Origin of the sequence: Roseibacillus persicicus (assembly GCF_014651675.1) — a bacterium.
GTDB classification, from domain to species: domain Bacteria; phylum Verrucomicrobiota; class Verrucomicrobiia; order Verrucomicrobiales; family Akkermansiaceae; genus Roseibacillus; species Roseibacillus persicicus.
Genome location: NZ_BMXI01000007.1, coordinates 1 through 57671, shown reverse-complemented (window position 1 = coordinate 57671; position 57671 = coordinate 1). Strand labels below are relative to the sequence as shown.

Genomic DNA, 57671 nt, shown 5'->3' with positions numbered 1-57671 from the left:
TTCAAGTCTTTTTTCAAGAATGCTACGAAAATTTCTGAAAATCTCGACAATCTTCCTCTTTTTACGACCCCTCACCCGATCGAACTCCCCCCCTAAGCGGATAGCGAATGACACCAGGCAAGACTTCCTAGTCCAACACCGAAGTGACGATTCCCCCGTTGTAGAGCAAACTGACTTCGACTTGGGTAAAGGCTCGATCCCACACCCCCACCTCATCAATTGCGCCCTTGAACCAGCCCCAATCCGCCGTTCTCGAAGAACCAATGCGGAAGTTGGCAAAATCGGTGATATTTCCGACCTCCGACTGAGAGCTCACCTGCTCACCATTCAGATAGAGCAGGAAGGTATCGCTATCCGCATCGAAGGTCACTGCCGCGTGCATCCACTTCCCATCAAAATAATGATCATAGAGAGTCTTCTGCAAAGTCACCGTCGTTCCATCATGAGATCGGAATTGTAGCAGAGTTAACTCGGTGTCAGTGCTGCCAGCATAAATTCCCTCTCTCAAGCTCAGCGACATCGACTGATTGATTGAAGTCTCATAAACAAACTGAACCTCAGATCCTGTCGGCAACACATCCGAACGGAACCATGAAGAAATCGTGAACGAGCTGTCTGGCGCGTCTTCCACGATTTCTCCATCCACTTGGAAGTGATCACCATTCCCATCGAAGAGCGCAGCTTGCCCACCCAACCCGTTGTCAAAGTAGCTCACATCCCCCTGGGCCACTCCATTGAGAGGAAGGTCATTGGCGACATCTCCCGATGCAAGAACGGAATTGTTGCCATTCCCTTCGAAATTCCAATAGGCACGAAGACCTTGGGAGAGACCGGAAAATTGGCGAGCTCGCACGAATCCACTATCAACCGGTAACTCCACCTCCCACATCGTGAGGTCGCCGTCAGCAAGAGCGACACTGTCCTCCAACACCGAAAAGTTCTCCAAATCCGCACTGGTCTCCAACTGATACTGCGAGTTAGGAACCGTCTTCAAAGTCACCTCCATCATGGGCTCGCTCGGGGTGTAACTGGAAGCCTTCGCGATACTCACAATATCCAAGGGCTGATACTCTGCAGCCCCCAAGTCAGGAACACCGACTCTCGCAAGACCACTTTGGTCGAATTCAGGAATCACGCCCGAGACCGCTGCATCAATCGCTGGAGAGCCCGCATGCAAGGGTATCGTAGCGGTGCTTCCGCCATAAAACCCAGGAATCGACAACCCGGCTTCACCATCCACCAGGTTACTTTCTTGTAGGTCAGCTGCTCCATAAATATTGGCGCCCGAGTTCGCGAAATTCCCCGACACGATACAATTCACCAAGGTCGTGTTCTGAGCAATTTCATTGGGATCAATCCCTCCCCCGTTGGTACCCGCCCAGTTCCCACTGATGGTGCAGTTCTCCAACAGAACAGGAGCCTCCACCGAACCATTGGCGTGAAAAACGGCTCCTCCAGAAACAGTGGACCGGTTTCGGAACAAGGTCACATTCCTCATCGTAAGAGACCCACCGGTGTCACAGGCAACTCCGCCTCCATACTGCGCCTCATTTCCAAAGATGGCACAGTTCTCAATCAAGACCGGCCCATTGGCCATCACTGCACCTCCCCAGCCGGATTCCACATTTCCTCCAGTCAGGTTCAGACCTCGCAAAGTCAGACCTCCGTTAGGCCTCACCATGAAAGCGCGACCCTCCCCCGTCACTTCGAGAGTAACTCCTTCCGAAAGATTGGAAGCATCGAGCGTAATCTCCTTCTCCAGCCAAACTTGACTCAAACGCTTCACTTTACCATTCAACTCTTGGCTGAAGCGAATCACTTCTCCATCATCAACCTCCTCAATGAGGTCGTCGAAATCTGTCGAAGCGGTGACCACCCCTTCCGGACTGCTCACTCGCACTTCCGGCACCGCTTGAATACTATCCGACACCACCTCAATCACGTAGAAAAACCTCAGGTCTGCGGGATCGTCGTAGGTAATTTGCACCTTCTGCCTCTCCCCCGGAGCAATCACCCCTCCAGACCAATTCACCGAACCAAAGGTCTGGTTGATGGCACTCACCGTGGCATCGCTTTCCCCCCGATTCACCAACCAGAACTCGCCGGTAACGGGGAGGATTGTAGTATCAGCTTGAAGGTAAAAGTAGGTGGCTGGCACCCCTCCAAAATCGAAACTCTGCCCTTCGATTTCCAACAATGGACCCGGATCGCTCGGCACTCCAATCAGCTCCACTTCTGCAATCTGCATGTAGTTTTCGACCGAAGGGTCTACAATCTCAGGAAATGTAATGCGATAACTCTGATAGGACACGGCGTTCACAATCCTAATTTCCTGCCGCTGAAACCGCTCGGTAAACGCGGGCACGACAGCATCCACCAGAGTGACGAAGTTTGTTCCATCTGCCGTTCCTTCCACGACCACCCGCTTGGGATCCCGATTGGGCGAATCGTTTGCAGAGGTCAGCGCAATCCCAGCCACCTTAGTCCATGCGTGCTCAGGTGTCACCGTGAAGCCCGAACCTTCTCCGTCAAAATTGAGATACTTGGTCTCAATATCGTTATCGATTGCATTCGCAACTTCTTCTCCACTGGGAGAGTTACTCGAACTCGCAACACTCAAATCCCCAGGAGCAGTGACGTCGCTGTTAGAATAACTGGTCTGAGCAAACTCCAGATTTTGAAAATCAAAACTCAGATACTCGGCACCCTGACTCGTATTCTCAAATCGCAACACGTGCACTCCTGCTGGAAGAAATACATCCTTCATCACAACCTCGTTCCAAGCCGCGTTGTGGGAAACTTTGACCGACTGATTGTTTGCCAGCACTACCTGACCCTCATCCCGCGTAATCTGGAACGTCGGCGATTCCGAGGCGGTCGAGCCCGCTAGAACCTTGATATCGAAGTGGCCTGGATGCTCCGCCTCGACCGTATACTCAATCCAGTCACCGTTCCCAAAATTTTGAACCACTTCGTCAGTCCCAGAGAATCCATAGCGCTTACTATAGGCAATCAGCCAGCCTCCCGTATCATGCTCTCCAGTTTCGATGATTCCTGGCAACGAAACAGGCTCTCCATGAAAGGGCAACTGCTCCAATTTCATTTTATATTCTGCAATAGCAGAAGCAGAAGCATAAGTCGTCGGATCATCAGGCGTGAAAACCGCAACGCGGAAAGCTAAGGGCGAGAAGCCATCTAAAGCGGAAGCAGGATACTCCCCCAACTTCGGAGTATAGCTCCAGGTCCCCGGAATAGTGTTCCCATTCACCTTCGCTTGGGCATCCCCGTAGGGCCAACCTGCCAAATTATAAATCTTTGTACTAGGAAACCACTCGATAACAGGAACAAGCAGCGGCTTGGGCCCAATCGATATTTCAACGGTCTCGGAAACCGTCGCATAGCGCTCAGTGTCATCTGGAACAAAGCGCACCAGTAACTCATAGTCCCCATCAGGCAACACCGTGGACGATTCAACTTGCGCGTAATCAAAGGTCCCGGGGACAAAGGGCTCCGTCCTCGCATTCAATACTCCTCTAACTCCCCCGCCTAGTGGCTCCCCCGTGTAGCAAAGAGCAGGTTCCCAGACGACATTGGGAACTTCCTTCGGCTCTCCCGCCCGAATGCGAGTCACACAATACTTCATCCGCGCCCCGTTCGCGAGACTCTGGCTATACCCTTCCCAACAAGAACCAATTTCCTCCGGCAAAGTCATGAACTGATAACTCCAAGCCGTCCATGACTTCCCGCCGGAAATATACTCCGACGAAAAATAGAGAACCGGCAACACAGAATGAGGAAAGTATTCTTCCGAAATATAAAAGTCTTTCGTTCCCACCGAACTCGCCTCCCACTGCCCCCACCAAGGCCATTCGGCATCAAACAGAAAATGGTTTGCCCCTTGATTCAGGTTTCCAATTGGATTCTCACGCGTCCAACTCAGGTCATCGATGGAAGGGTTACTAGGAATCTTGGTAAAATCAGGAAAATAAATTTGCGCGGTCACTAGGGGAATTATCGGAGTGCTTCCCCCATCGATCCATTCCACTTCAATCTGGTAGTGCCGGATCCCTGTCGGTATTTGACCCGTCGGAGCGGTTCCGTTCTTAGCGGTCACAAAGTTTGATCGCAACGTGGGCGGGGCTGGGTCCGAACTGCTGAACAAATCATCAAAGAAATCTACAAAATCATTCCCCGCCCCTACGAACCAGTCCGCAATCTGATCCCCCGCATCCTCGAACCAATCGCCCGTATCACTCAAAGCCCCCTCGACCCACTCCAAGGCAATCTCCGGACCAGACTGCCACCCTTCATTCCAATCCGACTCCGGTTCAGTCGCATACTTCGCCAGCACACCGCTACCAGTGCTGATTCCGTTCAATTCGAGACAAACGTCCACAATGTCTCCATACTCTTGAAAATCGATCCCAATCACATTGGGACGCCCCTTATAACGATAATTCGCTCCCGCAGGAGGAGGAACTGCCAACTCGGTCACCAGCCAGTGCATCAAAACCGGATTCGCATCCTCCGCCACTCCACGAATACTTCTTGGATAGCTTCCGAATCCCAAGGTCCCGTTTGCGATCAGAGTATTGTTATGAGTCACGTTTCCAAAAGTGAACAACGCATCCTCATCCGAGTAATAGTCGGCCGACGAATCCGACGGCAGCATCTTCTCAATCAAACCGTCGTAGTAAACACTCCGATGATGGGAGTCCTGATCCCCTCCACTCCGACCATACCCCTGATAACCGGGCCAAAACTCGACAGGGCGCTCCCACTCTGGATCCGAAGTTTTATAGGCATCACCATCAAAAGTGGAAATATCCCAATAATCAGCCTCACTCACCTGATAAGAGATGATCACCGTTTTTCCAGCATTAATCAAATCACTCACCGTGCTCGAAGGAGTAAAATTCTCATAGGAGGCAATGTCCCCCGCAAATCGAGCGTTGATCATCGCTACCAACTCCTCGTGCTTCGAAGCCCGCATGCCGTCCTCATAATCAGTAGAGCTATCCTGGTTCTCATCGATCCACGTGTCGTAGAACTTCTGAAAGTAGATCATAATGATCTCATTCGGATTCTGGTCATGAAAGGTCTCGGCATCATCGAGACACTTTTCAATCGTATCGTTGTAGAGGCCATGCGCGAAATACATCACCCCATCGGCATTCACCGCCACCCGCAGGTCTATGGATCGGACCCCTTCGTTCATCTGCTGGAGAATCGTCTTATTGTGATTCTGCGACCAAGGCTCGTAGAGCTCGTCTGTAATCGCCAATGCTCTCTTCCAAGGATTGTCATAATCATCCGGCGGAAAGTGGTCGCCGACAGAGAATTCGTCCCACCGCGCATCACCGAAATCCACGGGACTGAGCGGATCGTAAGAGCCGGAATCGTGCGTCCCCGGAATCACGAGATCCCTCAGCTTGTATGCCCCGATGGTCGACACGTTGTCCGTCATCCAGCGCTTGTAGTCCACCGCCTCGGCCTGCAGGCAGCAGCATAATAAAAAGAAACCAAAGTGAAAAGTAGCTCGGAAAACCATCGTCATATCTCTCTTATCGTAAAGCTCGGGAAATGGTTACAAAAATAATTCGTGAACATCCTGATGCTTGGCTTGCAGAGCTCACCGGAACAAGCGGCTGAGACAAAAGATGAGCCTACCTCCTCTTCACTAAAGCACTCCTAGCGAGAACAGCCCCCTCACCTCGGCAAGCTGTCGCTCTTGACTGCGCCACAGACGTTTGAGGTCTATGTCCCCTGAAGTCTTTCGCTCTTAACAGCACGAACCCAGCGCAATTCTCCCCCCTTGAACAAAATTTCTCTTTTTTTACGATTCCTGCTAACCTTTTAAGATTCACGCACATTTATAAGGTTGGACTGTTCCAACATCAAAAAAATGAACTGCAATTAAACCATGAACATAAGAACAAAAAACCTAGGTAGTTTAATGGCGACCTCGCTGCTAGCGACGGGCGCTGTTGCTCAAGCTGCCACGATAACGATAGACAACCTCGACTTGCGCGGGACGGGTCTCTTTGGGCACGATGACGCGACGCTGAGCCCGGGCCCCGGAAACGCGACTGCCGACCCCTTGGATTGGGTTATTAGCTATACAAACTTGGATTTGGATGGTGACGGCTCGGCCAACGACACTGTCAACTTTACAGTTCGAGCTTCCGGAGGAGGAGCTAGCCAAAGAGCCTGGGGCCAAGGAATTGATACTGGGTTCGGCAACCTCAACAATGTGACGATCTCTGTGGTTGGACTCTCCGGTACCACCACAGATTCAGGTGACGCCATCGTCTTTGATGGCTTTACCGAGGGAACGGCCGGAATGGGCGGCAACGGTGTTTTCACCAGAAATGTGGATATCAATGGCACCACTGTTAATTTGGCCACAACCGGCGGAGGCTTCCAATTCGTAACTGCTAGCGCCTCTTTCGCTCCGACAGCTACCATTTTGTTCGACAATTCTGGCGGCGATGGTGCTTCTATTGTAGCGCGCGCATACGACTTGCAATTCAGCACCGTCCCCGTCCCCGAACCATCTTCGGTGGCCCTGCTTGGATTGGCTGGAGGCTTCCTCGCTTTCCGTCGTCGCAAGTAATCGAACGAACATTCAGATATTCAAGAAGCGCAAGTCTCGCGGCTTGCGCTTTTTTTGGCCAATTATGGCAAAGACTAGCTTTTTCCCTGCTCAACGCAAAATTTGATCCATTCCGCGGGGTTTCTCCATCAGACGACTAGCTCATGGTTCTCTCAACGAACAAAAAGTTTGCAGTCCCTGACCCTACCGCCGTAGTCAAAGCCTTGGAGATGAAAACAATTTCAGCCTCTCCCTAAAACCCCGCGATCACGGGGCAAGGAAGAGGCTGAAAAATGATTCGCCAATTTGTTCCTTTACTCGACCGGTGGCACTGAGGTCACCCGATAGAATGACTTGGGATCTACTGCAGTTGGATCAACGTCGGTGAAAGTCTCAACCGCCGAAGTAGCAATAACCGTGTCAATCAAGGTCGAGAAGTCCCCCGCCAAATCGGTATCTTGGACCAGATAATACTCGGTATCCACCACCAGTCCGCTGGCAACAATATCCAAGTCACTGCCATTGAATTCAATGGAATCGATGGCGATGGGTGCACTGTTGTCGATAAACTCGGCCGCTAGAGCTTCAATGGTAGCGGCATCAAGAATTCCATTATACATCCGAATCACCCCTGAAGTAGCATTCGAGAATCCTCCTCCATCGAAGAGTCCCGCACTCTGACCGGCATAGCCGCCCCCTCCAATATTGGAATAAAGAGCCCCAGTCAAAGAACTGGCCCAGCTCGTCAAAACCTCCGCAGGCGAGTCTCCGGTATCAACCAAAATTCCATCGAGATAGAGCGCGATTACAGAGTTTGGTTCGGTGCCGCCGATGTCAATCGTGACCGCAATGTGGTGCCATCCGGCATCGATGGGGGCACTGACTTGACTGGCATTCGCGTTATTTACCGTGATTGCGGTCAAATTTCCGGAATCGATACCAATCGAAGTTCCGACGGCATCATTGCCCCACTTGATAATCAATCCGCCACCTTCCGGAGTTTCTGGAACGTCTATCCACAAACTATGGGTTACATCTTGGAATCGGTAACCCTCTTGGAAAGAGGTGAATCCTTGAAACGACTCTGCTAGAGTGATGACCCCACCGAGGCCGGAATTGAAGGTCACGCTCCCATTCCCAGCGATATCAACGACATCACCGTTGGCAACTTCGAGAGCCTGCACAAAAGGGCTGATATATTGGTTTTCGAGAACGCCGCTATCGACGACAAAAGTCTCGGCATCCAACTCGACAACAATTTGCGAATCCAAAATGGTGAAATCGATATCCACGGTGGTGGTTCCAGCCGGATTGACCGCGCTCAGCTTGGCCCTCGCGTCGAACGGGAAGGTCAGAGGGCTGTTTGCAGCCTCAAGTGCCGCCACGATACTAGCCACAGGAACGTCCAAGCGCCCAGTTTGACTAGTGAGGGCCAGATTCTCTGAGAAAAACAAGGTGTTGTTACGATAGTCCAGAGTGAGTTCGCCGTCCCCGTTGGAGCCCCCGGCACCAGCTTCGGTGAGAGTCTCGGCTTGGTCGGTGAAGGAAAGGAACAAGCCATTGGTGACATCATTGAAATCAAAGTCCCCTTCGGCAGAAATGAAAAGAGGGAGCTTGCCGCCCACCCCAATCTGACCGGCATTGGAGCGAGTTGAAAATTCGCTAACCACCATCGGCTGTTCAATATAGACCGTTATCGGCTGGCTCACCGCGGTGTCGGTGCCGTTGGTAACCTCGAGAGTATACTCATACACCCCGGCTGGTTGCGTGGCTGGAGTAATCAAGCCGGTTGTAGGATTGCTAAGGGTTTGCTCAACCACTCCGTCCCTTTTCAACGTAGCCTCGGTCGCATTCTCCAAGTCAAAGAAAAACTGCAATGAGTCTTGGTCGTAAACACCATCCGCTTCGTTCTCGGGAGTCCCTGAGGTGAAATAACTTCCTTGGGTCTCATTGAAGGTGCCAAATCCCCCTTCCGCCAAGCTAAACTCAAAAATGCTGGGAGCGCCTGCAGCTTCCGTGAAAGTGAAGGAAAATGAAGATTGTCGAAAGAAAATCCTCATCCCTGTCGCAGTGTCTTGTCCCAAGGCATTGTAGACAGGGTTGTCCACCGTGACACTCGGGCTTGCAGCACCACCCCAGGCAGGAGCAAGTTGTCCAAACAGATACCCTGCTCCGCTACGGCTCAAAGAACCCGTGGTCCCATTGACATCAGCTTCCACATCAAACTGAAGGCCGGGTGCTCCCCCGCCGGCAGCAGCCGCAAACGCCGCTGCCGCAGTGAAACCATCGAACGTTACCGTCCCAAGAGTACCTTCACTCACGCTCACATCGACCACCTCGATCAGTAATGATTCCGACTCGTCGACATCGGTCGTTGCCGGGTCATCTTCATCGATGCGAGTACCAACCCCTCCGGCTACTCCGATTCCCTCTCCGCCCAACTGCACATTGCCGGCGGCAGCTCCATTGGAGGTGATTCTCAATGTGAAATCAATATGATCATCACCGGTACCAGCCGTGTCGAGAGTCAGACCGTCCCATCGAAACTGAAAATCGGTAACAGGCGTGTACTGGCCGGTTGGATAGGGATTTCCGTCTTGGGTCACAACGCTTCCATCCGAGGAGGTTCCGAAAATACCGAAGCCCCCGTTGCCTGTGCCGCCCCGGAAATTAAAATTACTATAGGACACCGTTACTTGAGCCTGCGAGGAACAGGCAGCGGCAATGGACAACAAGGCGCATAACTTGATTACTTTCATGGTTTTTTGTTTTTTTGGGACTTCTCATCTCATCCAACTTTTCGACGAAGGATCAGATTTGGGTACCATGAAAGGGTATGTCCAACGGAGACCTCGCGGTGCAAATCATCTTACAAAAAATCAGCCCACTTAGCTGGAGGCCCTGGAAACAGGGACCTCTAAACACAAAAAATGCCCGCCGGTTCAGGGCGGGCATTCTGTAAATCTGGAAAAAAGTTCGAGCTTACTCGCCGTCTGGATACTTGGCCTTGATGACGCGTGCAAGCGCGGAACCTGGCTCGTTGATGGTCCGGACCAACTTGGAAGCAGGCGCATTGATGACCGAAAGGAGCTTGGCGAGGAGAACTTCGCGAGATGGAAGGTCTGCCAAAGCATCGATCTGAGCGGTATCGACAACAGCCCCGTCCAAAAGACCGACTTTGACCTCGGGCTTCTTGAACTCCTTGGCGAAGTTCTTAATGACTTTGGCGGCACCGCAAACGTCGTCAGCACCAGTCACGAAAGCGGTCTGACCACGAAGGTCGTCACCAAGACTCGGAAGACCGGCTTCTTCAATCGCAATGCGCATGAAGCGGTTTTTGCCAACGTGGCACTCGGCACCGACCTCTGAGAGGCGGTTGCGAAGCTCACTGAACTCGGGCACGGTCATGCCGTTGTAGTCCACTACAAGAAGGAAGGGAGAGCCATTTACTCTTTCGAGAAGCTCGTCGACGATGATTTTCTTATCTGGGTTCATGATCGGGTGTTCTCGGAATTAGTTGATTGCGTAGAGAGAGGCTTCCAACGGAAGACCGGGCAACATGGAGGAAGCAAGAGTTGCGGACTGAATGTAGTCCCCTTTGGCGGAAGCAGGCTTGGCCTTGACCAAGCTTTCAATGAGAGCTGCGGCGTTTTCAACCAACTTAGCCTCATCGAAAGAAACTTTGCCCACGGCAGCAGCGACGCAACCGTTTTTGTCTACCTTGTAGTCAATCTTACCAGCTTTCACCGCGTTGATTGCTTTCGCAGTATCATCGGTGACAGTTCCAGTCTTGGGGTTTGGCATGAGGCCGCGTGGTCCGAGAACCCGGGCAATCTTACGCACTTCTTTCATCGCATCAGGAGTGGCGATAGCGGCGTCGAAATCGAGGAATCCGTCCTGCACCTTCTTGATGAGGTCGTCCATGCCCACTTCGTCAGCGCCTGCTTCTTGAGCGGCCTTGGCGGCATCGCCGGTTGCGAACACAATCACGCGGACAGTCTTACCAGTGCCGTGGGGCAAGGAGACACTGCCCCGGACCATTTGGTCACTTTTACGAGGGTCGACCCCCAGCTTGAAGGAGACCGTGACGGTGCCATCGAACTTGGGAGCGGGAAGTTTCTTGAGAAGGCTGACAGCCTCCGTGAGGGGGTAACCTTTTCCGGCTTCGATCTGCTCGACAGCCTTGAGGTAACGCTTACTTTTTTTGTTTGCCATTGTATTGGTTTGTAGTGCGGACGAGCCCTGCCTGATTGCGGGACTCTCCTACTTGTTTTTCAGTGAGCCTGAAGAATTCAGACTCGAGATTGCTTACATACCCTCGATTTCGAGGCCCATTTGACGGGCGGTGCCGGCAAGGATGCGACAAGCCTGCTCGGGATCGTTGGTGTTGAGGTCAGGGAGCTTCACTTTGACCACTTCCATGAGCTTCTCCTTGGAGAGCTTGCCCACCTTGTCAGTCTGAGGAACAGCAGATCCGGAAGCGATTCCAGCAGCTTTCTTCAAGAGCACCGCTGCAGGCGGTTGCTTGGTAACGAAAGTGAACGAGCTGTCCTTGAACACCGTAATGACGGTGGGCAAGAGGTCCCCTGCCTGACTCTGGGTCGCGGCATTGAAATCCTTACAGAACTGCATGATGTTCACGCCTGCCTGACCGAGCGCTGGACCAACCGGAGGAGAGGGATTCGCCTGTCCTGCGTTAATCTGCAGCTTCAATATTTTCTTAACTTCCTTAGCCATCTGAGTGTTGCTTGATTATGAATTAGGCGCTTTCCACCTGCCAGGTCTCCAACTCAACCGGAGTTGAACGACCAAAAATTGTTACGGAAACCCTGAGTTTACCGCGCTCGTGGTCAATCTCTTCGACCACTCCGTTTTGACTTTCGAACGGTCCATCTGCAACCAGCACGGTATCCCCGACCTCAAAGGAGATTGAGGGCCTTACAGACTCCTCGCGCTCTTTAATCTGGGCTAACATGCTCTCCACTTCCCGTGGCCGCATTGGAATCGGCTTGTCCTTGGTTCCAGCAAAGCCGATAACACCGTCCATCTCCTTGACGAAATACCAGGACTGGTCCACCAGATCCTTATTCTCATCAAAGAGATACATATTCACGATGATGTAGCCGGGGAAGAACTTCTTCTTCATCTCGACTTTCTTCCCCTTCCGGTTTTCTTCAACCATCTCGGTAGGAACCAACACCTCAAAGATGTAGTCACCCAACTCCTCGCGCTCCACCTCACGGCGAATCCGCTTGGCCACACTGTTCTCCTGTCCGGAGAGCACGTGCACCACATACCACTGGTCTTTACCCTTGGGAATATTCGGCATCTTCGTATCGAAATCTTATAAAATTAAAAATGAGGGAGAATCCTCTCCCCTATCCCACACCGAGTCCGGTGAGGAAATCCACCACATTGCGGTGGATAAAGTCCCAAAAGGCGACAAACCCTGCGAGAAGGAGCATCGCTATAATCACCACCACGGTAGAATCAATCAATTCCTTGAACTTTTTGAAACCCTTGACCTTTGGATCCGGGTCCCAAGGCCATGCAGCCTTACGGAGTTCTCCTTTGACTTCGTTGATGAATGTGAACGCTTTGCGCATAGGTGTGTGCCGAGAATATTGGGAAAAATGGCAGGACAGACAGGACTCGAACCTGCAACCCTCGGTTTTGGAAACCGATGCTCTACCAATTGAGCTACTGTCCTGTTGAGGCGACTTGGGGCATTCCAGTATTACCCGGAATGCCCCGCAAAGTCATTGCCATCCGAACGATTGCTCGTCCAGATAATTTAGAAATTAGTCGAGGATATCACCAACGCGGCCCGCTCCAACGGTGCGACCACCTTCGCGAATCGCGAAACGCATGGTCTTCTCCATTGCAATTGGCTGAATGAGCTCAACTTCCAATTCGACGTTGTCACCAGGCATAACCATCTCAACTCCATCAGGAAGCTTGATGCTGCCGGTCACGTCAGTTGTGCGGAAGTAGAACTGAGGGCGATAGTTGGAGAAGAAAGGAGTGTGACGTCCGCCTTCATCCTTGGAAAGAACGTAGATCTCAGCCTTGAACTTCTTGTGAGGAGTTACAGAGCCGGGCTTCACGATAACCTGGCCACGCTCAAGGTCGTCTTTTTTAAGACCACGAACGAGGAGACCCACGTTGTCACCAGCACGACCTTCGTCAAGAAGCTTACGGAACATCTCGATGTCAGTAATAGTAGTCTTCTGGGTGTCACGGATACCAACGATCTCCACTTCGGACATCTTCTTGATAATTCCACGCTCAACACGGCCAGTAGCAACTGTTCCACGTCCTTCAATCGAGAACACGTCCTCAATCGGCATGAGGAAGTCCTGGTCAATTGGACGCTCTGGCTCTGGAACGTAAGAGTCAACAGCTTCCATCAGCTTGAGGATTGCCTCTTTGTGAGTCGCGTCACCTTCGAGCGCCTTGAGAGCGGAACCCTTTACAATTGGGATGTCATCACCAGGGAATTCATACATGCTGAGAAGTTCGCGAACTTCCATCTCAACGAGCTCGAGAAGCTCTTCATCATCAACCTGGTCAGTCTTGTTCAAGAAAACCACAAGAGCAGGAACGCCAACCTGACGAGCAAGAAGGATGTGCTCACGAGTCTGTGGCATTGGGCCGTCTGCTGCGGAAACAACAAGAATACCGCCGTCCATCTGGGCAGCACCGGTAATCATGTTCTTAACGTAGTCAGCGTGACCGGGACAATCAACGTGAGCGTAGTGACGATTTGCAGTTTCGTACTCAACGTGAGCGGTCGAAATAGTAATTCCGCGAGCTTTCTCTTCCGGAGCAGCATCGATCTGATCGTATGCTTTTGCCTCACCGCCGCCAGCCTCAGCAAGGACAGTTGTGATAGCTGCGGTCAAAGTTGTTTTACCATGATCAACGTGCCCAATCGTGCCAATGTTCACGTGGGGCTTGTTCCTTTCGAATTGTTCTTTCGCCATTTCCTTTAGTTATTTGCGGATTTTTCTCCCGGGACCTGGAGCTTATGGTGGGAATTGAACCCACGACCTCATCCTTACCAAGGATGTGCTCTACCCCTGAGCTACATAAGCGTTGTCCGGTCGCCTGACGAGCGGCTTTGACTCAGTTTCGACCAAATTGCAATAGAAACTTGCAATAGATTAAAGTGAGCTCCGCCCCGCGAAAAGCGGGCGGGAAGTTAGCAATAGCTTTAGCGCTGTCAAAATCTAATTCAGTATTCCTAGAAAAAGTTTTTCCCAGCCTTTCACGGGAGTTCAGAAAACAGCCGGTCCGAATTGATTACTCATTATCAACCAGTTGCAAAGACACCGTTTTCCGAGAATCCTTAGCGAGAGAGATTTCGGCGGGCTAAAGCCCTGTTTTGATGACACTTCGTCCCCTTTTTTCTCATCTTTTGGCAGTGGTTTCGAAAACATCCTGCGCCTTTTCTTTCTTCGAAGAAATCACTTTGCCCCGAAAATTTTAAATGTTCGCAGACCACTTTTCCCAATTTTTCGGCTTCTCTTCGCTCCGGTCGGGCATGGAAAAGCTCTTTCACCCGAGCTAACCCCCTGAAAATAAATACTCCGCAATCCCCCCAAATCCCCCCCTCTCTCTCAAGTGAGCTTGGCCGGCATTTCCCTCTTCTTTCCTTTCTGCCTCAAGCTTGAGTCAGCAGCAAAATTTTCGGTCAGATGAAGGGACCACAAGGCAGTTAGCAGACTGAGTTAGAGCGCAAGAAGTGACTGACATCAGTCAATTCACAGTTTCCGCCGAAAAGCAGGAGGCCGCTCTGATCCACGAACTAGTCACTTACACCATGAATTACCACATCAGAATCATGTCGAGCCTAGGAGCCTTTGCCGCTCTGAGTCAAACGACGAACAGTCAAACACTGACCGCGATAGCCGACACAACCCTGCTCACGAACAGGATCACCCCAACCCAAGCCGACTTGGGAGAGGCCGAAGACAACTTTGGAGGCCGGAACGAAGTTATTATTGGCGGCAACGGCGCCAGCGCTCCTCGCCACGGATTGTTCCGATTCGATGTCAGCCAATACACTGGAGCCATTCTTTCAGGCGCGACCTTGAATTCCGCGACCTTCACTCTCTACGAAAAAACATCCAAGGATGAGAGCAATGGTGCTGCGGTCCAAGAGCTCAGCATTTTCCCTCTCGTTGCAGAGAACGCAGGTTGGGTGCAGGGAACCAAGGGCGGCAGCGACGGAGGATAATCGGCCCAAGCTGGTTCTGTCAGCCTTCTCTACAAGGCGGCTCCCACAGCCTTCGGCGGAACGGATGGCATACAGTGGTTTAGCCAAGGCGGCGGAGCGACTCCTTCCGGCGCACTTCCCTCCCCTCTCCTTTTTGCATTTGGAACAGATACCGGGGAAAGCCTCGGGACCGGAACGTTCACCGCAGTGGTGGGCGAAGACGATGCCCTCGTCATTACTCTCGACACCGCCGCCCTGCAGGCCATTTTACCTCAGTGGATTGAGGATGGCCCGGAGAACGCAGGTTTGATTATTCAGTCTGCAGGCACGAGCCAACTCTCCTTTGACTCCCTCGAAGGGGACGGAAATGCCGCCGAGCTCACTCTCAACTTCGAGCCCGCTCCCGGCGACCGCGACTATGACGGCCTTTTGGATTCGGCGGAAACCAATACCGAAGTGTATATCAGCCCTTCCAACACTGGGACGGACCCCGATCTCTATGATACTGATGGAGACGGTCTTTCCGACAAGGACGAGATCGACACCACAATTGGCAGCAGCATCTTCACCGATCCCAATTTGGAGGATACCGATGGAGACTTTATGGCCGATAAATACGAGCTCAACAATGGCCTTGATCCCTCTGACGACGGCACAGTTGGTGAATCCAGCCCGGGCGCGAAAGATGGTCCCAATGGAGCCGATGGCGATTTGGACGGCGACGGAGCCAGCAACATCGACGAGCATGACGGCATCCTGGGATACGACCCGACTGACCCGACTGACCCCGATAGCGATGACGATGGCCTGACGGACGGTGAAGAACTGAGCGGTTCAGAAAACTCCGCTTATTTCAATGACCCGACCGACCCCAACGCCCCCGACTCTGATGGCGACGGATTCTCCGACCACGACGAGGTGCTGGGAACCTTCAACATCTGGAATGCCGGAGTGGAAACTGGCGGACCAGGAAGTCCGACCGACCCCAATTCAGATGACTCGGACGGAGACGGATTCCCCGACGCCCTTGAAATCGAAAAAGGTCTCGACCCTACAGCAGACGGATCCGTGGGCGAGAGCAGCCCCGGTGCGGACGACGGTCCTCATGGTCCTCTGGGCGACCTGGACAATGATGGCCTCAACAACGGCGAGGAGATCGACAACTACCTGACCGATCCCCGCAATCCCGACTCGGATGACGACGATCTTCTGGACGGTGCGGAAATAGATGCGGGAACCGATCCCGCTGACCCCGATTCCGATAAAGACGGCCTTACGGATGGTGATGAGCTCAACGCTAGCATCGGTAGTGCTTTCCTTTCCGATCCTATCAAGCGGGACAGTGATAACGATGGCGTGTCCGACCCACGGGAAATCGCGGATGGAACCGACCCAAGCGATGCCAACTCGGTAGTCCTTCCCACTGTCATTGGAGATCTGGTCTCCTACTACAGCTTCGACGAAGGAATTGGCACCACTGCAGCCGACACCGCTCCCCTCGGCACCCCGGAGAACGCGACAACCAACCAGAATGCCGTGGGCTGGGTGACCAACAACCCTCTGATTGGAGCGTCCTCACTGGACCTGACTGGCAACACTTCCATGCAAGTCGCGGATGCGCTCGGAACTGCTGGCCCGGGAGGAACACCGGCCACAGCCTTCACTCTGATGGCCTGGGTGAATATGGACAATGCACCCGGATACGATGGGATTTTCCAAACTCGGGACGAAAACTGGGGACTGAATGTCAATGGCACGGCCTTCGACTTCCGCTTTGACCATGATCCGGGCGGCACCAGTGTGGGTCTCGACTCGGCCAACGGAACTTCTGTTGTAGGCCAGTGGATCCACATCGCGATGAGCTGGGAGTCTGACGGAACCAATATGACCGGTAAATATTACGTGGACGGACAGCTTGCGGGACCAGTCATCGACCAAACGACCCATCCTGCAATTGCCAAAGTCTACACCGCCACTGGTCAACTCTGGAACATCGGAGACGACCCGGTTGCGTCGAATCGCGAGCTCGATGCCCAACTCGATGACCTCGCTGTGTTCGCGACTGCGCTGAGCGAAGAAGACGTCCAGCTCATCGCCGATGCGGGACGAGCCGGCATTCCGGTCCTCTCGTTGGTAGAAGCGGTTTCCTCGGATGAAATCACGATCATCAGCACCGAAACCGACTCCCCCAATCCGTCGGACTTCACCATCACTTGGGTTTCCAGCGGTCTGGCCCCGACCTTCAAGGTCGTCTCCAGCACCGACCTGGCGACGCCGGTAAGCGAATGGGCAACCGTCCCCGGGGCCACCGCAATTGCCAATGGTGGAGCAACAACCAGCTACACGGTGGCAGGCGCTACGACAGCAAACAGCCGCCAGTTCTTTGCATTATTGAAGAATAAAATCCCAACAGCCTGCGCCTGAACATGTCGAGGCCGCCGGAATTATATTGGGTTTCATGAAAGTGGCTCCGCATCTGCGGAGCCACTTTTTTTGGGGAACGAACCCCCAAGAATCGCTCGCCCATCCTCGGAAAAAGGCCAACCTCAATTCGGAAATTTTATAATGATTTTCTAGCAATAATTATTTCCAGATAATTCACATGTGCGAAGGAGACCTTTTTTCGTGGATTGATAGGCCCTTGCCACCCTATTTTCCCAACTCGGTTTTCTCTCTATGCGCCCGTTCACCTTTTGGCGTCGAGAAAGCTTCCCTTTGTAAGACTACCTCCATGCCCGAAACTAAATTTAATCCGTCTCAACAGGTTGAGCGCATTCGTGAAATCCTCGTTGGTCGCGAGATGGGCCGAATCGAGCGCCGGCTGGCTGAACTCGAAACAACCCGGCCGAATACCACGACCTCTTTCCGCCGCGAACCCGCGATGGACAATCGGCTGGCCACGGCGCAGCAGACGCTCCTGCGCGATACCCAAGAGCTGAAGATCAGGATTCAAAAGGAGTCTGCGGCCCGCCAGCAGCAAATCGCCCAACTGGCTCAGAAGCTCTCCCGCACCAATGGGCTTCCACTCAACCAGCAAGCGCTGGAAGAGCAAATCAGCGACCGGATGGAAAAGGTCGCCTCGGAGATGACGGCCCTCATCGATGCGCGCACTCGCGAAATTCTACACCACCTGCAGAACGAGATTCTCCAGTGGAAAAACCAGATGGACCGAGACCTCCAGAGCATCCGCGACATCAAGGCTGACCGGCAGGACCTATCGAGCCGCTTTGCCCGTCTGGCAGCGGCCGCAATGGAGGACGATGGCGACTTCGAGACCCCGGAGGGATATCTTCTCTAGTCGAATCCCACAAACGTTACCCGAATGACGACCCAGAGTCCTTTTCCCGAGCTCAAGCCCTTCGAGACTCCCCCACGTTTGCCCTCGATGGAAAGCCTGATGGCCGCTCTTCCCCATCACGACTTTGCCAAACAGGAGAACAGCGAGACCAAGGCCCGGAACTTCCCCTCCTTTCCGATGGAGAGCACAAAGCCCCCCGCACCAGCCTCTCCCCCTACCGTCAAAAAGCCTCTTCCAGCCCCACCCCGGGCATCTACAGCCCCCCCTTCCCCCTCCCGCAAGCAGACCCCAACCGCGCCCATGCCCACCCCCATGGCCTCGGTCATCTCCGCCGCCATGGACGACGACGACACTCCCCCCGCAACTGACGATGATCTCCGCCGAGCCTTGGAACCTGTGGTTGAGTCTTCCCTCGAAAGAGTGCTCTACGCCCCCGACAAAGGCTTGCACACCTATCTCGAACCCATGCTTCGCAGCACGGTGCGTCGTGCCATCGCCGAACAGATCGACGCCGCTGTCCAGTTCCGCTCTACCGGCACCGTCGACAGGCTCGGTTGGCGCCTGAAGGCCCTCATGACCAGCCGCAGCTACGACGAGGTCGTCTTTCGTTCGACCCGACGCTATCAGGTGGAGGAGGCCTACCTTCTGCGCCGAGAGGACTATTCGCTGGTTTCCTTCGCTTCCCACGATCCGGCACGGCATGCCTCGGAGAAACGAGTTGAAGGAACCGTTAAAAAACTCGTCCGTCGCCTCACCGACGACGAAGGCAACCTGCGCAAGGCCTTTGATTATGCCGACGACCAGGTCGCTATCATTCGACAGGGCAAGCACACCTTGCTCGTCGCCCTTGTGCGGGGACGGTCCAATGCCTTGGTTCGCGCGGACCTCGATTACGTTCTTCGTCAGGCCGAAGACCGCTTTGGAGAGCGTCTTGAAGACGAGACCGATGCCTTCCTCCATGTGCTCCAGCCGATTCTGGAAGGCTGCCTTCTGATTCAATCGCCGGCCCCGCCCAGCTAGAGTCACAGGACATGAGGATGGGTAGACGGCTTCAATTCGCGAGGAACGAGCCCGCTTTCCCATACGCTTTGCGATGGTGACCCGCAAGAGAACCTGCTTAACTCGCGGCAAGATCTCCTGCCGATGAAGCCTCCTCACATCCCCGCCTACCGTTCCTTTCTATCCGCCGACTTGCTTGCTGAACTGTGGCAAGAGCGAGAGCAGGTCCAAGCGGTTGAGGGATTGCGAATCGCGCCAGGCTTGCGAGGAAAGTTCCCCCGCATCGAAACTGACGAAGCCTTGCAGTTCGTCTGTGAACTCTATCAAGAAGTAAGGGCCGAACTGAATACCGTCCTTGAAAATCGCATTGCCGACCGGGCCTTCATCGATCGCGAGACCCTCGCCTGCGTCGAGAAAAACCAGGGCACCCCATACTCTTCCCCTGATTACCAAACCGTAATTGGAAAGAAGGATGACGCGGGACGAATCGTGGTCGGCCCGCTGCCGAACAATGCTCAGGATTTAAAAGAAATCGACATCCCTGAATTCCTTCGCGGCGATCAAGTCACCCTCTTTGGCCCTCCCGATACTGCCAAGATGTCGATCAACGCAATGAACGCTTTCAATCGGGTAGGCTCTGACGAACCCGCCATTGTCACGGAACTCGCAGAAGCGGCCGGACAAGTGCCGCGCTGGGGGGCGGACAATGAAGACTCCAAGACCCCCATCATGGCCAACTTTCTCCAAGCCTGTGAAAACCTGATGGGCTGCTTCGACGGGACTTTACGGTTCGAGGATCCGAAAAACGGCAAAGTCTATCAGCTCGACGACCAAGGACTTTCCAAACCCATCAAAAGAATTCCAGGGCTCGCCTTGCCCGATGGAAACCATCTGTTAGACGGTAATCCTCTCCCGCTCCACCTCGTCGATTTCGCGCTGCATCTCTGGCACAATCGTTCACGCCCGGAAGCCTTGGTCTTCTATGTTCCCAAATTGGAGAATGAAGAAGAGGCCGCCTACCTGAAGCATCTCATTGACTGCGCGGAGAGGCACATGGTCGCAATGGCATCAGGATATGAGTTCGGAACCATCAAGCTCTTCATCGTCTTTGAAAATCCTCGCGCCATCTTTCGAATACGAGAAATGGCTGCCGTGTTGCACCCTCACTTCTTGGGTGGCAGCTTGGGTTGGCACGATTTCCTCGCCTCGGTGGCACGGCTCTTTCGCCACGATCCCAACTACCGAATTCCGGTCAAAGCCGACCCCAACATCGTAATCAACCACATTCGCGAGTCTCACAAAATCCTCGTCGAAGCCCTCGCTCCCATCGGCGCCATTCGCATCGGAGGGATGTATGGAGTGCTCTACGAGGAAGGCAATCCCCTCTCCTATCAGGTGAGCATGGTGGGTTATATTCGCGATGTCACTACCCAGTTGAAACGGGGGCTCAACGGATTTTGGGTCGCACACCCGGCCTTCGTCCGCATCGGGCTCGCGCTGGTAGAAGCCTGGCGAAGAGGGCCTGAGAGCGTGGAGAAACTGGTGCGCGCTTTGGTCACCGACGAGGGGGAGGCCCGCAGTCTGTTGAAATTCGTATTCTCCCCTGACGCGGAGGGTCTCGACTCATCTGACCCGCGCTATTGCCGCAGTGTGCTGGCCGCTACCATTGAGGTCTCCGATGTCATCGCCAATGATGATCCCGAGGAAGTGCGCTACAACATCTTCCAAGCGCTGCAATACATCTGCGACTGGCTTTGCGGCAACGGTTGTGTCGCCCTGCCCGCCACAATGAAGACCAGCGCGGGAGAACCTGTCTTTGTCCGTGTGATGGACGACCTCGCAACGACTGAGCGCTCGCGTTGGGAGCTCTGGGCCGAGGTAAACCATGGCCGGGTCTCGCACGAACTCTTCGAAAGCCTGCTGCAAGAGGAACTTGGCTTTCTCAAAGCAGGCAATGATTCCGCGAACAAGAGAATCCAGGTTTCCTGGCAAGGCGATGCAGCCAAATGGTATCCCGTGGCCGCTCAAATCCTACGCCAATTGGTCACCGATCCCGAGCCAGTCGAATTTGCAACGGAGCTCATGCTTCCCTTCACCTTGGACACAATACGCAAATCGGCACTGGAATGAGGCGGAGCTCCGAGAAACGAAGAATCAGCATATTGGAAAAGAAGAGTTAAACATAAAGCCTCTCCAAGCCATTGACTCAAAACCCACGCAAACCACTCTCTATAAGCAGATTACCTCAATAAAAACCTAACTAGGAAAACAGAGAAAGACGAAATACGCGCTTTTAAGATATCTTTCGGGGGTTATGAAACTGAGCCCGTTCATGAGATTCACTTATCTGGCAGCGTTCACTGCCAGTGCCTCTTTCCTCTACTCCCAGAGCAGCCTGGAAACATGGTCCATCATTGAGGCTGGACACAATGAGATCGACTTCGTCAACCCACCCCTCACAGCCATCCTACCGGGAGGCTACGGGTATTCGGATGTCGGAGCCCCTCTGAGCGTCAACGGATCAGGCGAGTTCGGGCCGATGACGTTTTCGGCCCAAGCAAGCGCTTCCGCCTCCTACCTAGGCCTGCGAACCTATGCCAGCGGCGAACTAACTGACACCTACTTCGAACCTTACTTTCCGGAGGAAGGCGACCCTCAAGGAGTCGAAAACTTTTTCAACGCCTATTCCTACGCGAGCTTCACCGATACCCTCAGCTACGGGGGCACTGCGGTGAACTACAACTCACGATATTTACTCAACCTGTCCGGCTCCATCTTCGGGGAAGAAGCATTTAACATTGTCACCATTCAACACGCTAACGTTCCAGTGCAACGTTGGAGCTTTTTCAACCCAGGCAACTATGACGTTCAACTCGTCTCGGATGCCTATGTTCATGGCGCATTCGCCCAAGAAATCAGGGTCACCCTCCAGTCTTATTTCCAAGTCTACACCGGCTATCACGAAGACGGATCCACCATCATGGGCACGGCAGACTTCGACAACACCCTGGTCTTGGGCGGGGTTGAACTACGGGACGAAAACGGGGTTTTATTGCCCGACGGCACCATCACCAGTGCCTCCGGAACCAACTACGGTATCATCGCCATTCCCGAGCCTTCGACTGGGCTTCTCGCTTTCGCCTCTTCCGTTCTTCTAGTGGCTGGATGGCGACGACGTCTTTCCTAACAATCCGAAACCCTTAAAAAGCGAAAAACTCTTCAGCCAGAGTCATTCGTCTTGATCATCTCTTCCCCGCCGGTCTTGGCCTGCGGGGAGGAATCGAATCCGTCCGGCTACGGTGACGAGAAGTGTATTCAAATCGCTTGGAAAGGAAATGCAACGCGGTCGTATCCACTTGCGGCCGACATTTCAACCTCTGGTCAATGACCCGGAGCTCGCTGAGTTGCCCATGGCCTTCGCCTCTGAGCAGATTCGCAATTCCAGCCGTCCGGAAGATTTTTCACACGGATAGAAAACCCGCCTCGTCCTTTGCGGTTGGAGAGCCGGTGCCCAGCATCCATGAGAACGCGGAGTCCTCTTGGAAAATCCGAGCTTCCTTCTATCCTCATAAAAATTCGCTTAACCCAAACCCAACACACATGATCCGGATCCTAATTGTCACCTTTGCCGTCGCCCTTTTTACGCCATCCGTTTTCGCGTTGCCGAGCTATCCCAAAGACCAGTTTCAGCTCCATATTTCGGACTTCACTGATCCCAACTATCCTGTCGTTCGAGTGGGAGAGAGAAAGCTCTCCTTCATTTCGAACCCTCCCCCCACCTGGACCGTCACCAAGGTATTTTTGGAGCACAGCAACGATTTCGACGACTTTGCCAGCGGGAGTCCACGCACCAGCTCGATCCTCTTTCAGACTCTTGGACCGCGTCAAATTCGTGGCGAATACATTATGAGCTGGAACCAGCCAAAGGATTCCGCTTTGCCCGACAAGCCCACCGAGACCTACCAGCCTGGCGACGAAGTCCACTATCGATGGGTCATTGAATATTCTGAGGAAGGCATTGCCAAGAGTGCGGAGGGCGACATCCACACCTTCACCATGCCCCGGCGCATCATCCTGGCCATTTTAGGTGATTCGTATGGTTCGGGTGAGGGTGCCCCCAATTTCGACCCCGCTTTGGGTGACCATTGGCTTTACCACAACGAGGGGAAGAGGGGTCACCGCTCGGCGATCAGCGGACAAGAACTCGCCGTTCAATCCTTCTTCGACGCCCGCCCCAATCTCGCCTACGACTACGTGAACCTTTCTTCCTCGGGTGCGATTGCGAAAGACATTTACTCTTCCGTTTCTCAATTTGACCGCATTGATCCCGAGCCCGATGCGGTCGACTTCGGCCGTGCAGTGACCTTCCCGCAGGGAGATAAACTTTCGGAATGGCTAACCGAACGCGATTACTCGTCACTGGACGCTGTTATTCTATCTTGCGGTGGAAATGACTTGGGATTCGAAGCCATTCTCACCAATTACCTCGGCCTCAATTTGGAAAAGATCGGAGCCGCCGCGCTCGATGGTCTGCTCGATCCCGGGTGCATCGCGCTCGGGGTGGCGACTGCGGCAGCGGGGGCCTTCACCCCTCCGGCAATTGCTTTTGCCATCAGCAATTACACTAGCTGTGCGATCAGCTCGGTAGTCGCCAATGTCCTAATCGCGGTCTACGAAGACGCTACCTTTACCGACGCCTACAAGGCCGTCGCGATTTCAGGGAACCGCTATCGAAGCTTCAACTGGTATGTCAACCGGCTCGAGAATGAGTATAATCAATTGGGTCGAGCCATATCGCGAGATCTCAGGAACGGCCACAGGCAAGTCCCGGTCGGACGCGTCTTTGTGACGAGCTATCCTTTCCCACTTAAAGACTGCACCAGCTTCTGGGAAAATCCCCCCCTCCTCCAACTGCAATCGGACGCCACGGTCATCGAGATCGATCTCTTCTCTCTCCCCGGCCTATCCTTCATCAGGGATCCCGAACCACTCACCTTCAACATCGCGGGCATCAAGAGCATTCCCGTCATCTTTACTGAGGAAGAAACGCGGGAAGCCTCCTTCGAACTCGCCCCGGCTGCCGATGACACTCGACCTTCCTTCGGTGGAATGAACCATCACCTTCAAGACTTTGTGGCTGCAGTCGACGCCGCCGAATCGAGCGAGTGGTGCTTTGTCAAAACCAATAACTTCCTCCCGGCCCGCACCGGGGTTTGCTACAGCGGCACTCACTTCAACACTCTCACCACTGCGGCCAATCAAGCTGGCCCCAATATTATTTCCAATGCCTACCACCCCAACCAAGACGGGCACCGCTACACCTATCAACCGGCTATTCTTGACGCGCTGGAAAGCAAACTGACCAATGCGGAACTGGCTGCGATTGCGCAGGAAGAAGGCCTCTACCCCGCCGCTCATCCCCTCGCGGACTTGGCTTTCGAGCCGGGCTTCCCGACCTATGACTTTGACCCTTCCACCTCCACCCTCAACGTAACGGTTTCTCTCGTGAATCGAGGGAACCTCAGCATTGCGGAAGGGGCTGAGGTCTTCTTTCTGATGGAAGGACTTCCAGGCAACACTTTCCCGCCCTCACCGCTACCAGCAATGGACATCAACGATGTCGTTCAGTTCTCCCGTTCGTTCGAGATTCCCCTTCTTCCGGTAGCGAGCGACTTTCTCTACGAGTGCGAAAGCGGTCCGTATGAAGGCTTCGAGGAGTATGCGAGCAAGGATGAAGTGCTCCGCTACTTCCTGAGCCGGGCTCCCCGCACATTCGAGGTTATTCTCAATGCCAGACAAAGCTTTGAGGAAACCAATCACCAGAACAACGGCGCTTCACAAACGCTGGTCGTGCCCGCCGACGGAAGCCAAAACGAGCTTCAGGCCAGAGCCGAGCAAGTCTTGAGCGAGCTATCGGCCTTGCTGAATCGCCCTGTGGAAACTGTCGATTTGGCCCTTCTCATTACCGAGCAGCCAGTTCGTTTCTACTTTGGATACTACAGCCCCCCGATGGATGACCCACAGACCGGAGCCACTCTCAAGACCCCGGGGCAAGTCCTCGCCGAACGGCAGGCCCTCAAGGCGAGCATTTGCCTGGCGCGTAACCATGGGATTGGTTCGCCTGACCTCCCCGACCCCGTGGGTTCCTCAGGGCCCGTCAACAACCTTCGCCCCATCTGCCTCTTCCCACCAGTCACCACCGATTGCCCCACCGACGACTCCTTGGTTAGGGATAGTCTCGGACGGCTTCAAGAGCTGGACGACGCCCTGCGCAATGCTCCTCGCGATGGACGAAATGCCGTGATCACCGCGATTCTTGACGAACAATTTGCCGACATCCTGGGAATTCCTGAGCTCGAGTATGAAGTGAACATCCCCGCTCTCACAGGAGGGATCAAATTCCCCACCGAAGACTTGGTTCTCTCAACCCCCACGCCGACCTTTACTCTCACGCAGATCAACGAAGCGGTGTCCTCCACTCTGACGCTCGGCACCGTTCGAGGCGCAGCAGACATCATGGGACCTCAGCTCCGGGAGGGTAAGGGCGACACCATCACCGCCCGCCAGATTCCACAAGATGGACGCGAAGTCTTTGCCGCTCTCACTACGACCTTCCCCGACGGAACCCGTAGGAGCGAGGAATACCGCTTTGCAACCGTCAAGCGCAATGCCGCGCTCACTTCCCCTTCGCCCAATCAGGCCGTTCCCTCGAATGGCGCGACCTTCGCCTGGTCTGCTCCCGATGCGGCCGCTGCGGGACCGGTTCAGGCCTACTCCATCGCTGTAGGCTCTTACCCCGGCACGGGTGACATCGTTCCCATCGGGCTGGAGCCACTTGGAAAATCACAAGGCAAAGGACTCAAAAATAGTCCGCCCGCCATTGCCTTCGAACAACTGAGTCCCGAGGAGCTCAGCTTCACAGTCAATTCCTTGCCGCAAGACGGTCGGAATCTCTACATCACCTTGGGAACTCTGCGCGATGGAGTCTGGGAATATGAGCTCCACCGCCGACGGGCTGCTGAAAGTGTGGCCGCAGGTCTTCGCTCCCCCCTCCCGGATCGTCCCATCTTTTCTCGGGAGACCTTCCAAATTTCTCCCGGACAGTTACCGGCGGAGGCTTACGTTCTTAAAATTGGAACCAATCGCGGAGGCAACGATCTCTTCGAATCCGACCCTCTCAATGAGAGAGAAATCAGTCAGCCCATGGACCTCATTCTCGCCGAGATGGAAGTCCAGACCGATTCCGAAAATCGCCCTCTTCCCATCTGGGCCACCGTGGAAAGCCTGGGGGGAGAAGAAGGAAGTTTCTCCGAAAGCTATGCTCTCATCCCATCCCTCAACGCATCATTCTTCGCCCCCAATCCCAGCGAGGTCCTCCCTGAAGATGCATCCGTTCAATTCCGATGGAGCCGGGGCGTGCAAGCCATCGCCTATCGACTCAGGATCTTTGCTGAAGAAAACGAGGGCCAACCCATCATCGACGAAACCTTCGACCCCGATACTCTCGAAGCATCTATCAGTCTGGAAGGGATCGACAGCACCGCATTTGTTGCAACGCTGGACACCATCCGCGATCCTGAAGCCGAGGGATTGGAGACCGGCTTTTACTCCGTCATCTACACCATCGAACAACCTGTCCTCCAACTCTATAACGATGATGAGATCTCCAACGCCTGGCAGCTCGATTACTTCGGCGCTGGCAATCCCGACGCCTTGCCTCTGGCTGACCCCGATGGCGATGGTTGCAACAATCTTTGTGAGTTTCTAGCCCGTACGGACCCTACGGATTCGTCCGACTTCTTTACCGCAGAGGTGACTCTGGCCCCCGGCAACCAGCCCTCCAACTTCACCATCTCCGACCCCGTTCCTTCAACTCGCTATCGCATTTTACAAAGCACGGACTTGGATAGCTGGACTCCGCTTAATCCGGGAATCAATCCCACTCCGGGACAAAGCCAACTCCAGCTCGACATCCCCGCCAGTCCGGACCCTGCGAAGTTCTATCGTCTGGAGTTGAGACCCTAGGCTGATGGACCGGCGACTCAGGCGAACGGCATATCAAAAAGCGTTTCGCAAATGGGTCACCTCGGGTCTTTCTCCCTCGATAAGTAAAACCTCAATGATGTCGTAGCGGCACGGAATATCGTTCCGTTTCAGAAGGCGGAGCCATTCGCGGGCTCCCCGTTCGATTAGCTCTTGTTTGGCGCGGTCAACCGCATCGGCGGGTCGTCCGCCGCTGCGGCGGGTGCGGGTTTTGACTTCGATAAAACAAAGCATGCGGCCATCTCGGGCGACAATATCAACCTCTCCTCCCCGCGGAGCCCGGAAGTTGCGGTAGAGCACCTTGCAGCCCCTCGCCCAAAGCCATTCGCGGGCAATGCGTTCCCCGAGTTCGCCGATTGCCTGCGGCTTGAGTCGGCTATCCCCTCTGCCCAAAGACACGCTCCGCTTCAGCAACGGGTGCAAACGAGCGACGATGGATCGGACAGGGTCCATACTTTCGGAGAGCTTCAAGATGCACCTTGGTGCCATATCCCTTGTGCTTGGCAAATCCATATTCGGGATATTCGGCGTCCCATTCCACCATCCGGCGATCTCGCAACACCTTGGCTATCACACTGGCAGCAGCAATGGACAAGCTCTTGCTGTCCCCCTTGACAATACCTTCGGAGGCAATCGGGAAGCCCTTCACCGGGCGACCATCTATTAGTGCGTAGTCAGCCTCCGACAACTGTGTTGCGGTTCGTGCCATCGCTGCTTCGGTTGCACGCAGAATATTGATTTCATCGATCTCCTTCGTTTCGGCAAAGGAGTGAGACCATTCAACCGCTTCGCAATTCATGATTTCAGCGAAAATGAGCTCCCGTTTCTTTTCACTCAGTTTCTTGGAGTCATTCAATCCCTCGAACACCGCATCGCTGCCAAGTCGCACTGCCGCAACGGAGACCGGACCTGCCAACGGACCTCTTCCAGCCTCATCGATTCCGATTACAAATCGAAATCCTCGTTTTCGGGCATTCTGCTCATAGGCATCATCGGGCATGGATTGATAGAAGACGGTTCGTGAGAATTGCAAAGTCAGGAGTGTGAATTACAGAAAAGAAGGTTATTTGGCGGAAAACTACACATTGTGACCAACTTTTCTGAAAAAAACACAGTTCTTACGATGGAAATGGCATCGACCCAACCGTAAGGTATCCACAACAATGCGTCTTCTGCTCCGTATCATCCTCCCATTGCCAATTTTGGCCCTCGGTTTCGCCGTGGGTTGGCTCGCAATGCACAAATGGAAGGCCCCCGAAGAAAACCTGGCTCCCGCCCGTAGCGAACGCCCCGTCCAAAGAGCGGAAGTGATTCCGTTGGAGCGTCAGGATTATCAAATCATGATTCGCACGCGTGGGGTCGTTCAGGCCAAGACCGAAACCCAACTGACTCCACGCATTTCCGGACGAATCGAGTCCCTGCACCCCAACTTTCAGGTCGGTGCGTTTTTCAAGCGAGGTGATATCCTGGTCTCGCTCGACCCCACCGACAGCGAGTCGCAAATCATCTCCGCAGAGGCTCAAGTAGCGCGCGCGGAAGCCGCTCTGGCCCAAGAGGAGGCCCGCGCCAAGCAGGCTGAATTGAACTGGAAAGACTTGGGCTATACCGAGAAAGCCAACGACCTTGTCTTGCGTATTCCGCAACTGCGAGAGGCCCATGCCAACTTGAAGACCGCCCAAGCCCAGCTGGCCGAAGCCAGACGAAACAAACTCTACACCAAGATTGTAGCGCCCTTCGACGGATGCGTGCGGGAGCGCCTGGTCGGCCCGGGCCAATCCGTAGGCACCAATACCCAACTCGGCGTCATCTTCGCCACCGACTACGCCGAGGTCCGCCTACCCGTCTCTCCAAAAGACCTTCCTTACACTCCTTTCCAAAGCCAAACCACCCTCGCCGCGACTCCTGCCATTATCCGGGACGGATTAACCGACCACCTGGAAGGCGATGAGCAAACTTGGACGGCCCAGCTGATTCGCAGCGAGGGGGTCATCGACGACACCTCCCGCGAGCTTTTCCTCATTGCCCGAATCCCCGATCCCTACGGCCTGCAATCGGGTCTGCCACCGCTCCGGATTGGGCAACCCGTGCTGGCGGAAGTTCAGGGCAATTTGCTGGAGGATGTCTTTGTTATTCCCCGGGAGACCTTGCGAGGTGCTTTCGAAACCCTGCTCGTAGACAACGAAACCTTCAAACTTCTGCGCTTCGATATCGAACCTTTCTGGACTGATTCCGAGAACTTTGTGGTCACGCATGAGCTCCCCGAAAATCATTCCATCGTCGCCAGCCGGATCCCGCACGCAGCCAATGGGGCGTTGATCGAAATCATCGAACCCGAATCCGACGAACCTCCTGTGGAAGCAGCCAAGGGACCCGAGGATACCAGCACGACCGAAGCTTAGTCCGCTCCGGTAGCAGAGATTTTTTCGGTAGGGATTCGGAACTGGATAGAGGAACCCGACGAGAGGTCCTGCCCCTCGATGAACTGCGGAAGGCTGCGTTCGGAAAGCTTGATCCCCGTGGGCTCGATGACTTTCTCGAATACGATTCGATAGCCCCCTGCTCCAGCCCCTTCCTGTCGGTAAAAGATTTCCTTCGCACCTTCGTCGAAGAAGTCGGCGGGACGATTTTGGAATTCGCAGTAATCGTCCTCGCCCCCACTCTGGCCTATCACCATTTCCACTTGATCGCCCACCCGATATTCGAACCAGTGGGGGCTTGGGTTCACCTGCTCGAAAACGTCCTGCACCGCATAATGGAGGTCGTAGAAGCAAGCATCCAGGGGCAAAGAAATCCGACGCCAAGCGATCTCTTTGCTCTGAGGATGGATGGTGTAGACTAGGTGAAAGATGCTTTCCGGCGTGCGGTAGAGCCCGAGGTCCGGCAAATCCGAAGCTTTTTCCAAATCGGCCGAACGATGGGCATTGACCTCATCCAAGAGAGGCCCTTCCCCTGCTGCCAGCTGCTGCTGCAAAGAATCCCACATAGCCGCTCCTCCCGGAATGGCCCGTACCTGTTCAATGAGCTTATCAATCTCTTCGTCACTCGCATCGGCACCGGGCCCTTGGGCCAAAATCTGATTGAGTCGGGCCAGGTCCTCCGGCGAAATCTCCCCGACATCCTCGGGGGGGTCTGAATCTGAAGTCGGACTCATCACACAATCTCTCCATCCATTTTCTCCCTTAGAATGCGGAGGGCATCCCGAAGCCTTGCCACATCCGGCCCTCCGGGATGGAGTTGTCCTCCCACCGAGTCGCAGGCGCGCAAGACAATCACGTCCCAATCCTCCTCATCCCACCTCTCGGGAGCGTAGCGAACATTGAGTTCGTAATCATAGCCTTGCAGGAAATCGCTGCCCATCAGACGCAGCTCCAAGCGCTCGCTACCCGAGGCCGCCTCCTCTCCAACCCGCGTCATCCGAAAGGTCGCCAGCCCCGGCGAGCTATCCAACGAAGCCTTCCAACGCGTATCAGAGGAGTCCCAATGCTCGAAGACGAACCGGCTCTCCAAGCGCTCCCATGGGCGTTGTGTAACCAGCCAGTCCGCCTGATGAAAGACCTCGCCATAGAGCATGGGCTCGACCTCGGGGATGACCAATGGGGAATTTTCCTTGGCATCCTCGGAGCCGTCGCTTGGGGGAACAACTTTCATGTTGGGACTGTGCCACGATGCCGGCCGCAATGACCACCCCCAAGCGCTGCATACAAGTGACTCTAACGATTGAGCCGGTCGCGCAGGACTTTGGCTTCGCTCAACCAATGTTGCAAACCGCTCTCGTCGCTGTCGGCAAGGTGCTCTCGCAAGATTTCCAAGTCCCGGGAAGCCTGCGCGATTTCAGCGAGAACCGCTTCTCGGTTGCCAAGAAGGATGCCGGTCCACATCGCAGGATTCCCCGCCGCGACCCGGGTGGTATCGACCAGTCCGCCTCCTCCGCAATCGCCTTCGCCATCGTTGCGGAGGGCCACGCGAGCTCCCACAGCGGCGAGGATGTGGGGCAAATGGCTGATCCGGGCCACCACTTGGTCATGCTCCCGAGCCGGGATGGAAGTCACCTGACAACCCAAGCTTTCCCAAAAGCCCTGAACTTCTCCGGCTCGAAGATTTCCCTCTTCCGGGCAAAGAAAACAGCACGCCCCCGCGAACAAGTCCGCTTTGGCGGCTCCGAATCCACCCTGCTCCGAGCCCGCCATCGGGTGGCTCCCCACGAACTCAATTCCAGCCTCGGCCAATAGTCGTCCCGCGCCCTCCGCGACAGCCCCTTTGACACTGCCCACATCGGTCACCACATAATCTCCTCCTGCCGCGACAAGTTGTTGTGCCAATCCTGGATAGAACTCCACTGGAGTCGCCAGAATCACCAGCTCGACCCCCTCGAGAACTTCCTTCAGATTCACGCTGGCAAAGAAACCCGCCTCTCTCACCGCAAGTAGCTTTTCCTCCGACCGTCCCCAGAAGCGGACCTCACCCAATCCCCGTTCCTTTACCGCCAAGCCCACCGAGCCACCCAGCAAGCCGGGCCCTAGAACCGCTACCGTTTCGAATGCCATGTTCCGCCGATACAAGGCAGCCGTTGACTCTTTTGGCAAGCATCGAGGACAGCGTGCCGCACTCTAAGTGTCAACAGGGTCATTACCGACTGGTCAAGGGGACGGAAATTCCGAAAACTGGCCGCGTGAAAGCTGTCCTCCCTTTCTTCCTCATTTTTGCCAGCCTGTTGACTGGCGAGGAGAAGCCGCCGAACCTCGTCTACATCAACGCCGACGACTTGGGGTGGACTGATCTGTCCAGCCAAGGCTCACGCTATTACGAGACCCCGAACATCGATCAGCTGGCCGCCTCGGGAATGGTCTTCACCAATGGATACGCCGCCGCCTCCAACTGTGCTCCCTCGCGAGCTTGTGCGATGTCAGGCCAATGGACACCCCGTCATGGCGTCTACACTGTCAGTCCCTCCACCCGCGGGAAAGCCAAGGATCGCAAGCTCATCCCTACCCCAAATAATAAAACTCTCGCCGACGAGGTCCTGACCCTACCGGAGGTCCTCCAGGCAGCAGGCTACTTCACCGCCCATGTGGGCAAATGGCACTTGAGCGAGGACCCGTTGGACCACGGTTTCGAGGTTAACCTGGGGGGGTTTCACGGAGGCGCCCCGGGTAGAGGGGGCTATCACTCCCCTTACAACTACCCCAATGTGGTGAACAAAAAAAAGGGCGAGTACCTCACCGACCGCTTGGCGGAAGAAGCCTGTCGCATCATCTCCGAAAATAAAGACCGTCCCTTCTTTCTCTCCTTCACCACCTACTCCGTGCACACCCCCATTCAGGGACGCGAGGACCTTGTCAAAAAGTTCGCGGCGAAGGAAAGCACCGCAGAGCATAACAATGCCGAGTATGCAGCCATGATCGCTTCTCTCGACATGGCGGTAGGACGGGTGGTTGAAACCTTGAAAGAGCACCAACTGCTGGAGCGGACCCTCATTATCTTCACTTCCGACAATGGCGGCCACGAAGGAGTCACCTCCAACGAGCCCCTCCGCTCGGGCAAGGGAAGCTATTACGAGGGAGGCATCCGAGAACCTTTCTTCTTTTCTTGGAAAGGGAAAATCAAAGCCGGTCAGTCCAGCGACACTCCGATGACCAATCTCGATCTTTTCCCCACCTTGGTTGCTGCCGCTCGGGCGCCTTTGCCGAAGACCAAACTACTTGACGGCCACAATCTGCTCCCTCTTTTGACGAAGGGGCAACCCTTGTCCGAACGCCCTCTCTACTGGCACTTCCCCATCTACCTCGAGGGCTATCGCGAGAACGACCAGGAGACCCGCGATCCGCTCTTCCGCACCCGCCCCGGCTCGGTGGTACGCTTGGGCCCTTGGAAATTGCATCAATACTTCGAGGACAACGGGCTCGAACTCTACAATCTGGACGAGGACCTCTCGGAGCAAACCAATCTTGCCAACACGAAACCCGAGAAAGTAAAAGAGCTTCTCGCCTTGTTGGAAAACTGGCGTAAGGAAACGAACGCTCCGGTTCCCACCGAACTCAATCCCAAGTTTCGCACTCCGGAAACCCACTGAACCCAAAAAAGACCACACCTTGACTACTGCAAAAGAAGCCCTCCAATTGTTGAAAGAAGGAAACGAGCGATTCGCCGCGGGCGAGCCCCTTCGCGTGACCCAATCCAACCCCGAACAGCGGACTAGCCTGACCGCAGGCCAAACTCCCTTTGCCATCATCCTCGGCTGCTCCGATTCTCGTGCTCCGGTAGAGCTCATCTTTGACCAGAATCTGGGCGACCTCTTCGTAATCCGCATTGCGGGCAATATTGTCGCTCCATCGGGGGTGGGGTCAGTTGAATTCGCCGCAGACCAATTTGGCACGCGACTGGTTGTGGTCCTCGGACACTCCCAATGCGGTGCAATCAAAGCAACCTTGGACGAACTTCAGCGCCCGACGGAAAAGCGCTCCCCCAATCTCGACTCCATCGTCAACCGCATCCGTCCCGCAGTCCAACCCCTGCTCGAGTTTCGACGGGACGAAGACCCCTCCGAGTTGGTGTCCAAGGCAGTCCGAGCCAACATTCGTGCTTCCGCCAACCATCTCCGTCATGGCTCGGCAGTGCTGGAGAATTTGATCGAGAATGAAGGGCTCGTCGTCGTGGGTGCCGAATACTCGCTCAGCACCGGCCGGGTTGAGTTCTTCGATGGGGTCTAGCCCCGCATTTTCCTTCGCCGGATTTTCTGAAAACCGAAGCTTGAGCCCCCGTCGGGGCTCTTCGGGAACGCTTTGTTCCTAGAACAAGGCGACTTTACGGAGATCTACTGACAAAGAAACCGTTCTTTATGCCTCGGGCTAAGAACATGCACTTTGCATTCCCTAGAGGTCAGACGATCCCTTGCCGATTGCCTGACCCTCCTCCCGAAACCGAGATTTAACCCACTCAAAACGAACCACTTAGAACCAAGACCCTCTCTTTTCGACTCAAAGAAAACCAGTATATCAAAAAAGAATAGCTCTAACTCAACCTAGAGATGAAGGATATTCAGGTTGTTTCATTGGTCCGACTCATCCTCTTTTTAGTTGCTTGAAAGCTATATCTCCCTCAGGACTAAGGGCTGATTTTGACGAGAAAGGCTCCAGTCCCTGCCATCGACACATATGCGGTCTTCCGAAGGTCCCCTATCCCGCAAGCACTTGTTGATAAGAAAACGCACCGAGTCATCGAGTGCAGCGAAGCTTTTCGTGCCTTTCTATCGAACAACGATTGCGAAGCCGAGTGGTGGGATCGCTTGGTCTGGGGCCATGAGGAATGCTATCGGCTGATCCAGGAACAAGGTCGCAACGAAGACCTCCGGATTATTGAATCACTTACCCTGACCTTGGAGTGCGGGTCCAAGCAGTCATTCCAATTGGCGGTGACTGACCTGGACGATCTTCGCCTTCTCACCTTCACCGCTCGCAACTATACCGAGAATGACACCGACCTGCTGGAGCAGGCCTTTCAGGGCACGGAATTTCGAGTCGGGAGAAGCTACTTTCGCTATTGCACCGAGGCCTTTTGCAAAACATTCGGGATGGATTACGGCCTCATTGCCCGTCTGGACGATAGTGGCAAAGAGCCCATGGCTCACTCCATCTCCTTCTACAATTCCAGGGATGGTTACATTCAGAACATCAGATACAGCCTTCTGAATACCCCATGCATCCTGCCCTACCAGAAGCCCGGGGTTTCTTTCGTTCCTGATAATCTCCAGAAAGTATTTCCCATGGATTTGGACTTAATTGCCATGGAGGCGCAGTCCTACATTGGGCTGCCCATTCTCGATGAGAACGGCAAGGCCATTGGCCACTTGGCCTTGCTCCATAGCAAACCCATTCCGGAGCCCACTCATACCGAGAAGATGTTCCTGAAGATCTTTGCCGCCCGCTCGGGTGCCGAGTTGCAACGCCAGCGGGTCGAAGAAGAACTGCGGCGGTCGCAGAAAAAGGCTGAAGAAGGCAATCAAGCCAAAACACGCTTCTTGGCGAACATGAGTCACGAGCTCCGCAGCCCCCTCAATGCGGTGCTGGGATATTCGCAGCTATTGGGCCAAAGCACTGCCCTTTCGGAGACAGACCGCGGGAGGGTGGAGAACATCAACCGCAATGGACGCCACCTGCTGGCCCTCATCAATGACGTTCTCGATATGTCTCGTATCGAACTCAAGCACCTGGATATCGAGAACAGCCCCGTCCGGCTGGCGGATATTCATCAGGATGTCCAGGCTCTCATTTTTCCCCCTTCCAACGATTCCGAGACCACCTTCCTCACCTCGTTTGCCCCGGATTTGCCGGATACGGTCCTTACCGACGGAGCCAAAGTCAGACAAATTCTGACCAACCTCGTCACCAACTCCATCAAATACGGCAATGGCAGCGAGATCAAATTTCAGGTCTCCATCGATTCCAACGACGATCCCCAGCTTTCCACGCTCCACTTCACGGTTTCCGACGAAGGGCCCGGCATTCCCAAAAAGGTGCATGAACGTCTGTTCTACCCTTTTGAGAGAGGCAAGCACCGCTTGAACTCCAATATCGACGGAACCGGTCTTGGTCTTTCGATCGCACGGAGACTCGCCCGTGCAATGGGAGGCGACATCACTTTGGTAAGTGAGGAAGGTCAAGGGAGCGCCTTCACGCTCTCCTTGCCAGTTGCCATCGCCACCGAAGAAACTCCCTTGGTTAGCTGTCCGACCCGTTCGTTGGAGAAGACCTCTCTACAGGGGTGCGTCCTGGTGGTCGATGACAATGACGCCAGCCGCGACATCGTCCGCCAAGTCCTGGAACGCGAGGGCCTGTCCGTGATCGAGGCCTGTGACGGCGAGGAAGGAGTCGCCACCTGCTTGCGTGAACATCCGGATTTGGTCCTGATGGATGTGCGAATGCCGAAACTTACGGGTCTCGAAGCCTCCACCCAAATCAAGGAAGCCCTCAAAATGGACTCGCCAGTCATCATCGGATTGACTGGTGATCTGCTCAACGTCAAGGGGACCCCACAAAAGCATGAGGTCTTCGACCTGGTGATTGGAAAGCCTTTTGAATTTACGACCTTGGTCAAACTCGTCACAAACGCTCTCCAGGAGCGCACTTCTTAATCTCACGCCATGTTTTCTCTCTTCGCCAAATCCGAGGATTCCAATTCTCCTGAAAATCCTTCTTCAGGTATCACCTCCGACGTCCTGAACTTTCCGGAAGGACCGAGCACCCAGTATGTTCAGGATTTGATGCTGGGATTCGTGCACAAACACAACAACTTCCTGACAATCACCCAAGGCTACGCCGACCTCATGCTCAGCGGAAGCCTGCGGGAAGACCACGAGCGAAACCTCACTACAATTGCCAAGAGCGCCCGCAACGCCGTCGAACTCAACGCCAGAGTAATGGCCTGCGCGAGCAAAGACCTTCCCCAATTCGAAAAAGTCGAACTCAAATCCTTTCTCCAAGAGCGCGAGATGAGAATCAAGCAAGTGGCCGGCGAACAAAACTGCGAAGCCATTATCGAACTTGGTCATGAAGACGGCGATGTCCACACCGACCCTTTCTGGCTCGATATCATTCTCAGCGAGGTCGTCCAAAATGCCTGTGAGGCAAGTAACGCCTCTCGGATTACCGTGACTCTTCTCCCCGACAGCGAAACGAAGTCCGGCCGTATTCTGGAGGTCCGCGACAATGGCGACGGAATTTCTGAAGAAACCTTGTCCAAGGTCTTCACTCCATTCTTTTCGACCAAGGGGCGCGAGCACATGGGCATTGGCCTCACTCGTGCCGGCTCTTTGGCTGCAAAATTGGGAGCCTTGATTAAAATTGAAAGCTCCTCCCCCGGCACCACCGTGTTGCTCAGCCTGCCTCCGCAAGCTTAAGCGTCCGCGCTTGCAATGGTCGCCCCGATTTGCCCCCCGCAGGGGTCCAGGCCCTTTTGTGCCGAGATTGACCGAGACTTGCAGAAACCGCATGTTCACCTCACATTGCACAAATCTGACCAGCCAACTTCTTCATCGTGAATTCTAGTTTCTTTCCCTCCCAGCTTTTCCGATTCCTCCTCGGATCCATTTTTCTTTCTTTCCTTTCTGTAGGGCAAGCTGAAGAGAGACCCAACATCATCGTCTTTCTCGCTGACGACCTCGGCTACGGAGATCTGGCTTGTTACGGAAATTCTATCATCGAAACCCCACATTTGGACGCTTTGGCCAAAGAAGGAGTTCTCCTAACCGACTGTCACTCGGGTGGCACCGTCTGCTCTCCTTCACGAGCATCTCTCCTCACAGGGCGCACTCCATACCGTACGGGTTTTTACACCATCGCGGGACCGGAAGGCAGCCACCTTCGCAAACAAGAAATCACCTTGGCCAAACTTCTGAAAGACGACGGCTATGACACTTGCTTCGTGGGAAAGTGGCATCTGGGAAAATTCTCGGGACAACCCGATCCCGGAGCCCACGGATTCGATCATTGGTTTGGCACCGCAGTCAACGCCTTTGACGGCCCCCAGGACCCGGGCAAGTTCGTGCTAAACGGCACCCCCGTTGAAAAGACCGGCAAGTGGTATTGCGACGCCATCGTTGAAGAAGCCATCAGCTGGATGAACAACCGCCCCGACCAGAAGAAACCTTTTTTTCTCTTCATCTGCTCGCACGAACCCCACACCCCCGTGCACCCGCCTGAGAAATACTCCAAACGATATGAGAACAAGCTGATAGACCTCAAAGAATCCGAGGTCAGTTATGGGCAGGTTCACCGCCCCTTGGACCGTGCGATTGACTCCAATAAAAAGTATTATTACGGCACCGTGACCCAACTTGATGATGCCTTCGGCCGCCTAATGACAGCTGTGGAGAAGCAAGGGCAAGAGGACAACAGCCTCGTGATTTTCACCAGCGACAACGGCCCCGAAACTCCAGTCACCGTAGAGGAATCCGAGAACCTGTGGGAAGATCCCATCCGGGACCGCTGCTTCGGCACACCGGGACCGTGGCGCGGTATGAAGCGCTATGTCTTCGAAGGTGGCCACCGTGTCCCCGGGATCGTCCGCTGGCCCGGCAAGGTGAAAGCAGGCACCCTCTCGACTCAATTGGTCAATGGAACCGATTGGCTTCCGACCGCTTGCGCAGCAGCAGGTGTGGAAGTGCCCACGGACCGGACAATCGACGGCATTGACGCCTTGCCCGCTCTCCGTGGCGAGGATTCCCAGCGCCCGATTCCCGCCTGCTGGATGTTCCCGGTCGGCTATGACTCCAGGAAGCTCGCCAGCATGTCGATGCGCGATGGAAGCTCGGTCCTGGTGGGATGGTTCGATAGCGAGACCACGGGGAAAGGCAACTCTGCCTGGGTCAAAGCCGCTAAGCTGGATCGCTTCGAACTCTTCGACCTCTCCATCGACCGGACTCAGAACAACCCGCTGAACGAAATCCGCCCCCAGCAGTTTGAGACCTTGAAAGGAAAGATGGAGGCGCTCTGGAGTGACATTCAAAGCGACGCTCCGGACTGGACCAAGTCCTGAGCACACGAAGCCCATGGACAACTCCAACCAGCCCTGAGAAACTCTCCTCATGCTGTTTCGAATTTTGCTTTCTGGATCACTTGCTCTTCTCTTGGTCTCCTGCCAGCACAGTCGGATTGACCCCTCTTCCAATTTGGTGGTCAAGCAGGTGCAGATTCCGGACGACATGCCCTGGTATTCGCAATTTGCGGTTCACAGCTATATCGAATATCAGCCTACACCAGACCAGTCGTGGCGCCGAATCGAGATCATCAACGAGACCAGCGGAATTCGACATTACGAAATCACCGACAAAGAGCTCCACTCCCCGTCCCGATGGGGCGAATCTGTCCACATCGTTGCGCAGAAAAAAGAGAACGGTCCAAAGCTCGCGAACGAGATTGCATCATTCGCCCGGAGCTACCCTGACGCGAATCGCTATGTGGCTTGGCCTGGGCCCAACAGCAATACGTTTGCGGAAAAGCTACTCCGCCAGACAAGGGCTTCCGGGCACCTCGACCACAATGCGGTTGGCAAAGACTATGGCTGGTATCTCGGCCGCACCGCGGGAGGGACCGGGCTCGAAGTCCAGTCGCCCTATTTCGGCCTTGCCGCCGGTATGACCGAAGGCATCGAGCTTCATTTTATCGGACTCACTGCCGGCGTTGGGATCTGGCCCCCTGCCATCAAGCTTCCCTTTATCTCCCGTCTCCCACCCCGGGCGTCGATGGGAGAGAAGGCTAGTTTGCCGGAATAGAAGCCTCTTCTGCTGCGGGCCTATTGAAAATCTCGCGCAAGTCCTCGGGCATTTGGTCCTCCGGAATGTAGCCGTTGAGCGCCAAAAACATCATCCCCGTCACCACCGTATTCTGGATGGCGTGCATCACAATCGCGATCCACAAACTCCCCGTCAACTCCCTCGCCAGAGTGAAAAGCCCCCCCAAAAGAAAGAGCATCAAGAAGGCTGCCGGATCCTGATACTGGGCGTGAAGAACAGAAAAGAACGCTGCAGTCAGAATCCCGGAACCAATCGGTCCCAGAAAAGACTGTCGCAAGCCCTCGTGCAGCAATCCACGAAACAAAAACTCTTCGAAAAAGGGAGCTCCCACCGACACTCCCAGCAGCAGAAAAATCAGCCAGTTCGTTCCCTCCACCATCCCTGCAATCTGAGCCTGGTCCGCGACGGACTTCTCAGATTGGAAGGGCGAAACGATGAGACCGATCAAAATCATCCCGATTAGCCAAGCGGGAAAGACGAGCAACCACATCCACCATCTCTTGGGCTTTCGCAGCGCCAATCCGCGGGAAAAGCTCACCCCCTTTGCCCGCACGATCAGAAGAATCATGAAGCACCCCACCAACGCGGAGCCGAAACTCATCAAACCCAGCAAATCGCCATCCGCCATCACGATGGAGGTAAAATCACTCAAGCCGTCTCCTTCGAGCCCCTTCGCCCCTTTGTGATGAAAAGCCATGCCCGCCAGCATGCCGACTTGGGCCAATTGCCAGACACAGATCACCACCACCGTCCACAGAATACTCCACCAAGGCCCCCACGGACGGCCTTCGTCATCATCCTGGGGCAAGGAGGGCGGTTTGAGCCCACTTGTAGGAGTGTCATAGGGTGTGAATCCCTCGAAATTCTTTTCGCTCACCCCTCCCCCTTGCCATAGGAAGAGCTTTCTGTCTCGCGAAATTCGATTGGAGTGTTACTTGCCCCGATGAAAGACATTTAAAGACAAAGGGCTCGAACAACTCATCCTCCCAGCTCTAGTTTAACTCATGGTCACTCTTCTCATCGCTCTAGGGGCCTTTGTCGCCTACTTGATTGCTTATCACACCTATGGAAAGTGGCTCTCGCAAAAGATCTTCAAGCTCGACCCCAACCACGTCCCACCTTCCGTCGAATTCGAGGACGGATGCGACTATGTCCCCACCAGCAAGTCAGTGGTCTTTGGCCACCACTTCACCTCCATCGCAGGGACTGGTCCAATCGTGGGACCGGCTCTTGCCGTGATCTGGGGTTGGGTCCCCGCCCTCCTCTGGGTTCTTTTTGGCTCGATTTTCATCGGTGCCGTTCACGATCTGGGAGCTCTTGTGGTTTCCCTCCGCAATCGCGGTCAGACCGTGGGAGACATCGCGGGGAAAGTGCTCTCCGGTCGAGCGCGCATCCTCTTTCTGGGAATTCTCTTCCTCGCCCTGACCATCGTTCTGGCTATTTTCGGGCTGGTCATCGCGGCCGTTTTCAAGGCCTTTCCCGCCTCGATTTTCCCCTGCCTGATTCAGATCCCGCTCGCCATTTTGATCGGCTCCTACCTCCATCGCAAGGGGGTCGGCCTCCTTATTCCCTCCCTCGTCTCACTGGCCTTGATGTATCTCTCGGTAGCTTTCGGGGACGTGGGTCTACTCCTCTCCTTCAATTCCACCCTCGCCGGATGGCCCATCTTCACTTGGGTCGTGTTGCTACTGGCTTACTCCTACATCGCCTCCGTTTTGCCGGTCTGGCTTTTGCTGCAACCCCGGGACTACATCAATTCCCTGCAGCTGGTATCCACCCTTGCTCTGATCTTCCTCGGTCTCATCTGCGCCGCTCTTTTCGGTCTCGACCAAGGTGCGGGCAAACAAAGCCTTGAAATTGCGGCTCCCGCGCTCCGCCTCAATCCCGAGGGCGCTCCGTTCATCTTCCCCTTCCTGTTTATCACCATTGCCTGCGGGGCAGTCTCAGGCTTTCACTGCCTCGTCTCCTCTGGAACCTCTTCCAAGCAGCTTAAGAACGAAGCAGACGCTCAGTTTGTGGGTTTCGGCTCCATGCTCACGGAAGGATTTCTCGCCACCATTGTCATCCTGGCCTGCGTTGCCGGGCTCGGATTGGGCATCCCCGAAGTGGTCAATCAAGTCCCCACTGGCAATTTGCTCGTTGGTAAAGAGGCCTACCAAGCCCGCTACGCCTCGTGGGGGAGCGCGACCGGCCTCGCGGCCAAGGTCGGAGCCTTCGTCGACGGTGCCGCCAATTTCTTGAAGGCGCTCGGTCTCCCCGCCACATTCGCGGTTGCCGTGATGGGGGTCTTTGTCGCGTCCTTTGCCGCCACCACCCTCGACTCAGCCTGCCGCCTGCAAAGATACGTCACCCAGGAACTCGCGGTCCAACTGAAGCTCAAGCCTCTCACCAACAAGCACGCGGCCACCGTGTTCGCTGTGGGCGTCGCGGGCCTTATCGCCGCCATTCCCGAGGCTGGTCAGGAGTGGAAGCTCGCCAACTTGGGCAAGGGAGGCCTACTCCTCTGGCCACTCTTCGGAGCCACCAACCAGCTCCTCGGGGGCCTCGCCTTTCTCGTGATTCTCTTTTGGTTGCGTCAGAAAAACACCCCCTTCTGGTTCATCATCCCTCCCGCCATCCTGATGCTCCTCCTCCCCGGTCTGGCCATGGGCCTCTATCTGTTTCAAGGGGATGGAGCATGGCTGACGGGCACAACTCCCAACTACCTCCTCAGCTCATTCGCGATTGCCACTGTCATCCTCGAAGTCTGGATCATTCTGGAAGGGGTCAAACGCTGGCGAAAGCCGGTGAGTTAGAGCCACTTTCGAGCCGCAAAACTATTTGGGGAATAGTTTCAGCCATCTCTTCGTCGTTTGGTCAGCTTCTTATGAAGACATCCAAACTACATCCAATCGCCTTCGCCGGGATCATCAGCATCTCGAGCTCCGCCACCGCCGCTACCTCCATCCGAGTGAGCATTCAAACAACCGGCCCCGTGGGACTTGCCCCGGGCATCGCCGGTTTCTCCAATGGTTCCTTCGACATCTTTGACCCCGGCAGCGCGGCTTCCGCCGCACTGGAAAATCTCGCCGAAACAGGCAGCCCCGCGGGCTTCATGCCCAGCAGCGGCGGCGCAATTCTCGGCCCGGGAGTCGGGCCCGGTTCCCCACCCATCTTTGCCCCCGGCGCGAGCGGCTCCGCCGTTTTCGAGGTCGCGGACGGTGACAACATGTTTCACTTCGCCTCCATGCTCCTTCCCTCCAATGACTGGTTCATCGGCAATGGCGATGGCTTCGATGTGTCATCCCTCCTGGGGGCAAGCAATGGTTCGAGCCTCTTTTTTGACTTCACCACGGTATGGGACGCAGGCACCGAGCTGGAAGATTTCGATTTCTCACCCGGCAACCCTCTTATCGGAATCATGAACCCCGGAGGCGGAGCCGCTGACTTTGGTACGGACCAGGGTGGCGTGGTCACCGCACTGAGCGGCTCGGATCCCTTCGGCGCCTTTGCCAATGCCGACCTCGGGTTCGATTCGACCCAGTTCGATTTCACCGGCGAACCCATCGCCCGGGTCACCCTCGAAGTCATCCCCGAGCCTTCCACCAGCCTGCTTGCCGGCCTGAGCATCCTTCTGGGACTCAGCCGTCGTCGACGTCACTAAACTTTGCTCCCCACTCCACCCAGCCCCGGCCTCCGCTTCATCCGCGGGAGCCGGGGCCCTCTTCGTTTATGTCCCTCACTGATTTTCAAAGAGGAATAAAGCCCGCGCTGACACCTCTGACCTCCAACGTTTTGTCGAAAAAACACCCAACTTTTGAGGAGGTCGTATCCGACTGCTATGACGACGTCTACCGCTTCGCACTCAGCCTGACCGGCAAGGAGTGCGATGCCGTAGACCTCACGCAGAGCGCCTTTCTCAAGTTTGCGAAAAAGGGTTCGGCGCTGAGAGACGTGAAGAAGGCGAAGCACTGGCTTTTTTCCGTCCTTCGCAACGAATTCATCGACATCTGTCGGAAGAACACCCGCTTCCCAAGCGAAGAACTCGACCCCGGCATGCAGTCAGAAGGTCAAACAGCTGCGGCTCAAAGCGATGGTCAAGCGGTTCTCAGTTGCTTGGCCAAACTCCCCCTCCCGTTCCGCGAAGCGCTGGCTCTCTACTATCTGCAGGGCTACACCTATCAGGAAATTTCTTCTCTTCTCAAGATTCCCATCGGCACCGTCATGTCCCGGCTATCCCGAGGAAAAAGTCAGCTCAGACAACAACTGAAACCCTCCCCCTACTCCCATGGATAAAGACGAAATTCGTAACAACCTTTCTGGCTATCGCCCCGAGATCTATCGCGATGACGATCCCCGGATTGCGCCAAGTCTTCAGGCGGCAAAGGCTGACCCCGAGCTATCCCAATGGCTCGAACAGGAGCTGGCCTTCGACGAGGAGGTCAGCGCAAGCCTACGAAGAGCGCAACCACCAGCCTCCGCGAAAGAAGACCTCCTGAGAGCCTACCGCAGCGAGAGCAAATGGAAGAAAAGAAGACTCCACCTCCCTCTCACGGCAGCAGCAGCAATTCTGGTCTCCTCCGCGTGGATTGCTCACTACTTTCTGATGCCCCCTCCAGTCGAGTTTGCCAGCAATCCCGCTCCCACCGAGCAGACTTTTCGCGAACAGATGGCCTTCTTCGCCAGCCAACGGTTTGTCCTCGATGAAGGATTCTCGACCAACACGGAATCGGTCGCTTGGCTCGCGGAACGAAACTACCCGACCTTGAAGACAATACCCCCCAAGCTCTTTCGCTTCCGGGGCATGGGCTGCAAGAAGATCATGTGGCAAGGCCATCGGGTCAGCCTGATCTGCTTCAAAAACAACTCCAACGAGATCGTTCACCTCTTCGTGCTCGCACGACCAGCTCTCGAGGGCAGTCCGGATGCGTCCAGCAACCTGGAGCAGCTTCTAGTCTTCCATGAACGGGAGACGAAAGGCTGGCAAGACGATGACCAGGTCTATCTCCTCGTTGGCTCCAAGCCGGGAGTAAACATCCCCAACCTGCTCTAGGGGGCCAGAGAATTCATGACACAAGAAAGGCAGCCCGCTGGAGGGCTTGCCCTTCGAAATCCAGGCCAAGAAAGGCTCGCCCAGCACTTTGGAGCCCCTGCTTCCTCACATCCAAGTCCCCCGCCAACGGTGATTCGCAGACACGAAAAAAAGCCTGGGAACCAAATGTTCCAAGGCTCTTTTCGAAAGTCTCTATCCCGCCGATTAAGGCAGCAAGTTGACAGCACGAGCGCGCTTGATCTCGCGGGTGATGCGGCGATGCATCTTGGCGGAAACACCAGTCACACGACGAGGAAGGATCTTTCCGGTTTCGCTGGTGAACTTGGCGAGAACCTCAGGATTGAGGTAGCTGACTTTTTCAAGCGGCAAATCGATGCGCTTGCTAGTCATGCGGCGGTTCGCTTTACGGAAAGCGATGCGGCGTTTGACGGTTTTCGGTTCTGAGATAACTGACATAAAATTAAAGTCTATAGATTAGCGCATTTCGCGGTGCAAGGTGCGGCGACGCAAGAAGGGATTGTATTTCATCTTCTCGAGACGACCTGGAGTCCGGAGGCTCTTTTTATTGCGGGTAGAGTTATACCGGGACGTTGGCTTGCCCTCGGCTTTCGCTTCGGTGCATTCTAGGATAATAATATCGCGGGGCATGATTCAGATTGGGAAAAGGGGCGGGAGACTAGCCTAATCGTCGGACGCGTCAAGAGAAACCGACCGACTACTTTCAGCAAATGCGCCGAAGCCATATTCGCCGGGATGAACTCCCCGCGTGCGCTGGTCCGCTTCCCACTTTTCGCGGCAAGCCATGGTCAGACGGGCGAAGGGCAAAACTTCCAAACGTTCCTGCGGAATCTTCTCCCCGGACATCTCGCAGATTCCATAGGTCCCGTTGGCAATGCGCTCGAGGGCCATCTCGACTTCATGAAGAGCGTCTTTCTCTTTTTCCAGCATGCTCAGGGCCAAGTCACGGTCATAGGAATCACTGCCGGCATCACCCTGATGCTGACCATTCCCGGCATCGGAGCCTTCGGATACCGCTTTGATGGCCTCGCTCTGAACCCCGTGGAGGGCTTCCATCAGGTCATCGCGCAAGTCGAGGAGCTTCTGCTGCTGCTTTTTCACAAAAGCAGTCATCTTGACGGGGGCAGCCTTCTTGGCTGGAGTGGCGGTCTCCTCCTTGGCAGTCTTGGTCTCATCTTTAACAGCATCGCCGGCCGAAGCCTCTTTTTCGGCTTTCGCTTTGCTCGGAGCCTTCTTTGCGGCGGCTTTCTTGGTCGTCTTCTTAGCGGGCATGATTTTTTGTGATCAAAGGAGGGTAATCTGATTTCCCTTGCTCCTTAAAAAGGAAAAGAGGGGCGTCAATTACGTGCCTAACCAAAACTCCGCAAGTCGAAAATGAGGGTGCAGGTCCCCCACCCCTTTTCACAGGCCTTTTGAGACTTAGGCTTGAACGCGTCATTCGCCCAACGTAACACCCATCAGCACCATGGAATTGACCGCTATCATTGAGGCTCTGATGATCGCCTCGGACGATCCTCTGCCCTCCGCCGAGATCGCCCGCCTCATCCGGGCCAGAATCGCCGAATTGGAGGACGAACTCTTGGCCGAGGGCGAGGAAGACAGCAAGGACTACGCCGAGCCCTCTGCCGAAGAATCCCCGGCAGAACCCACTGGTGGCCTGACTGCGGAATACAAACAGCTCGCGGAAGTCACTGATGACGAAGTCATCGAAGCCATTGCGAAGCTCAACGAAAGCTACGAGGAGACCGGCCGTTCTTTCCGGGCGCTCGAACGGGCCAAAGGCTGGAAAATCTATACCGCCCCGGAGTTCGGGGACTTTGTGAAACACTTGTTCCCTGGTCGCAAACCCAAGCGCCTGTCCGGCCCGGCCATGGAAACCCTCGCGGTAGTCGCCTATCGTCAGCCGGTGACCAAGTCCGCCATCGATGCCGTCCGCGGCGTAGCCTCCGATGGCATGCTGCAAAAGCTACTCGACCTGGAGCTGGTGAAGATCGGAGGTCGCGCGGACTTGCCGGGACGCCCTCTTCTCTACGAAACCACCGACTACTTTTTCGAACACTTCGGTATCAAGTCCCCGGACGAGCTGCCCAATGCCCTCGAGCTCCGTCGAATGGAATTGCCCGAAGCCGCCGAAGAGGCACCCGAGGACGAGGCCCCGGCACCAAAAGAGGAAAAGCAACTGCCCCTCGCGTCCCCCACGCCTCAGGCGGAGGAGGAGGAAGAAAAGCCTGCGGCCCCCGCCGAGGACTTTGCCAAGCCTGATGAGGTCGCGCCCGATGAAGAGGAAGAAGACACCCCTCCGACCGATTCCGAGTAGTTCCCACGATTCGAAGTTCCCTTTCCTGAAAATCTCTCCTTAATCTCCCACCGTGACCCTTGACGAAATTCGCGTCCACATCGACGCCATCGATTCTCAACTCCTCGACCTCCTCTCCCAACGCGCCGACTTGGTCCATGAAGTCGGAGTCGTAAAGAAGCGTGATGGCCTTCAGATTTACGCCCCCGAGCGCGAAGACGCCCTTCTGAAAAAGCTCGTCGCAATGAACGAAGGCCGCCTTCCCGAGCGTTCCATTCGGGCCATTTACCGCGAAATCATGTCTGCGGCGCTGGCCTTGGAGGACGACATGAAAATTGCCTACCTCGGTCCGGAAGGAACTTGGACCCATCAGGCGGCGATCAAGAAGTTCGGCCATTCCGTGGAATATCTTCCGCAAGCGAATTTCGCGGAAGTCTTCGACCAAGTTGCCCGTCGCAAGGCCTCCTATGGCGTCGTGCCCATTGAGAATTCCACCGAAGGGGCCGTCTCCCACACCCTCGACCTCTTCGTCGATTCCCCTCTCCGCATCTGCGCGCAAATCCTGCTCCGCATCGAAAACAACCTGCTGGCCTCCATTCCCCGAGAGGAAATCAAGACTCTCTATTCGCATCCCCAGGTCTTCGGACAGTGCAAGAACTGGATTCTTCGCCATTTTCCCAATGCCGACCTGGTCGAGGTCTCTTCCACCACCCGGGCAGCTCAAATTGCCTCTGAGAGAGCTTCCGAGGGCGCCGCGGCGCTGGGCGGAACCCTTGCCGCCGAGTTGAACCAACTCGAGATCATCGAGTCCTCCATCCAAGACCGCGCCACCAACACCACGCGCTTTCTCGTGGTTTCCGAGAAGACCTGTCCGCCCACCGGCAACGATCGAACCTCCATCCTCTTCGCCGTCCGCGACCAACCCGGCTCCTTGGTCGATGCCTTGAAAGCCTTTAACGCCTTCGAAATCAACATGTCGAAGATTGAATCCCGCCCTTCCAAGCAAAAGGACTGGGAATATATTTTCTACGTGGACCTAGCCGGCCATTGCGAAGATCCAAAACTGGCCGATGCTTTGAAGGAACTCGAAACCCACTGCTCACTCGTCAAGCTACTCGGCTCCTACCCCGATTCGGAGGAATAAGGATAGCCCTCTTCACTCATACAAATTGCTAACAGTCTATGAGATTTACAAAGTCTCATTTTTAGGACATCCTAATTCTTCTCAGCTTTCTATTTTAAAAATTTTTCATGGCACGCGCATCCAATCTCACCATGTGTTCCTTCTGTGGCAAGAGCCACTCGGAGGTCAAGAAGCTCATCGCTGGCCCCGGTGTCTACATTTGCAACGAGTGCATCGAGGTCTGCTCGACCATTCTTGACAAGGAGCTCGCTGGCGACAAGCGGGAGCGCATTGCCGCCCCTCACGACCACGAGATTCCCAGCCCGGCCAATCTGATGGAGAAGCTGGACGAATTCGTCATTGGCCAGAATCACGCCAAAAAGGTCCTCTCGGTTGCGGTCCACAATCACTACATGCGTCTCTTTAGCGACGATCAGGAACTCCCCGACGAGTTTGCCAACGTCGAGGTCGAGAAGTCCAACATCCTGCTCCTGGGCCCCACCGGTTCAGGAAAGACGCTTCTCGCCCGCACCCTCGCCCGACTGCTCGACGTGCCCTTCTGCATCGTGGACTCCACCAACCTGACCGAGGCGGGCTACGTCGGCGAAGATGTGGAAAACATCATTCTGCGACTTCTCCAAGCCGCTGATTTCGATGTCGAGAAGGCAGAGCAAGGCATCATCTATATCGACGAGATTGATAAAATTGGCCGCAAGACCGAAAACGTTTCCATTACCCGCGACGTCTCCGGCGAAGGGGTTCAGCAGGCTCTCTTGAAAATCCTCGAAGGGTCCGTTTGCAATGTTCCTCCTCAAGGCGGGCGCAAGCATCCCCAGCAGGAGTATATCCAGGTCAACACCGAGAAGATTCTCTTTGTGTGCGGAGGTGCCTTTGTCGGAATGGAAGACATCGTCAAGCGTCGCCTTGGCAGCAACTTCCTTGGTTTCCGCGCCGATCAGGAACAGAAAAACGAGGACCTCGAACAGAAGAATATCTTGGAGAAAGTGCAGCCCGAAGATCTCCTTCACTTTGGCCTCATCCCCGAATTCATCGGCCGCCTTCCCGTTCACTCCGCCCTCAACAAATTGGGTCGCGAAGATCTGGTTCGTATCCTCACCGAGCCCAAGAACGCCCTCGTCAAGCAGTACTCCAAGCAGTTGGCCCTGCACGACGTCAAACTCAAGATCACACCCGACGCCCTCGAAGCCTTTGCTGACGAGGCGGTTAGTCGGGGCACCGGGGCGCGTGCCCTGCGCAGCATCTTCGAGCGCATCATGCTCGATGTCATGTTCGAGGTGCCCTCCCGGGATGATCTGGAGTCTGTCACCATCACTCGCGAAGTGGTCGAGGGCACAAAGGAACCTGTTCTTCGGAAAAAAAGACGGGCAGCTTAGGGGAGTGTCGCTTCTGCTAGAACGAATGAAACATCTCACAACGCTTCCTTTTCTAATCGCTCTCGCAGGCTTGTCCTCCTGCGCCCTCAGTAGCGAAAAACAAGCCGAAGAAGATCAACCGATCTCCGGCTCCATCCCTCCGCCTACTGGGGCGAACCTGGCTGAACCGCAGCCAAGTCCGGCCGCGGAATCCCTTCCTGAGATCGATGTCACCTCCGAACAAAGCGGTGAAACCAATCCAACGGAAAAGCTCATCAAATCAGGCGACTTCATCTTTAGCGATCCGACCATCGACCTTCCCAAGTCTCAGGACTTGGCCTCTCCCCCCTCGTCGCTCAATCCGAAGCCGACGGGAATCGACAACTCCAGTGAGACAGACGCCGCCGACCAGCCTCTGGTGCTGCAACCCTAGTTCCCGGAGCCCTACCGGAGGCCTTCCGTGATCCACTAGGCCACCATCACCGCGCTGCCTTCTTCGGCAATCTTTCGCAAGAGAGGATGACCTTCTAACAGGGGGTCATTCTTGAGCACATCGTCAGCCAATCGCCGGGCCTCGCGCACCATGTCGACGTCAGCCAGGAACTCCGCGAAACGCAGCTCGCCCAGACCGCTCTGAATCGTCCCCAGGACCTCTCCAGGGCCGCGCAAAATCAGGTCGGCTTCCGCGATCTTGAAACCATCGTTGGTCTCTGCCATCACCTCCAGCTTCTCGACCCCGTTCTTGCCGTCGCTGCTCAGGATGCAATAGCTCTTGTGTTCGCCCCGACCGATTCGTCCCCGCAATTGGTGCAACTGGGCGAGCCCAAAACGCTCGGCGTTCCAGATCACCATCACGTTGGCATTCGGCACATCGACTCCCACCTCGATCACAGTGGTGGCCACCAGGACTTGCGTTTCGTTGGCCCGAAAGCGCGCCATCACGGCATCCTTTTCTTCAGGTGCCATCTTGCCATGCAACAACTCCACCTCCCAATCCTTGAGCCGCTTTTGCCACTTGGGAAACTCCCCAACCGCAGACAGCGCCTTCACCGAATCACTCTCTTCCACCAACGGAAAGACGAGATAGATCTGGCGCCCCGTCTCGAGTTCTCCTTTTAAAAATTTGGTCACCTCACTGACCTTCGGCTTCACCCTCACGCCCGTGACGATCTTACCCCGTCCCGCCGGTCGCTCATCCAGCACCGAGACATCGAGGTCGCCATAAATGGTGAGGGTCAAGGTGCGCGGAATCGGTGTCGCGGTCATCACCAGCACGTCGGGCGCGATCCCCTGCTGAATCAGGCGCCCCCGCTGGAGCACGCCGAATTTGTGCTGCTCGTCGATCACCACCAGCGACAGACGGTCGAACTCCGCCCGGTCAAAAATCAGAGCATGCGTTCCGATCAAGATGTCCGCGTTCTCAGTCTCCTCATCGCGAGCCCCGGTGAGAAGACCCACCTTCACCCCCAGAGGTTCCAGCCACTTGCAAAACGTCAGCCAATGCTGCTCGGCCAAGATTTGAGTCGGAGCCATCAGGGCGGCCTGATTGCCGGAGTCGACAGCCATCAGCATCGCACACAGCGCGACAAACGTCTTTCCGCTGCCCACATCTCCCTGCAACAGCCGGTTCATCGCCCGCTCACTGCGCATATCGTCGATGACCTCTTTCACACTCCGCTTCTGAGCATCGGTCAGGTCGAAGGGAAGCGAGTGATAGAATTCCTTCAGCAAAGTCGTCTTCCGGCCCTGCGAACGTCCCTCCTGCTCATCATGCCTCATGCGTCGCCACAGGACCTTCACTTGCATCTCGAAAAACTCCTCCAGCGCAAACCGTCTCCGCGCGGCTTCGGTCTGCTCGATGGCATCCGGAAAGTGAATTTCACGAAAAGCCTCCAAGCGCGGATAACTCCCATCGACATCGTAACTCGCCATCAGCGAATCGGGTTCGACCTCTTCTAACAGTCGCGCCATCAACTCCCGAATCTTCCGCTGGGGCAGCCCGCTGACTCCGCGGTAAATCGGCACCACGCGATCCACATGAAGCGAATCCCCGCCCTCCACGATTTCGAATTCGGGATGCTCCATCACCATTCGCCCCCCGACATCCTTCACCCGGCCATAGACAATCACCTCGTGCCCCACCGCCACCATCTTGCTGACAAAAGGCATGTTGAACCACCGGCAAGACAACGACCCACCGCCAAAGACATTTCCTCCCCCAGGCTCCTCCAACACCACTTCGTAGTAACCCTTCTTGGCCCCGAAGCGCTTCTGCACGGAATCGATAACAATGCCACGGAGGCAAAGCGCATCGCCGCCAGCCTGCGCTGGAAAGGCGTCGAATTGACGGCGGTCTTCATAACGCTTGGGAAAGAGTTGCAGCAACTCACCCACGGTGCGCACTCCCACTTTCGCGAGACCTTCCCGCTCTTTCTCCTTTAGAAAATCCAGTGACTCCTGAGCACGCACAACGGGCCCACCTTGAACTTGTTCAGGTAAACATCAATCCGGAATCGTGGCTGTCCGGAGTTCGTTTCTTTGCTTCGCAGCTAACGGGAAGAGATTTCGCGAAATTCTTCTGCCACAACGGCCTTACGTTCCTGAGCTCTACATCTTACCTAGGAGCGGACAAGCAAGCTTTGTCCGGCTCTGGGAAGGATTGAGAACACTTCGCGGCTTCAGCAAAGCGGAAGCAAGCTGTCCACACTCCGAGAAAGCCTGCTCTATCGATCGGGTTTCTAGTTGGTTCTGGCGGGCTTGGGTCCGTAGCGGCGCGCCACTTTCGGGGGCAGATACTCGGTATATTCCGCGACCCACTCTTGCGCTGCGGCTTGGTCCTGTTTCATCCAGCGGGAAAGATAGTTGTTGGTATACTTCTCCCGCCATCCTTCGTCGGAAAGCCTCAACGCTCCCACCAAGGCCACCCCCGGTTCGGCATTGAATCCCCGCTCGACCAAGTCCACCCAGGCTCCATCGTAGTCCGGGTCATCACCCAAGTTCTCCAGCCAAGCGACCGCCGCGCGAGGATCTTCCCGCGCCATGTGAGTGACAATTCCCTCTGCGGCCTCGGTGCGCGTGTCCTCGGGGAGAGAACTCACCCAACGCTGCGCCCCAGCCAGATCGGTCCGCGCATAGCGCAGGGCCACTTCCTCACTCGCCTCTCGGCGGGCTTCTTTCGTGCCCAGCGAATCAATCCACGCCGCCGCCACCACCGGATCTTCACCCGCCATGCGACGCGCCATCCACTCGGCTCCGTTGCTTTGCAAGTCGCCACTGCTTAAACTCTCAATCCAGTCCTTCGCCGCCGCCTCGCCCTTTGCCAGGACGTAAGGCATTGTCGACTCCATGGCATGCCATTGCTCGCGACTACGAGGCAATTCGCCAATCAGACTGGCCGCGAGGTCCGGGTCCGTGCCCGCGATTCCTTGAATCGCCCCCACCAACCAATCGTTGGCACCTTTTCCCTCATGATTTTCCCGTGCCCAAGCAATGGCAGCGTCCGGATCATTGGACGCCCAGGTCGCCATCGCCGCAAACTGCATGCGGTCATCCTGGTCATGCTCCTTCAGATACTCCGCCGCCGCAATCGGGTCGCGCGCGGCCCAGGCCGAAATGATCAGAAGGCGCTCCTCCCGCATCACCCCATTGAAACCCTGCTCCGCAATCTCGGCCAGCATCGCCCCAAAGTCTTCCGTGTTCGTTCGCTCCAGCTTGGCGGTCAGCTTTTCGAAACGACTGCCCATATTGCCATCACTCATGATTTCGCTCACCGAATAGCTTCGGCCCGAGCTTCGGGTGGAAGAAGAGCTTTCTTCTCCGGCGGAAACAGAGCCTTGCGCTTCGAGAGAATTGGACCTTGCCGAGGTGACCTGCTTCGAGCCTGCTGCGCTCGAGCCATCTTGGCCCATTCGTCCCACAGTGACGCCTCCAACAAAGAGGAGTATGCCACCACCTGCCAGAAGCCATCCTTGTCGTTTCATCCCTACTTATTCGTTGCGACAAAGGCCTTTCTAGCAAAAATCTACGTCGCCGATCCGGTCGTCATTTGCCGAGATTTTAGGCACTGACTTGAAACCACGTTTATCTCCCCTGCTTCGCGCCTTAGTTTGCTCCCCATTCCCGCCATGCTCCCTCTCATTCTCGGCCTCGAAGGCCCCACTCTGACCGACGCCGATCGTGACAGAATCGCAAAGTGGCAGCCTGCCGGCTTCATCCTTTTCACCCGCAACATCGTCGACGCCAGCCAGACCCGGGCCTTGACCGACGAGCTACGGGAGCTGAGCGAACACAGTCCTATCATTGGAATCGATAACGAAGGCGGACGCGTCTGGCGCACGGCCGGACTTTGTCCCACGCCCCCCAACGCCTCCACCTTTGGCGAAAAAGGGAGCTACAAACAGTCGGCTTGGTTCGGAGCCCTCGCTGGGCGCCATCTCGAGATGCTGGGGGTGAATATGAACTTTGCCCCCGACCTCGACATCGATCATCAACCCGAGGACTCCAATGCCCTGCGCGGCCGCTGCTGGGGTCGTGACTCCCAGAGCGTGATCGATCACGCGGGCAACTTCAGCCGCTGGCAACGGAAAAATGGCGTGCTCTCCTGCGGCAAACACTTTCCGGCTGGCGGCCGGGCGCGGGTCGATCCCCATCACGACCTGCCCGTGGTGGAAGCCACTCTGGACGAACTCCTCGCCACCGACCTCCTTCCCTACACCGCGCTCGCGCCGGAACTCGACGCCATCATGATTGCCCACATCCGCTATCCGGCTCTCGACAGCGAACTCCCCTCATCCCTTTCCCGCCGCATCATCACCGATCTCTTGCGCAATCAACTGGGCTACGAGGGCCTCATTCTAACCGACGACCTCGATATGGGAGCGATCACCAACGGCTATGGCCGAGGCCGCGATTTCGAGCTCGCTTGGCTGGCCGGGAACGACCTGCCTTTGCTGTGCCACGAACTCGATACCCTGGACCTCGCCGCCGAGGCCTTTGGCAAGCTCCCCAGCGATCGGCGGTTTGATATCGAAGACCGCTTGGAAAAAGCCCTCCGCAAACTCCCCATCCCTCCTGCTTTTTCGATTGAGAAACTGGACAAATGCCACCGGGAGCTATCGGACCTGACGAAAGAGCTCACCGGCGAAGAATGCTTCACCATCGAAGCCAGAACCCAGTCTCCCGTCGAGGACTACTAGGAACAAGACAGAGTATCAAACCGACAAATTGTTTCCTGTAGTTGTCGCCACTCGTTCAATAGTAAACACCTCCAAACCAATCTCTTCTAACCTTTACAGAAGAGTCGAGAAGTCTAATTTGGCGTTGGTCCCCCCTTGCGCCGTCATGAAACTTCAAATTTTTAGCCTCAGGCTTTTTCTCGTTCTGTCACTTTTCAGCTCCCTACACGCCCAAGTTGTCACCAATCGCGATGATAGTGGGCCTGGCTCTCTTCGGGATACCATCACAAGCGCTGCGGCGGGAGCGACCATCACCTTTGACCCTAGTCTCAGCGGACAAGAGATCTATCTCAGCAGCCAATACCTTCTCGACAAAGACCTCATCATTGATGCCTCGTCTTTGAGGCAAAGAATCATTTTGGACGGGAGCAATACCAATCGAATCATCGAAGTTACAGGAAACCGGTCCATCACCTGCCGCCGCATCACCTTCCAAAACGGGACCGGAACCTCCACTATGGCGGGAAATACACGAGGAGGAGCTATCGCCATACGCGACTCCGGGGACCTCGTGCTCGAAGACTGCCAGTTCACCTCATGCCAAACTTCCACGGGTGGCGGTGCGATCTTCAATCAAAGCGCTGACCTCACTCTAAAGCGCTGCTTCTTTGGTTACAATCAGGCCAGTGTAGACGGTGGGGCTATCAACTGCAATGGAGGTCTTACCAACATCACTAACTGCACCTTCCTCCAAAACATAGCAGGCGGCAGCGGAGGTGCCATTAAATATAGCGGAAGCTCCGATTTCAGCCTCACTTCGTGCACCCTTGTTACCAACTCCGCAGAGGTAGCTGGAGGAGGACTCATCTATCTCGGTTCCAGCCAAGGCAAGCTGACACTCCAAAATTCGATTCTCACGAACAACGGTGCCCCAATCGGCGCGGATCTTCGCAACGATGGTTCCACCAGCACTATCGGCAGTAACCTTCTCTCCAACATTTCAGACTCAGGACTCTTGAACGGCAGTGTATCCATTACAACTGAGCCTTCCCTTGCCCCTGAGGACTACTACGGTGGCCCCACCCTCACCATGCCACCACTCATGGACTCTCCCGCCCGAGATGCTGGCGGCGAGACAGACCCGGGAGGCACTGACCAACGGGGCTCCCCGCGCTTCTCCAACGGTGCCCTTGATATCGGAGCAGTTGAAATCGGGTCTTTGGTAGTCAATACAACTGACGACAATACAACTGACGATGAGAACCACGGTTCGACAGAAAATGTCAGCCTGCGAGAAGCCATCGCATTCGCTCTTCCAGAATCAGTAATCACTTTCGATACTTCTGTCTTTAATGGCAGCCAAGGCTCGATTCTACTGACGGAAGAACTCACTATAGGAAACGAGCTCACGATCGATGCATCTGCTATCACTAACAAAGTCACAATCGATGCCAACGCCACTGAGTTCGAACGCCGACGTGTTTTAACTATTGAGGCCGAATCCAGCGTCGAGCTTCGCAATCTCATCTTGACCGGTGGTTGGACGGAGGATGGTGCAGATGGCGACGACAGCAGTAGTGGCGATATGAACAGCGGTGAAGGCGGCCACGATGGTGGCGATGGTGGCGGTATCTTGTTAAATTCTTTTAGTGAATTAACCCTGTCCTCCACGTCGGTTGCCAATAACCAAACGGGTAATGGAGGCAATGGCGGTAGCGGTGGTGATGGTGGCTACGGCGGTCATGGTGGTCACGGAGGAGGCATTCTTGTCCGCCCCAACAGCACCCTTGTTCTCAACTCCTCTTCGGTTAAGGAGAATAAAACAGGAAATGGGGGCCACGGCGGTGATGGTGGCTCCAACGGGAACTATAATCGTGGCGGTAGAGGAGGAAACAGCGGAGCCGGTGGCGGAATTTTTGTCGATAGCGATAGCCAGCTGACTCTCGCCTCTTCCTGCGTTTCCGGCAACAAAACGGGTCACAAGGGAAATGGTGGCAACGGTGGCGACTACGGTGAAGGTGGCTCTGGCGGCAGGAGTAACAAGGACGGCGGCGGTGGAATCTATATGAGTCCTCATAGCGAACTGACTCTGGATTCTTCCGCAATTACCAACAATCGGACCGGCAACGGTGGCGATGGTGGTGATGCCAACATGGACTCCAATCGCTTTGGCGGCGCTGGTAGCAACGGTGGCCCAGGCGGTGGGATCTATGCCTCCACTCAAACCATTCTGACGCTCGACTCCTCGCAAATCACCAGAAATCACACCGGCGAAGGTGGCATGGGTGGCAGCGGCGGAGACGAAGGCGAAGATGGCAATTCAGGGGTAGGTGGCGATGGCGGTGGCATTCGAAGTTCCTCGGAAGGCTTGACCCTTAGCCTCTGTACTCTGTCTGAAAACCAAACTGGCCGAGGCGGCCGGGGCGGCGGTTTCTTTTGTTCTAATTCCCAGTTGAATGCCTCTCATTGCACCATCGCCTCTAACATCGCGTTAGGAGAAGGCGAAGGCGGTGGAATTGCGAGCGAGAATTCCGAAATCACTTTGCAGAATTCAATTCTCGCGGGAAACTCCGCCTCATCCGGCCCGGATTTGAGAGAGTTCAATACTTCCAACACCCTAACCGTCACGGGAAACAACATATTCTCGAGCTTGTCAGGCCAAAGTTCTTTCACTCCGGACAACCCAAACCTGTTTATTGGCAACCCCTTACTCGCCCCTCTGGGCGACTATGGAGGTCCTACTCATACCATGATTCCGCTCCCTGGCTCCCTTGCAATCAATGCGGCAAACTCTTCCACCGCAACTCTTGATCAGCGGGGCTTCGCAATCAACGATGGCCAGCCGGATATCGGAGCCACGGAAGTTCGAGCCGATGATTTCACTTTTCAAGAACCAGTCCTCGAAGCCCTTTGGAACACGGATCACGACCACGATGGCTCTCCCTTTGGCTTGGAAATTGCCCTCGGAACCGATCCCGACAAACCCGACGCCAATGCCCCCCAGAACCTCTCGCTCACTTTCAACGGTATTGGACAACCGGTTTTGGAGTTTGCTTACAGTTTGGGAGCCTTGCCCTTCACCAACTACCTCATCCTGCACTCCTCGTGAGGTGCAACTGATTTCTGGACCAGTTTGAGGGTTAGTTTTGGTTGAAGAGAGTTTCGAATTTGGAGGGTGATTGGTATCCTAGAGAAGAGTGCTTTCGACGCGTG

The 57671-nt window shown here is 55.3% G+C and carries 44 protein-coding genes and 2 tRNA genes; 25 read left to right on the top strand and 21 right to left on the bottom strand.

Translation table 11 applies throughout. From position 1 onward, the window contains the following. Positions 1-127: 127 nt before the first annotated feature. Positions 128-5557 carry a LamG-like jellyroll fold domain-containing protein gene (locus IE099_RS09355; RefSeq protein WP_189569659.1) on the bottom strand — a complete coding sequence of 1810 codons (5430 nt, stop codon included), beginning with the start codon at positions 5555-5557 and terminating at the stop codon, positions 128-130. A gap of 399 nt (positions 5558-5956) precedes the next feature. On the opposite strand from IE099_RS09355, the gene IE099_RS09350 reads away from it, so the two are divergent. After that, a complete protein-coding gene (locus tag IE099_RS09350) occupies positions 5957-6616 on the top strand; it encodes a PEP-CTERM sorting domain-containing protein (protein WP_189569658.1) in 660 nt (219 codons plus the stop codon). Positions 6617-6909: 293 nt separating this feature from the next. Here IE099_RS09350 and IE099_RS09345 read toward each other — a convergent pair whose 3' ends face one another. The 9 genes from IE099_RS09345 to IE099_RS09305 form a co-directional block, all read right to left on the bottom strand. After that, the gene (locus IE099_RS09345; protein ID WP_189569657.1) at positions 6910-9354 is read right to left on the bottom strand and encodes a LamG-like jellyroll fold domain-containing protein; all 2445 of its coding nucleotides are present in this window, start codon (positions 9352-9354) and stop codon (positions 6910-6912) included. 223 nt (positions 9355-9577) lie between these two features. Next, on the bottom strand, positions 9578-10090 hold the full coding sequence (rplJ, locus tag IE099_RS09340) for a 50S ribosomal protein L10 (RefSeq protein WP_189569656.1): 513 nt from the start codon (positions 10088-10090) through the stop codon (positions 9578-9580). Between the two features lie 18 nt (positions 10091-10108). Next, positions 10109-10810: a 50S ribosomal protein L1 gene (gene rplA / locus IE099_RS09335; RefSeq protein ID WP_189569655.1), complete on the bottom strand. Its 702-nt coding sequence runs from the start codon at positions 10808-10810 to the stop codon at positions 10109-10111. A 93-nt stretch (positions 10811-10903) separates the two neighbouring features. After that, a complete protein-coding gene (gene rplK / locus IE099_RS09330; RefSeq protein WP_189569654.1) occupies positions 10904-11332 on the bottom strand; it encodes a 50S ribosomal protein L11 in 429 nt (142 codons plus the stop codon). Positions 11333-11354: 22 nt separating this feature from the next. Continuing rightward, positions 11355-11924: a transcription termination/antitermination protein NusG gene (gene nusG, locus IE099_RS09325; protein WP_189569653.1), complete on the bottom strand. Its 570-nt coding sequence runs from the start codon at positions 11922-11924 to the stop codon at positions 11355-11357. Positions 11925-11973: 49 nt separating this feature from the next. Next, the gene (locus IE099_RS09320) at positions 11974-12201 is read right to left on the bottom strand and encodes a preprotein translocase subunit SecE (RefSeq protein ID WP_189569652.1); all 228 of its coding nucleotides are present in this window, start codon (positions 12199-12201) and stop codon (positions 11974-11976) included. 28 nt (positions 12202-12229) lie between these two features. Then, positions 12230-12305, bottom strand: a tRNA-Trp gene (locus IE099_RS09315). A 91-nt stretch (positions 12306-12396) separates the two neighbouring features. Further along, the gene (tuf, locus tag IE099_RS09310) at positions 12397-13581 is read right to left on the bottom strand and encodes an elongation factor Tu (RefSeq protein ID WP_189569651.1); all 1185 of its coding nucleotides are present in this window, start codon (positions 13579-13581) and stop codon (positions 12397-12399) included. Between the two features lie 36 nt (positions 13582-13617). After that, positions 13618-13692, bottom strand: a tRNA-Thr gene (locus IE099_RS09305). Positions 13693-14441: 749 nt separating this feature from the next. On the opposite strand from IE099_RS09305, the gene IE099_RS09300 reads away from it, so the two are divergent. The 7 genes from IE099_RS09300 to IE099_RS09270 all read left to right on the top strand — a co-directional run bounded on the left by IE099_RS09300 (position 14442) and on the right by IE099_RS09270 (position 27138). Continuing rightward, positions 14442-14837 (top strand): hypothetical protein, encoded by a 396-nt coding sequence (locus IE099_RS09300; RefSeq protein WP_189569650.1) that lies wholly within the window; start codon positions 14442-14444, stop codon positions 14835-14837. Between the two features lie 189 nt (positions 14838-15026). Continuing rightward, positions 15027-17240, top strand: a complete 2214-nt coding sequence (locus tag IE099_RS09295) for a LamG domain-containing protein (protein ID WP_189569649.1) — start codon at positions 15027-15029, stop codon at positions 17238-17240. A gap of 307 nt (positions 17241-17547) precedes the next feature. Then, positions 17548-18114, top strand: coding sequence for a hypothetical protein (locus IE099_RS09290; RefSeq protein ID WP_189569648.1), 567 nt, complete (start codon positions 17548-17550; stop codon positions 18112-18114). Positions 18115-18138: 24 nt separating this feature from the next. Further along, on the top strand, positions 18139-19134 hold the full coding sequence (locus IE099_RS09285; RefSeq protein WP_189569647.1) for a hypothetical protein: 996 nt from the start codon (positions 18139-18141) through the stop codon (positions 19132-19134). A gap of 123 nt (positions 19135-19257) precedes the next feature. Then, positions 19258-21243 (top strand): aldolase/citrate lyase/malate synthase family protein, encoded by a 1986-nt coding sequence (locus IE099_RS09280; protein ID WP_189569646.1) that lies wholly within the window; start codon positions 19258-19260, stop codon positions 21241-21243. A 202-nt stretch (positions 21244-21445) separates the two neighbouring features. Beyond that, on the top strand, positions 21446-22300 hold the full coding sequence (locus tag IE099_RS09275; RefSeq protein WP_189569645.1) for a PEP-CTERM sorting domain-containing protein: 855 nt from the start codon (positions 21446-21448) through the stop codon (positions 22298-22300). Between the two features lie 413 nt (positions 22301-22713). After that, the gene (locus tag IE099_RS09270; protein ID WP_189569644.1) at positions 22714-27138 is read left to right on the top strand and encodes an SGNH/GDSL hydrolase family protein; all 4425 of its coding nucleotides are present in this window, start codon (positions 22714-22716) and stop codon (positions 27136-27138) included. A 33-nt stretch (positions 27139-27171) separates the two neighbouring features. Here IE099_RS09270 and IE099_RS09265 read toward each other — a convergent pair whose 3' ends face one another. Together IE099_RS09265 and IE099_RS09260 are read right to left on the bottom strand one after the other, a co-directional pair. Beyond that, a complete protein-coding gene (locus IE099_RS09265; RefSeq protein WP_189569643.1) occupies positions 27172-27555 on the bottom strand; it encodes a YraN family protein in 384 nt (127 codons plus the stop codon). After that, positions 27533-28189, bottom strand: a complete 657-nt coding sequence (locus IE099_RS09260) for a ribonuclease HII (protein WP_229809459.1) — start codon at positions 28187-28189, stop codon at positions 27533-27535. Before IE099_RS09260 ends, IE099_RS09265 begins: the two co-directional genes overlap by 23 nt. A 130-nt stretch (positions 28190-28319) precedes the next feature. Here IE099_RS09260 and IE099_RS09255 point away from each other — a divergent pair, with 130 nt between their 5' ends. Continuing rightward, positions 28320-29555, top strand: a complete 1236-nt coding sequence (locus IE099_RS09255; protein WP_189569642.1) for an efflux RND transporter periplasmic adaptor subunit — start codon at positions 28320-28322, stop codon at positions 29553-29555. On the opposite strand, the gene IE099_RS09250 is transcribed toward IE099_RS09255, so the two are convergent. The 3 genes from IE099_RS09250 to IE099_RS09240 form a co-directional block, all read right to left on the bottom strand. Then, positions 29552-30307, bottom strand: coding sequence for a plasmid pRiA4b ORF-3 family protein (locus tag IE099_RS09250; protein WP_189569641.1), 756 nt, complete (start codon positions 30305-30307; stop codon positions 29552-29554). The genes IE099_RS09255 and IE099_RS09250 overlap by 4 nt on opposite strands. Beyond that, positions 30307-30804, bottom strand: coding sequence for a hypothetical protein (locus IE099_RS09245; RefSeq protein WP_189569640.1), 498 nt, complete (start codon positions 30802-30804; stop codon positions 30307-30309). Before IE099_RS09245 ends, IE099_RS09250 begins: the two co-directional genes overlap by 1 nt. 62 nt (positions 30805-30866) lie before the next feature. Continuing rightward, positions 30867-31700 (bottom strand): prephenate dehydrogenase, encoded by an 834-nt coding sequence (locus IE099_RS09240; protein ID WP_189569639.1) that lies wholly within the window; start codon positions 31698-31700, stop codon positions 30867-30869. A gap of 125 nt (positions 31701-31825) precedes the next feature. Here IE099_RS09240 and IE099_RS09235 point away from each other — a divergent pair, with 125 nt between their 5' ends. The 6 genes from IE099_RS09235 to IE099_RS09210 all read left to right on the top strand — a co-directional run bounded on the left by IE099_RS09235 (position 31826) and on the right by IE099_RS09210 (position 39421). Then, a complete protein-coding gene (locus IE099_RS09235; protein ID WP_229809458.1) occupies positions 31826-33226 on the top strand; it encodes a sulfatase in 1401 nt (466 codons plus the stop codon). A 19-nt stretch (positions 33227-33245) separates the two neighbouring features. Then, complete coding sequence (locus IE099_RS09230; RefSeq protein WP_189569637.1) at positions 33246-33863, top strand: carbonic anhydrase; 618 nt, start codon at positions 33246-33248, stop codon at positions 33861-33863. 407 nt (positions 33864-34270) lie between these two features. Then, positions 34271-36283 (top strand): hybrid sensor histidine kinase/response regulator, encoded by a 2013-nt coding sequence (locus IE099_RS09225; RefSeq protein WP_189569636.1) that lies wholly within the window; start codon positions 34271-34273, stop codon positions 36281-36283. 9 nt (positions 36284-36292) lie between these two features. Further along, positions 36293-37048 carry a sensor histidine kinase gene (locus IE099_RS09220; RefSeq protein WP_189569635.1) on the top strand — a complete coding sequence of 252 codons (756 nt, stop codon included), beginning with the start codon at positions 36293-36295 and terminating at the stop codon, positions 37046-37048. 137 nt (positions 37049-37185) lie between these two features. Next, the gene (locus IE099_RS09215) at positions 37186-38685 is read left to right on the top strand and encodes a sulfatase family protein (protein ID WP_229809457.1); all 1500 of its coding nucleotides are present in this window, start codon (positions 37186-37188) and stop codon (positions 38683-38685) included. 49 nt (positions 38686-38734) lie between these two features. Further along, positions 38735-39421 (top strand): DUF3750 domain-containing protein, encoded by a 687-nt coding sequence (locus IE099_RS09210; RefSeq protein WP_189569634.1) that lies wholly within the window; start codon positions 38735-38737, stop codon positions 39419-39421. On the opposite strand, the gene IE099_RS09205 is transcribed toward IE099_RS09210, so the two are convergent. After that, positions 39405-40319, bottom strand: coding sequence for a CPBP family intramembrane glutamic endopeptidase (locus tag IE099_RS09205; protein WP_189569633.1), 915 nt, complete (start codon positions 40317-40319; stop codon positions 39405-39407). The two genes, IE099_RS09210 and IE099_RS09205, sit on opposite strands and share 17 nt — an antisense overlap. 127 nt (positions 40320-40446) lie before the next feature. Here IE099_RS09205 and IE099_RS09200 point away from each other — a divergent pair, with 127 nt between their 5' ends. The 4 genes from IE099_RS09200 to IE099_RS09185 all read left to right on the top strand — a co-directional run bounded on the left by IE099_RS09200 (position 40447) and on the right by IE099_RS09185 (position 44474). Continuing rightward, positions 40447-42237 carry a carbon starvation CstA family protein gene (locus IE099_RS09200; RefSeq protein WP_189569632.1) on the top strand — a complete coding sequence of 597 codons (1791 nt, stop codon included), beginning with the start codon at positions 40447-40449 and terminating at the stop codon, positions 42235-42237. Between the two features lie 71 nt (positions 42238-42308). Continuing rightward, positions 42309-43085, top strand: coding sequence for a spondin domain-containing protein (locus tag IE099_RS09195; RefSeq protein WP_189569631.1), 777 nt, complete (start codon positions 42309-42311; stop codon positions 43083-43085). 131 nt (positions 43086-43216) lie between these two features. Continuing rightward, positions 43217-43717 carry an RNA polymerase sigma factor gene (locus IE099_RS09190; protein ID WP_189569630.1) on the top strand — a complete coding sequence of 167 codons (501 nt, stop codon included), beginning with the start codon at positions 43217-43219 and terminating at the stop codon, positions 43715-43717. Further along, a complete protein-coding gene (locus IE099_RS09185) occupies positions 43710-44474 on the top strand; it encodes a hypothetical protein (RefSeq protein WP_189569629.1) in 765 nt (254 codons plus the stop codon). The genes IE099_RS09190 and IE099_RS09185 overlap by 8 nt, the downstream gene beginning before the upstream one ends. A gap of 204 nt (positions 44475-44678) precedes the next feature. On the opposite strand, the gene rpsR is transcribed toward IE099_RS09185, so the two are convergent. Genes rpsR through IE099_RS09170 form a run of 3 tightly spaced genes read right to left on the bottom strand, consistent with a single transcriptional unit; the run spans position 44679 to position 45764 of the window. Further along, a complete protein-coding gene (gene rpsR, locus IE099_RS09180; protein ID WP_189569628.1) occupies positions 44679-44930 on the bottom strand; it encodes a 30S ribosomal protein S18 in 252 nt (83 codons plus the stop codon). An 18-nt stretch (positions 44931-44948) separates the two neighbouring features. Further along, entirely contained in the window at positions 44949-45122 is a 174-nt protein-coding gene (rpmG, locus tag IE099_RS09175) for a 50S ribosomal protein L33 (protein WP_189569627.1), read from the bottom strand. 33 nt (positions 45123-45155) lie between these two features. Further along, positions 45156-45764, bottom strand: a complete 609-nt coding sequence (locus IE099_RS09170; protein WP_189569626.1) for a TraR/DksA family transcriptional regulator — start codon at positions 45762-45764, stop codon at positions 45156-45158. 193 nt (positions 45765-45957) lie between these two features. Between IE099_RS09170 and scpB the strand changes: the two genes are divergently transcribed. The 4 genes from scpB (at position 45958) to IE099_RS09150 (ending at position 49717) form a co-directional block, all read left to right on the top strand. Next, positions 45958-46809 carry an SMC-Scp complex subunit ScpB gene (scpB, locus tag IE099_RS09165; protein WP_189569625.1) on the top strand — a complete coding sequence of 284 codons (852 nt, stop codon included), beginning with the start codon at positions 45958-45960 and terminating at the stop codon, positions 46807-46809. 52 nt (positions 46810-46861) lie between these two features. Beyond that, positions 46862-47932, top strand: a complete 1071-nt coding sequence (pheA, locus tag IE099_RS09160; protein ID WP_189569624.1) for a prephenate dehydratase — start codon at positions 46862-46864, stop codon at positions 47930-47932. Between the two features lie 107 nt (positions 47933-48039). Next, positions 48040-49305: an ATP-dependent Clp protease ATP-binding subunit ClpX gene (clpX, locus tag IE099_RS09155; RefSeq protein WP_189569623.1), complete on the top strand. Its 1266-nt coding sequence runs from the start codon at positions 48040-48042 to the stop codon at positions 49303-49305. Between the two features lie 25 nt (positions 49306-49330). Beyond that, complete coding sequence (locus IE099_RS09150) at positions 49331-49717, top strand: hypothetical protein (protein ID WP_189569622.1); 387 nt, start codon at positions 49331-49333, stop codon at positions 49715-49717. 35 nt (positions 49718-49752) lie between these two features. On the opposite strand, the gene recG is transcribed toward IE099_RS09150, so the two are convergent. Together recG and IE099_RS09140 are read right to left on the bottom strand one after the other, a co-directional pair. Beyond that, positions 49753-51753 carry an ATP-dependent DNA helicase RecG gene (gene recG, locus IE099_RS09145; protein ID WP_189569621.1) on the bottom strand — a complete coding sequence of 667 codons (2001 nt, stop codon included), beginning with the start codon at positions 51751-51753 and terminating at the stop codon, positions 49753-49755. Between the two features lie 269 nt (positions 51754-52022). Further along, positions 52023-53264: a hypothetical protein gene (locus IE099_RS09140; RefSeq protein ID WP_189569620.1), complete on the bottom strand. Its 1242-nt coding sequence runs from the start codon at positions 53262-53264 to the stop codon at positions 52023-52025. A 144-nt stretch (positions 53265-53408) separates the two neighbouring features. On the opposite strand from IE099_RS09140, the gene IE099_RS09135 reads away from it, so the two are divergent. Together IE099_RS09135 and IE099_RS09130 are read left to right on the top strand one after the other, a co-directional pair. Beyond that, positions 53409-54479 (top strand): glycoside hydrolase family 3 N-terminal domain-containing protein, encoded by a 1071-nt coding sequence (locus tag IE099_RS09135; RefSeq protein WP_189569619.1) that lies wholly within the window; start codon positions 53409-53411, stop codon positions 54477-54479. 145 nt (positions 54480-54624) lie between these two features. Further along, a complete protein-coding gene (locus IE099_RS09130; RefSeq protein WP_189569618.1) occupies positions 54625-57567 on the top strand; it encodes a right-handed parallel beta-helix repeat-containing protein in 2943 nt (980 codons plus the stop codon). Positions 57568-57671 lie beyond the last annotated feature (104 nt).

Coding starts and splice junctions, on each gene's coding strand:
- IE099_RS09355 (WP_189569659.1), bottom strand. CDS start 5,557: ATGACGATGGTTTTCCGAGCTACTTTTCACTTTGGTTTCTTTTTATTA.
- IE099_RS09350 (WP_189569658.1), top strand. CDS start 5,957: ATGGCGACCTCGCTGCTAGCGACGGGCGCTGTTGCTCAAGCTGCCACG.
- IE099_RS09345 (WP_189569657.1), bottom strand. CDS start 9,354: ATGAAAGTAATCAAGTTATGCGCCTTGTTGTCCATTGCCGCTGCCTGT.
- rplJ (WP_189569656.1), bottom strand. CDS start 10,090: ATGAACCCAGATAAGAAAATCATCGTCGACGAGCTTCTCGAAAGAGTA.
- rplA (WP_189569655.1), bottom strand. CDS start 10,810: ATGGCAAACAAAAAAAGTAAGCGTTACCTCAAGGCTGTCGAGCAGATC.
- rplK (WP_189569654.1), bottom strand. CDS start 11,332: ATGGCTAAGGAAGTTAAGAAAATATTGAAGCTGCAGATTAACGCAGGA.
- nusG (WP_189569653.1), bottom strand. CDS start 11,924: ATGCCGAATATTCCCAAGGGTAAAGACCAGTGGTATGTGGTGCACGTG.
- IE099_RS09320 (WP_189569652.1), bottom strand. CDS start 12,201: ATGCGCAAAGCGTTCACATTCATCAACGAAGTCAAAGGAGAACTCCGT.
- tuf (WP_189569651.1), bottom strand. CDS start 13,581: ATGGCGAAAGAACAATTCGAAAGGAACAAGCCCCACGTGAACATTGGC.
- IE099_RS09300 (WP_189569650.1), top strand. CDS start 14,442: ATGTCGAGCCTAGGAGCCTTTGCCGCTCTGAGTCAAACGACGAACAGT.
- IE099_RS09290 (WP_189569648.1), top strand. CDS start 17,548: ATGCCCGAAACTAAATTTAATCCGTCTCAACAGGTTGAGCGCATTCGT.
- IE099_RS09285 (WP_189569647.1), top strand. CDS start 18,139: ATGACGACCCAGAGTCCTTTTCCCGAGCTCAAGCCCTTCGAGACTCCC.
- IE099_RS09280 (WP_189569646.1), top strand. CDS start 19,258: ATGAAGCCTCCTCACATCCCCGCCTACCGTTCCTTTCTATCCGCCGAC.
- IE099_RS09275 (WP_189569645.1), top strand. CDS start 21,446: ATGAGATTCACTTATCTGGCAGCGTTCACTGCCAGTGCCTCTTTCCTC.
- IE099_RS09270 (WP_189569644.1), top strand. CDS start 22,714: ATGATCCGGATCCTAATTGTCACCTTTGCCGTCGCCCTTTTTACGCCA.
- IE099_RS09255 (WP_189569642.1), top strand. CDS start 28,320: ATGCGTCTTCTGCTCCGTATCATCCTCCCATTGCCAATTTTGGCCCTC.
- IE099_RS09250 (WP_189569641.1), bottom strand. CDS start 30,307: ATGAGTCCGACTTCAGATTCAGACCCCCCCGAGGATGTCGGGGAGATT.
- IE099_RS09245 (WP_189569640.1), bottom strand. CDS start 30,804: ATGAAAGTTGTTCCCCCAAGCGACGGCTCCGAGGATGCCAAGGAAAAT.
- IE099_RS09240 (WP_189569639.1), bottom strand. CDS start 31,700: ATGGCATTCGAAACGGTAGCGGTTCTAGGGCCCGGCTTGCTGGGTGGC.
- IE099_RS09220 (WP_189569635.1), top strand. CDS start 36,293: ATGTTTTCTCTCTTCGCCAAATCCGAGGATTCCAATTCTCCTGAAAAT.
- IE099_RS09210 (WP_189569634.1), top strand. CDS start 38,735: ATGCTGTTTCGAATTTTGCTTTCTGGATCACTTGCTCTTCTCTTGGTC.
- IE099_RS09200 (WP_189569632.1), top strand. CDS start 40,447: ATGGTCACTCTTCTCATCGCTCTAGGGGCCTTTGTCGCCTACTTGATT.
- IE099_RS09195 (WP_189569631.1), top strand. CDS start 42,309: ATGAAGACATCCAAACTACATCCAATCGCCTTCGCCGGGATCATCAGC.
- IE099_RS09185 (WP_189569629.1), top strand. CDS start 43,710: ATGGATAAAGACGAAATTCGTAACAACCTTTCTGGCTATCGCCCCGAG.
- rpsR (WP_189569628.1), bottom strand. CDS start 44,930: ATGTCAGTTATCTCAGAACCGAAAACCGTCAAACGCCGCATCGCTTTC.
- rpmG (WP_189569627.1), bottom strand. CDS start 45,122: ATGCCCCGCGATATTATTATCCTAGAATGCACCGAAGCGAAAGCCGAG.
- IE099_RS09170 (WP_189569626.1), bottom strand. CDS start 45,764: ATGCCCGCTAAGAAGACGACCAAGAAAGCCGCCGCAAAGAAGGCTCCG.
- scpB (WP_189569625.1), top strand. CDS start 45,958: ATGGAATTGACCGCTATCATTGAGGCTCTGATGATCGCCTCGGACGAT.
- clpX (WP_189569623.1), top strand. CDS start 48,040: ATGGCACGCGCATCCAATCTCACCATGTGTTCCTTCTGTGGCAAGAGC.
- IE099_RS09150 (WP_189569622.1), top strand. CDS start 49,331: ATGAAACATCTCACAACGCTTCCTTTTCTAATCGCTCTCGCAGGCTTG.
- IE099_RS09140 (WP_189569620.1), bottom strand. CDS start 53,264: ATGAAACGACAAGGATGGCTTCTGGCAGGTGGTGGCATACTCCTCTTT.
- IE099_RS09135 (WP_189569619.1), top strand. CDS start 53,409: ATGCTCCCTCTCATTCTCGGCCTCGAAGGCCCCACTCTGACCGACGCC.
- IE099_RS09130 (WP_189569618.1), top strand. CDS start 54,625: ATGAAACTTCAAATTTTTAGCCTCAGGCTTTTTCTCGTTCTGTCACTT.